This is a genomic window from Falsigemmobacter intermedius (genome assembly GCF_004054105.1).
Lineage (GTDB): Bacteria > Pseudomonadota > Alphaproteobacteria > Rhodobacterales > Rhodobacteraceae > Wagnerdoeblera > Wagnerdoeblera intermedia.
The window spans coordinates 110,229-165,840 of record NZ_SBLC01000005.1 but is presented as its reverse complement, the minus strand read 5'-3'; the positions used below and the strand labels follow the sequence as shown (position 1 = coordinate 165,840).

The 55,612-nt window shown below is 64.5% G+C and carries 54 protein-coding genes and 3 pseudogenes (2 of these 57 only partly in view); 25 read left to right on the top strand and 32 right to left on the bottom strand.

The annotated features are described in order from the left end of the window. The 3 genes in view from EP867_RS05300 to EP867_RS05290 are tightly spaced (at most 39 nt apart) and all read left to right on the top strand, a layout consistent with a single transcriptional unit that may run on beyond the window. On the top strand, positions 1-173 hold the 3' portion of the coding sequence (locus EP867_RS05300; RefSeq protein ID WP_128487155.1) for an FAD-binding protein. It extends 967 nt beyond the left edge of the window; the window shows 173 of its 1,140 coding nt (coding positions 968-1,140); its start codon lies beyond the left edge, outside the window; it ends in the stop codon at positions 171-173. A gap of 1 nt (position 174) precedes the next feature. Continuing rightward, complete coding sequence (gene glcF / locus EP867_RS05295; RefSeq protein WP_128487154.1) at positions 175-1,476, top strand: glycolate oxidase subunit GlcF; 1,302 nt, start codon at positions 175-177, stop codon at positions 1,474-1,476. 39 nt (positions 1,477-1,515) lie between these two features. Then, positions 1,516-2,325, top strand: a complete 810-nt coding sequence (locus EP867_RS05290; RefSeq protein WP_164888768.1) for a trypsin-like serine peptidase — start codon at positions 1,516-1,518, stop codon at positions 2,323-2,325. A 12-nt stretch (positions 2,326-2,337) separates the two neighbouring features. Here EP867_RS05290 and EP867_RS05285 read toward each other — a convergent pair whose 3' ends face one another. The 4 genes from EP867_RS05285 to EP867_RS05270 all read right to left on the bottom strand — a co-directional run bounded on the left by EP867_RS05285 (position 2,338) and on the right by EP867_RS05270 (position 5,830). Beyond that, entirely contained in the window at positions 2,338-2,970 is a 633-nt protein-coding gene (locus EP867_RS05285; RefSeq protein WP_128487153.1) for a DUF6478 family protein, read from the bottom strand. 93 nt (positions 2,971-3,063) lie between these two features. Next, positions 3,064-3,741, bottom strand: coding sequence for a hypothetical protein (locus EP867_RS05280; RefSeq protein ID WP_128487152.1), 678 nt, complete (start codon positions 3,739-3,741; stop codon positions 3,064-3,066). Continuing rightward, positions 3,722-5,458, bottom strand: coding sequence for a dihydroxy-acid dehydratase (gene ilvD, locus EP867_RS05275; RefSeq protein WP_128487151.1), 1,737 nt, complete (start codon positions 5,456-5,458; stop codon positions 3,722-3,724). Before ilvD ends, EP867_RS05280 begins: the two co-directional genes overlap by 20 nt. An 87-nt stretch (positions 5,459-5,545) precedes the next feature. Further along, positions 5,546-5,830 carry a 4a-hydroxytetrahydrobiopterin dehydratase gene (locus EP867_RS05270; protein ID WP_128487150.1) on the bottom strand — a complete coding sequence of 95 codons (285 nt, stop codon included), beginning with the start codon at positions 5,828-5,830 and terminating at the stop codon, positions 5,546-5,548. 121 nt (positions 5,831-5,951) lie between these two features. Between EP867_RS05270 and EP867_RS05265 the strand changes: the two genes are divergently transcribed. Further along, a complete protein-coding gene (locus tag EP867_RS05265) occupies positions 5,952-6,815 on the top strand; it encodes a peptidoglycan DD-metalloendopeptidase family protein (RefSeq protein ID WP_128487149.1) in 864 nt (287 codons plus the stop codon). Between the two features lie 52 nt (positions 6,816-6,867). Here EP867_RS05265 and EP867_RS05260 read toward each other — a convergent pair whose 3' ends face one another. The 4 genes from EP867_RS05260 to EP867_RS05245 are packed head-to-tail and all read right to left on the bottom strand — an operon-like array spanning position 6,868 to position 13,582. Continuing rightward, entirely contained in the window at positions 6,868-8,946 is a 2,079-nt protein-coding gene (locus EP867_RS05260) for a hypothetical protein (RefSeq protein ID WP_128487148.1), read from the bottom strand. Next, positions 8,943-11,699 carry a DUF4159 domain-containing protein gene (locus tag EP867_RS05255; RefSeq protein ID WP_128487147.1) on the bottom strand — a complete coding sequence of 919 codons (2,757 nt, stop codon included), beginning with the start codon at positions 11,697-11,699 and terminating at the stop codon, positions 8,943-8,945. Before EP867_RS05255 ends, EP867_RS05260 begins: the two co-directional genes overlap by 4 nt. Positions 11,700-11,702: 3 nt before the next feature. Beyond that, positions 11,703-12,584: a DUF58 domain-containing protein gene (locus EP867_RS05250; RefSeq protein WP_128487146.1), complete on the bottom strand. Its 882-nt coding sequence runs from the start codon at positions 12,582-12,584 to the stop codon at positions 11,703-11,705. Continuing rightward, the gene (locus EP867_RS05245; RefSeq protein WP_128487145.1) at positions 12,581-13,582 is read right to left on the bottom strand and encodes an AAA family ATPase; all 1,002 of its coding nucleotides are present in this window, start codon (positions 13,580-13,582) and stop codon (positions 12,581-12,583) included. Before EP867_RS05245 ends, EP867_RS05250 begins: the two co-directional genes overlap by 4 nt. 72 nt (positions 13,583-13,654) lie before the next feature. On the opposite strand from EP867_RS05245, the gene EP867_RS05240 reads away from it, so the two are divergent. Both EP867_RS05240 and EP867_RS05235 read left to right on the top strand, forming a co-directional pair. Then, entirely contained in the window at positions 13,655-14,242 is a 588-nt protein-coding gene (locus EP867_RS05240; RefSeq protein ID WP_128487144.1) for a DUF1285 domain-containing protein, read from the top strand. 69 nt (positions 14,243-14,311) lie between these two features. Continuing rightward, positions 14,312-16,330, top strand: a complete 2,019-nt coding sequence (locus tag EP867_RS05235; RefSeq protein WP_128487143.1) for an oxidoreductase — start codon at positions 14,312-14,314, stop codon at positions 16,328-16,330. Between the two features lie 89 nt (positions 16,331-16,419). Here the strand turns inward: EP867_RS05235 and EP867_RS05230 are convergent, their stop codons facing one another. Together EP867_RS05230 and EP867_RS05225 are read right to left on the bottom strand one after the other, a co-directional pair. Beyond that, a complete protein-coding gene (locus EP867_RS05230; RefSeq protein WP_128487142.1) occupies positions 16,420-16,806 on the bottom strand; it encodes a histidine triad nucleotide-binding protein in 387 nt (128 codons plus the stop codon). 14 nt (positions 16,807-16,820) lie between these two features. Next, the gene (locus EP867_RS05225; RefSeq protein ID WP_128487141.1) at positions 16,821-18,398 is read right to left on the bottom strand and encodes a DUF5928 domain-containing protein; all 1,578 of its coding nucleotides are present in this window, start codon (positions 18,396-18,398) and stop codon (positions 16,821-16,823) included. A 138-nt stretch (positions 18,399-18,536) separates the two neighbouring features. Here EP867_RS05225 and EP867_RS05220 point away from each other — a divergent pair, with 138 nt between their 5' ends. Next, complete coding sequence (locus EP867_RS05220) at positions 18,537-19,370, top strand: sulfotransferase family protein (protein WP_128487140.1); 834 nt, start codon at positions 18,537-18,539, stop codon at positions 19,368-19,370. A 48-nt stretch (positions 19,371-19,418) separates the two neighbouring features. Continuing rightward, complete coding sequence (gene zapE, locus EP867_RS05215) at positions 19,419-20,510, top strand: cell division protein ZapE (RefSeq protein WP_128487139.1); 1,092 nt, start codon at positions 19,419-19,421, stop codon at positions 20,508-20,510. Positions 20,511-20,538: 28 nt separating this feature from the next. On the opposite strand, the gene EP867_RS05210 is transcribed toward zapE, so the two are convergent. The 7 genes from EP867_RS05210 to uraH form a co-directional block, all read right to left on the bottom strand. Then, positions 20,539-21,240, bottom strand: coding sequence for an ABC transporter ATP-binding protein (locus EP867_RS05210; protein ID WP_128487138.1), 702 nt, complete (start codon positions 21,238-21,240; stop codon positions 20,539-20,541). Then, on the bottom strand, positions 21,234-21,992 hold the full coding sequence (locus EP867_RS05205) for an ABC transporter ATP-binding protein (RefSeq protein ID WP_128487137.1): 759 nt from the start codon (positions 21,990-21,992) through the stop codon (positions 21,234-21,236). Before EP867_RS05205 ends, EP867_RS05210 begins: the two co-directional genes overlap by 7 nt. Then, on the bottom strand, positions 21,989-22,978 hold the full coding sequence (locus tag EP867_RS05200) for a branched-chain amino acid ABC transporter permease (protein ID WP_241656819.1): 990 nt from the start codon (positions 22,976-22,978) through the stop codon (positions 21,989-21,991). Before EP867_RS05200 ends, EP867_RS05205 begins: the two co-directional genes overlap by 4 nt. Positions 22,979-22,980: 2 nt before the next feature. Beyond that, positions 22,981-23,895, bottom strand: a complete 915-nt coding sequence (locus tag EP867_RS05195; RefSeq protein ID WP_128487136.1) for a branched-chain amino acid ABC transporter permease — start codon at positions 23,893-23,895, stop codon at positions 22,981-22,983. Positions 23,896-23,980: 85 nt separating this feature from the next. After that, the gene (locus EP867_RS05190) at positions 23,981-25,138 is read right to left on the bottom strand and encodes an ABC transporter substrate-binding protein (protein ID WP_128487135.1); all 1,158 of its coding nucleotides are present in this window, start codon (positions 25,136-25,138) and stop codon (positions 23,981-23,983) included. Positions 25,139-25,365: 227 nt separating this feature from the next. Continuing rightward, complete coding sequence (locus EP867_RS05185) at positions 25,366-25,818, bottom strand: GNAT family N-acetyltransferase (protein ID WP_241656818.1); 453 nt, start codon at positions 25,816-25,818, stop codon at positions 25,366-25,368. Between the two features lies 1 nt (position 25,819). Next, on the bottom strand, positions 25,820-26,176 hold the full coding sequence (uraH, locus tag EP867_RS05180) for a hydroxyisourate hydrolase (protein WP_128487133.1): 357 nt from the start codon (positions 26,174-26,176) through the stop codon (positions 25,820-25,822). A gap of 158 nt (positions 26,177-26,334) precedes the next feature. Here uraH and puuE point away from each other — a divergent pair, with 158 nt between their 5' ends. From puuE to EP867_RS05160, 4 genes are all read left to right on the top strand, one after another. Further along, the gene (puuE, locus tag EP867_RS05175) at positions 26,335-27,735 is read left to right on the top strand and encodes an allantoinase PuuE (RefSeq protein ID WP_128487132.1); all 1,401 of its coding nucleotides are present in this window, start codon (positions 26,335-26,337) and stop codon (positions 27,733-27,735) included. Next, on the top strand, positions 27,732-28,574 hold the full coding sequence (locus EP867_RS05170) for a bifunctional allantoicase/(S)-ureidoglycine aminohydrolase (RefSeq protein WP_128487131.1): 843 nt from the start codon (positions 27,732-27,734) through the stop codon (positions 28,572-28,574). The genes puuE and EP867_RS05170 overlap by 4 nt, the downstream gene beginning before the upstream one ends. 80 nt (positions 28,575-28,654) lie before the next feature. Beyond that, positions 28,655-29,143, top strand: a complete 489-nt coding sequence (locus EP867_RS05165) for an ureidoglycolate lyase (protein WP_128487130.1) — start codon at positions 28,655-28,657, stop codon at positions 29,141-29,143. An 81-nt stretch (positions 29,144-29,224) separates the two neighbouring features. After that, positions 29,225-30,703: a nucleobase:cation symporter-2 family protein gene (locus EP867_RS05160; RefSeq protein WP_128487129.1), complete on the top strand. Its 1,479-nt coding sequence runs from the start codon at positions 29,225-29,227 to the stop codon at positions 30,701-30,703. A gap of 126 nt (positions 30,704-30,829) precedes the next feature. On the opposite strand, the gene lpxK is transcribed toward EP867_RS05160, so the two are convergent. From lpxK to EP867_RS05135, 5 genes are read right to left on the bottom strand one after another with little or no spacing between them, the layout of a single operon-like run. Then, entirely contained in the window at positions 30,830-31,831 is a 1,002-nt protein-coding gene (gene lpxK, locus EP867_RS05155; RefSeq protein WP_128487128.1) for a tetraacyldisaccharide 4'-kinase, read from the bottom strand. Next, positions 31,828-33,015 (bottom strand): 3-deoxy-D-manno-octulosonic acid transferase, encoded by a 1,188-nt coding sequence (locus tag EP867_RS05150; protein ID WP_164888767.1) that lies wholly within the window; start codon positions 33,013-33,015, stop codon positions 31,828-31,830. Before EP867_RS05150 ends, lpxK begins: the two co-directional genes overlap by 4 nt. A gap of 47 nt (positions 33,016-33,062) precedes the next feature. Further along, on the bottom strand, positions 33,063-33,803 hold the full coding sequence (locus EP867_RS05145) for a lysophospholipid acyltransferase family protein (protein ID WP_322098996.1): 741 nt from the start codon (positions 33,801-33,803) through the stop codon (positions 33,063-33,065). Further along, positions 33,803-34,693, bottom strand: coding sequence for a cell division protein FtsX (locus tag EP867_RS05140; protein WP_128487126.1), 891 nt, complete (start codon positions 34,691-34,693; stop codon positions 33,803-33,805). The genes EP867_RS05145 and EP867_RS05140 overlap by 1 nt, the downstream gene beginning before the upstream one ends. Continuing rightward, positions 34,690-35,361 carry a cell division ATP-binding protein FtsE gene (locus EP867_RS05135; RefSeq protein WP_128487125.1) on the bottom strand — a complete coding sequence of 224 codons (672 nt, stop codon included), beginning with the start codon at positions 35,359-35,361 and terminating at the stop codon, positions 34,690-34,692. Before EP867_RS05135 ends, EP867_RS05140 begins: the two co-directional genes overlap by 4 nt. Before the next feature lie 174 nt (positions 35,362-35,535). Here EP867_RS05135 and EP867_RS05130 point away from each other — a divergent pair, with 174 nt between their 5' ends. After that, positions 35,536-36,528, top strand: a complete 993-nt coding sequence (locus EP867_RS05130) for a zinc-ribbon domain-containing protein (protein WP_128487124.1) — start codon at positions 35,536-35,538, stop codon at positions 36,526-36,528. A gap of 93 nt (positions 36,529-36,621) precedes the next feature. On the opposite strand, the gene EP867_RS05125 is transcribed toward EP867_RS05130, so the two are convergent. The 4 genes from EP867_RS05125 to EP867_RS05110 all read right to left on the bottom strand — a co-directional run bounded on the left by EP867_RS05125 (position 36,622) and on the right by EP867_RS05110 (position 40,191). Beyond that, positions 36,622-37,143, bottom strand: coding sequence for a SixA phosphatase family protein (locus EP867_RS05125; RefSeq protein WP_128487123.1), 522 nt, complete (start codon positions 37,141-37,143; stop codon positions 36,622-36,624). Positions 37,144-37,360: 217 nt separating this feature from the next. Then, on the bottom strand, positions 37,361-38,239 hold the full coding sequence (gene argB / locus EP867_RS05120; protein ID WP_128487185.1) for an acetylglutamate kinase: 879 nt from the start codon (positions 38,237-38,239) through the stop codon (positions 37,361-37,363). Between the two features lie 162 nt (positions 38,240-38,401). After that, positions 38,402-39,052, bottom strand: a complete 651-nt coding sequence (locus EP867_RS05115; RefSeq protein WP_380049763.1) for an OmpA family protein — start codon at positions 39,050-39,052, stop codon at positions 38,402-38,404. A 311-nt stretch (positions 39,053-39,363) separates the two neighbouring features. Continuing rightward, on the bottom strand, positions 39,364-40,191 hold the full coding sequence (locus tag EP867_RS05110) for a bifunctional helix-turn-helix domain-containing protein/methylated-DNA--[protein]-cysteine S-methyltransferase (protein WP_128487121.1): 828 nt from the start codon (positions 40,189-40,191) through the stop codon (positions 39,364-39,366). A 193-nt stretch (positions 40,192-40,384) separates the two neighbouring features. On the opposite strand from EP867_RS05110, the gene nth reads away from it, so the two are divergent. Then, positions 40,385-41,029 carry an endonuclease III gene (gene nth / locus EP867_RS05105; protein WP_128487120.1) on the top strand — a complete coding sequence of 215 codons (645 nt, stop codon included), beginning with the start codon at positions 40,385-40,387 and terminating at the stop codon, positions 41,027-41,029. After that, a complete protein-coding gene (locus EP867_RS05100; RefSeq protein WP_128487119.1) occupies positions 41,026-42,012 on the top strand; it encodes an adenosine kinase in 987 nt (328 codons plus the stop codon). Before nth ends, EP867_RS05100 begins: the two co-directional genes overlap by 4 nt. Positions 42,013-42,053: 41 nt before the next feature. On the opposite strand, the pseudogene EP867_RS05095 reads toward EP867_RS05100, so the two are convergent. The 4 genes and pseudogenes from EP867_RS05095 to EP867_RS05080 form a co-directional block, all read right to left on the bottom strand. Further along, a pseudogene (locus EP867_RS05095) lies at positions 42,054-42,798 on the bottom strand (ABC transporter substrate-binding protein); the annotation flags it as partial. Positions 42,799-42,800: 2 nt separating this feature from the next. Continuing rightward, a pseudogene (locus EP867_RS05090) lies at positions 42,801-43,061 on the bottom strand (ATP-binding cassette domain-containing protein); the annotation flags it as partial. Between the two features lie 50 nt (positions 43,062-43,111). Then, on the bottom strand, positions 43,112-43,807 hold the full coding sequence (locus tag EP867_RS05085) for an SDR family oxidoreductase (RefSeq protein ID WP_128487118.1): 696 nt from the start codon (positions 43,805-43,807) through the stop codon (positions 43,112-43,114). Between the two features lie 13 nt (positions 43,808-43,820). Further along, positions 43,821-44,360, bottom strand: a pseudogene (locus EP867_RS05080) (amidohydrolase family protein); the annotation flags it as partial. Positions 44,361-44,830: 470 nt separating this feature from the next. Between EP867_RS05080 and EP867_RS05075 the strand changes: the two are divergent. The 4 genes from EP867_RS05075 (at position 44,831) to EP867_RS05060 (ending at position 48,894) form a co-directional block, all read left to right on the top strand. Next, positions 44,831-46,006 (top strand): acetyl-CoA C-acyltransferase family protein, encoded by a 1,176-nt coding sequence (locus tag EP867_RS05075; RefSeq protein ID WP_128487116.1) that lies wholly within the window; start codon positions 44,831-44,833, stop codon positions 46,004-46,006. A gap of 313 nt (positions 46,007-46,319) precedes the next feature. Beyond that, positions 46,320-47,366 carry an alanine racemase gene (alr, locus tag EP867_RS05070; RefSeq protein ID WP_128487115.1) on the top strand — a complete coding sequence of 349 codons (1,047 nt, stop codon included), beginning with the start codon at positions 46,320-46,322 and terminating at the stop codon, positions 47,364-47,366. Next, entirely contained in the window at positions 47,363-48,151 is a 789-nt protein-coding gene (locus EP867_RS05065; protein WP_128487114.1) for an MlaE family ABC transporter permease, read from the top strand. The genes alr and EP867_RS05065 overlap by 4 nt, the downstream gene beginning before the upstream one ends. Next, positions 48,148-48,894 carry an ABC transporter ATP-binding protein gene (locus EP867_RS05060; RefSeq protein ID WP_128487113.1) on the top strand — a complete coding sequence of 249 codons (747 nt, stop codon included), beginning with the start codon at positions 48,148-48,150 and terminating at the stop codon, positions 48,892-48,894. Before EP867_RS05065 ends, EP867_RS05060 begins: the two co-directional genes overlap by 4 nt. Positions 48,895-48,897: 3 nt before the next feature. On the opposite strand, the gene EP867_RS05055 is transcribed toward EP867_RS05060, so the two are convergent. Continuing rightward, a complete protein-coding gene (locus EP867_RS05055) occupies positions 48,898-50,124 on the bottom strand; it encodes an MFS transporter (RefSeq protein WP_128487112.1) in 1,227 nt (408 codons plus the stop codon). Positions 50,125-50,254: 130 nt separating this feature from the next. On the opposite strand from EP867_RS05055, the gene EP867_RS05050 reads away from it, so the two are divergent. The 3 genes from EP867_RS05050 to EP867_RS05040 all read left to right on the top strand — a co-directional run bounded on the left by EP867_RS05050 (position 50,255) and on the right by EP867_RS05040 (position 52,704). Further along, on the top strand, positions 50,255-51,286 hold the full coding sequence (locus tag EP867_RS05050) for a lysine-2,3-aminomutase-like protein (protein ID WP_128487111.1): 1,032 nt from the start codon (positions 50,255-50,257) through the stop codon (positions 51,284-51,286). Between the two features lie 67 nt (positions 51,287-51,353). Next, on the top strand, positions 51,354-52,148 hold the full coding sequence (locus EP867_RS05045) for an inositol monophosphatase family protein (protein ID WP_128487110.1): 795 nt from the start codon (positions 51,354-51,356) through the stop codon (positions 52,146-52,148). Between the two features lie 94 nt (positions 52,149-52,242). Continuing rightward, positions 52,243-52,704: a GNAT family N-acetyltransferase gene (locus EP867_RS05040; RefSeq protein ID WP_128487109.1), complete on the top strand. Its 462-nt coding sequence runs from the start codon at positions 52,243-52,245 to the stop codon at positions 52,702-52,704. On the opposite strand, the gene EP867_RS05035 is transcribed toward EP867_RS05040, so the two are convergent. Then, positions 52,692-53,828, bottom strand: a complete 1,137-nt coding sequence (locus tag EP867_RS05035; RefSeq protein WP_128487184.1) for a GNAT family N-acetyltransferase — start codon at positions 53,826-53,828, stop codon at positions 52,692-52,694. The genes EP867_RS05040 and EP867_RS05035 overlap by 13 nt on opposite strands. Before the next feature lie 173 nt (positions 53,829-54,001). Here EP867_RS05035 and EP867_RS05030 point away from each other — a divergent pair, with 173 nt between their 5' ends. The 3 genes from EP867_RS05030 to EP867_RS05020 form a co-directional block, all read left to right on the top strand. Then, a complete protein-coding gene (locus EP867_RS05030) occupies positions 54,002-54,619 on the top strand; it encodes a queuosine precursor transporter (RefSeq protein WP_164888766.1) in 618 nt (205 codons plus the stop codon). 283 nt (positions 54,620-54,902) lie between these two features. Continuing rightward, positions 54,903-55,355 carry a YcgN family cysteine cluster protein gene (locus EP867_RS05025; RefSeq protein WP_128487108.1) on the top strand — a complete coding sequence of 151 codons (453 nt, stop codon included), beginning with the start codon at positions 54,903-54,905 and terminating at the stop codon, positions 55,353-55,355. Next, a protein-coding gene (locus EP867_RS05020) for a threonine aldolase family protein (RefSeq protein ID WP_128487107.1) crosses the window boundary here: on the top strand, positions 55,355-55,612 show its beginning. Its footprint extends 759 nt past the window's final position; only the first 258 of its 1,017 coding nucleotides appear in the window; its start codon is at positions 55,355-55,357; its stop codon lies beyond the right edge, outside the window. The genes EP867_RS05025 and EP867_RS05020 overlap by 1 nt, the downstream gene beginning before the upstream one ends.

Genomic DNA, 55,612 nt, shown 5'->3' with positions numbered 1-55,612 from the left:
CAGCCGTTGAGGGCGGTCATGCAAGGCTGTTGAAGGCGCCCTCTGATCTTCCCGCGGGCCTGGCCCTGCGCCAGCCTGAAGATCCGGTCACGGCCCGTCTCAGTGCCGCCATTGCCGCGAAATATGATCCTAAGGGGCTGTTTTCGCCCGACACCCCACCGCAGAAGGCCTGAGATGCAGACCCGCTTTACCCCTGAGCAACTCACCAACCTTGACCTGCGCGAGGCCGATAAACAGCTGCGCGCCTGCGTTCACTGCGGATTTTGCACGGCCACCTGCCCCACCTATCAACTTCTGGGAGATGAGGCGGACGGCCCGCGCGGCCGGATCTATCTCATCAAAGAGATGCTCGAAGAGGGCCGGCCGGCAGATGCAAAGACCGTTCAGCATATCGACCGCTGCCTGTCGTGCCTGTCCTGCCGCACCACCTGCCCCTCGGGGGTGAATTACATGCATCTGGTTGACCACGCGCGCGCCCATATTGAGGCGACCTGGAAGCGCCCGCTGGCTGAGCGCGCGCTGCGCAGCCTGATTGCGAAGGTGCTGCCGCACCCGATGCGCTTTCGCCTCGCCCTCGGGCTGGGGCGGCTGGCAAGGCCCTTGCGCGGGCTGATGCCCGATCCGCGTCTGCGGGCCATGCTGGACATGGTGCCCACCCGACTGCCCCCCGTCTCGCGCAATGATGATCCGCAAAGCTTTCCGGCAAAAGGGACGCAGAAGCTGCGGCTTGCCCTGCTGACCGGCTGTGCGCAGCGGGCGCTCAACACCGATATCAATGACGCCACCATCCGCCTTCTGACGCGGCTGGGGGCTGAGGTGGTGGTGGTGAAAGGCGCGGGCTGCTGCGGGGCGCTGACCCATCACATGGGCCGCGAGGCGGAAGCAAAGGCCAGCGCTGCCGCCACCATCCGCGCCTTCATGACAGAGGTCAGGGGCGCGGGGCTGGACGGGATTATCATCAATACCTCCGGCTGCGGCACAACGGTGAAGGACTATGGCCACCTCTTCCGCGAGGATCCGGAGCTTGCACAGGATGCTGCCACTGTTGCGGCCCTGGCCGGGGATGTGACCGAATGGGTGGACCGCGCAGGCCTGGCCGAGGGCAGTGCCGCCCCGGAGGCGCTGACCATCGCCTATCATTCGGCCTGCTCTCTGCAGCATGGCCAGCAGATCCGCAGCCTTCCCAGGGAGCTTTTGCAAAAGGCAGGCTTCACGGTGCGCGAACCGGCGGATCCGCACCTGTGCTGCGGCTCTGCCGGGACCTACAATCTGTTGCAGCCCGAAATCTCTCATAGGTTGCAGGCGGATAAGGTCGCAAAGCTCGAAGCGCGCCGGCCTGATGTGATTGCGGCGGGAAACCTCGGCTGTATGATGCAGATCGGGAACGCCAGCCGGGTTCCGGTCGTTCATACGGCAGAGCTTCTGGACTGGGCGACGGGCGGACCCAAACCGCCTGCCCTCAGCGAGCGGAGCTGAACCGGACCCTGCCGCAGGGCGCCAAGAAAGACGAAAGACGTGCTGAAGCCTGCCGCCCTTTTCTTCGGCCTTCTGGCCGGCCTCGCCGCGCCCGCCGGGGCGGAGGGGCTCAGACGGCTGGAAACCGGGACCGACAGCCGCGGCTGGGAAGCGGTGGGGCGTCTGGATCTGGGCGGCACGGGCTTTTGCACGGCAGCCCTGATTGCACCGGATCTGATCCTGACCGCCGCCCATTGCCTGCGCGAGCGGGAGAGCGGCGCGCCGGTCCCCGTCACCCGGATGGAGTTTCGAGCCGGATGGCGCAATGGCCGCGCCGCCGCTTATCGCCAGATCCGCCGGGCGGCGGCGCATCCCGATTACCTCTGGTCGCCGGAAGAGGACGCCTCCCGCGTCCGTTACGACATTGCCCTGCTGGAACTGGATCAGCCGATCCGGCTGCCGTCGCTGAAACCCTATGACACCGGCAAGAGCCCCGAGCGGGGGGCGGAGGTGGGGGTGGTTTCTTATGCGCGCGACCGCTCTGAGGCCGCCTCGCTGCAGGATCTGTGCCATGTCCTGAGCCGTCAGTCGGGCATGCTGGTGATGTCCTGCGATGTGGATTTCGGCTCTTCAGGGGCACCCGTCTTTTCGCTGCGAAGCGACGGTCTGGCGGAGGTGGTTTCGGTGGTGGCGGCAAAGGCAGAGCTGGAGGGGCGCAAAGTGGCGCTTGGCAGCGATCTTGAAGGGGTGATCCCGGTTTTGAAATCCGCCCTGAGCGATGAGGAATTTCACCGCCGCCCCGCAGGCAGTCTTCCGCAGATGACGGACGAGCCCAAAGCCTCAACCGGTGCCAAATTTCTGCGGCCCTGAGAGGTAGCTGTCTTACAGTGCAGCCCGGGGACGCCGGCTGACGGTCAGATCCGTGACCCCGATCCGACCCGTCGCAGCGGGATTGAAAATCAGATCAATCCAGGCCGCTTCGACCCGCCTTTCGTTCAAACCGACATAGAACATGTCAAATTCAGCCACCCCTGCGATGCCCGAAGGCCCGGTCAGCTCGCGGGAGATCTGCTCCGTGTTCGGGCCATGACGGATGTTCAGCCGGGCATAGGCCCGCAGCCCCTGATCTGCGCTGACGCTGGTATCAAGGCGGATCAGATGCCGCGCGCGCAGCCCCTGAACCGCCTCAGCAGGCAGGTCAAAGACCAGCGAGAGAAAGCTGCCGCTGAAGCCCTGAAGACCCAGATCAAGCCCGGCCCCCTCGCCGCTGCGCAGGGTAATCTCTCCGGCACCCGCATCGTGGAAAAGCTTCACACCCGGCAGGACCATCCTGCCGCTTTGCCCGGCGGTCGTGGCAAAAGGCCCGGCAGCCAGATCGGCCGACCAGGCCCATTCCAACCCTGCCAGCCCCTTCAGCCCGGGTGCTGCCCCCTCACTCAGGACAGGCCGCTTCTCCGGCTCCGGCGCTTTGCGACTGTTCAGCCTGCTCAGAAGGGTTTGCAGCCGGGCTGCCATCGGAACTTACCTGCTTTCGTCACTCTGCCATAGGGTCTGACAGAGGGAGCTTAATAATTTGCCCTCAAAGGGTCACGGTCGGGCAAACCTGACTCACCCCCGGGATGCGGGTAACGCCGAGCCTGCTTTCACGGTTGCAACAAAGGCCCGCAGCAGCGCCATCCCGTCACGATCAGAGAGCGGTGCCTGGGGCAGTGCCAGAACCGACAGGCTGACCATGCGCCCCCCGGCAGGCACCACCGCCCGCCAGTATTCCGGCTGGACCGTCCCCCAGGCGAACCGGCCGCGATCGGTCAGACGCATGTAGACGACATCCCCCTCGGCAAACATGTGGCGGATCTGCATATCCTGCGCCTCGCCTGAGCGCGACAGCGCTGCACGGCCCTGACGGGTCGCGGCAAAAGCCTGCATCGCGGGCAAAATCCGCTCCGGCTCAGTGACCATGGGACGCGCGCCGACTGCCGCCGTCATCACCGCCTCATGGGCCGCACGGGGCGCGAAGATCCCGGCCCCCATGCCACGGCAGGGCGAGAGCATCACCAGGGCCGAGCGGCCGGCGTCATCGCGGCTGGTCTCGCGGTCAATGCAATAACCCGGCGGGCCCGAGACGATAAGCTGCCCCCCGGCAACCGCCATCTTTGACGGCGGCGGGCCGGAGAAGCGCGATTGCTTCTCCGGCCCGGTCGTGCCTGTCATCTGACAGCCAGTGAGTGCGAGGGCGAGGCCAAGCCCCGCCGCCGCACGACGGACCTTACTGGTCCATATAGACATGGGTTTCCGCTTTGGCGCCGGGGTGGGTAACCGCACCGTAACGGGCCGAGCCGACCAGTTTGGCGTATTTCCAAAGCGAGCCCGAGTTGTAGTCGGTCTTCTTCGGACCGGCCCATTCGGCTTTGCGTTTTGCCAGCTCTTCGTCCGAAAGATCGACCGAGATTTCGCCGGTCACCGCGTTGAGCGTGATCATATCGCCGTTTTTGATCAGCGCGATCGGACCGCCATGCGCGGCCTCCGGCCCGACGTGGCCCACGCAGAAGCCACGGGTCGCACCCGAGAAGCGGCCATCGGTGATGAGCGCCACTTTTTTGCCCATGCCCTGGCCCGAGAGGGCCGCCGTGGTCGAGAGCATCTCACGCATGCCCGGACCGCCTGCGGGGCCTTCGTTGCGGATGACGATCACATCGCCTTCTTTGTACTGACGCTTCTGAACAGCCTCAAAGGCCTCTTCTTCGCATTCAAAGACATTGGCCGGGCCGGTGAAGACCTGCTCTTCTTCCGACATGCCCGCAACCTTCACGATGGCCCCATCGGGTGCCAGGTTGCCGCGCAGGCCGACAACACCGCCGGTTTTCGAAATCGGCGCATCGATGAAGTGGATGACTTTGCCATCGGGATCATGGGTGATGCGGCCGAGCGCATCGCCCAGTTCTTCGCCCGAGGCGGTGAGGCAGTCGAGGTGCAGCAGACCGGCGCGGGCCAGTTCCTTCATCACGACCGGAACGCCGCCCGCTTCGTGCAGGTCTTTGGCAACATAGTCGCCGCCCGGACGCAGGTTCACGAAATAGGGGGTGTCGCGGAAGATGTCGCAGACATCAAACAGATCGAAGTCGATGCCCGCTTCATGGGCGATCGCCGGAAGGTGCAGACCGCCGTTGGTCGAGCCGCCGGTGCAGGCCACCACGCGGGCGGCGTTTTCCAGCGCCTTGCGGGTCACCACGTCACGGGCGCGGATGTTCTTCTCGATGAGTTTCATCACGGCCTGGCCGGAGAAGTCACCATATTGGTCGCGGCTCTCATAGGGTGCCGGCGCGCCCGAGGAGTTCAGCAGCGCGAGGCCAATGGCTTCCGACACACAGGCCATGGTGTTGGCGGTATATTGACCACCGCAGGCACCGGCCGAGGGGCAGGCCACGCGCTCAAGGATCTGCAGTTCCGCATCCGACATGGTGCCGGCAGCATGTTTGCCCACGGCCTCGAACACGTCCTGAACCACAACGTCTTTGCCGTTCAGTTTGCCCGGCAGGATCGAGCCGCCATAGACGAAGACCGAGGGCACATTCAGACGCACCATGGCCATCATCATACCCGGCAGCGACTTATCGCAGCCTGCCAGACCCACCAGTGCGTCGTAGCAGTGGCCGCGCATGGTCAGCTCAACCGTATCGGCAATCGCATCGCGCGAGGCCAGCGAGGAGCGCATGCCCTCATGGCCCATGGCGATGCCGTCGGTCACGGTGATGGTGGTGAATTCACGCGGCGTGCCGCCACCCTTTTTCACACCCATTTTCACCGACTGCGCCTGACGGTTCAGCGCGATGTTGCACGGTGCCGCTTCGTTCCAGCAGGTCGCAACACCAACCCAGGGCTGGTGAATTTCCTCTTCCGAAATGCCCATCGCGTAGAAATAGCTGCGGTGCGGCGCGCGGGCCGGACCCTCAGTGACGTGACGGCTCGGAAGTTTCGATTTGTCGAAACGCTGGTTGGTGCTCATCGGGCTTATCCTTCGCAACTGGCTGCGCCATGGGATAAGCCGTGGACAGGCGCGGAGCAAGAGCAATGCTGTCGCGCATGCCGATCTTTATGATGCGATTATTGCGTCAATGGCACGCGCAAGCTTCAAATCTTTCGCTGTCAGGCCGCCATCGCTATGGGTGGTCAGCCGGAAGCTGCACCAGCCCCAGCCGAAGGACACATCCGGGTGATGATCCTGCGCCTCTGCCGCTTCTGCCACCTGACTAACCAGCGCCAGCGCTGAGGCAAAATCGCGGCGGCCGACACGCAGATGCAGGGCCGCCCCGTCACAGCGCCAGCCGGCGTTCAACTCCGCCAGTGCGGTCTCGATTTCCGGGTCAGTCAGTCGCATATCGGCTCTCTTCCCTGATCTCGGCTCTTGCGGACAACCCCGACCGGGGCCTCCGGCTCCCTCTTGCCAAATCGCGCAGGGCGGCGTCACTCTGCGCCACAGCCTGCCCGAGGAGAAGAGAATGACCCAAAGCCTGCCCGATGTCCCCGACCTTTACACTGCGCTTTTGCAGTCCGGTGCCGCGGCGGATGAGCTTGAAAGCCTGATCGCGGGCTCTTCGCCTCAGGTGCAGGCGCGGCTCTCGCAGGTTGACCAGGGGCTGTTGCGCGCCCTGCTGCGCAAAGGCTCGGGCGGTGAGGCCGTCCCCGGGGTCACTAAGCTGAAAGCCTGGCTCGCTCAGGCCGAGGTGCAGCCCGTGGTGCGCCCCCTGCCCGATCACAGCAATGCGCGGCTGCTGCGCGCCGATGGCAGTGATCCGGCGATGCCGGAATATTCCGACCGGGCGTTTGATCCCTGGTTTGAGGCGCTGAACCTGCCCTATGGCACCGGCCCGCGCGGCGAAAAGCGCAGCTGCTATGCCTCAGATCAGTTCGCCGATGCCGCCAGCCCCGAGCGGCGGCAGATCCATCTGGGGATCGATATCTTCGCCCCCGCCCTGACGCCGGTTTATGCGCCGCTGCCGGGTGTGGTGCGCTCGGTCGGCTATAACGCCGATCCGCTGGACTACGGCCATACGCTGATCCTGGAACATGACGGTGGGGGCCTGCCGTTTTACACCCTCTATGGCCATCTCGCCGATACGCTGCCGAGCCTTGTGAAGCCCGGCGAGAGTGTCGAGGCGGGGCAGCCAATTGCGCATTTCGGCGACTGGCATGAAAACGGCGGCTGGTCGCCGCATCTGCATTTCCAGATCATGGCGGATATGCTGGAGCAGTCGGGCAATTTCTTTGGCGTGGGCCATGAAAGCCTGATGGCGGTCTGGGATGACATCTGCCCCGACCCGGGCCTGCTGCTGCGCCTGCCCGAAGATCTTCGGCGCGTCTGAGCACGATGCAGGGCCGGTCCCGGCCCTGCTGCCCCTCGCAACGGGCTTCCCCTTACCGGCGCCCCAGGCGCCCCTCACGCATCCAGGCCAGCAGGATCAGCGCCGCGATCAGCGCGGCCCAGGCAAGGGGCGGCAGCGCCGGGCGGATGCGCAGATCCTGCACCGCAAAGGCCCCGCGCTCCGGCACCCCCAGCCAGCCGCGTCCAAAGGCGGCGCGCCCTTCGCTGATGCGGCGGATCTCGGGATGCCCCCCGCTCAGGCGCTGCACACCGCCTCCCGAGGCTTTCAGCACGGGCTGCAGCGGAGCCTCAGAGGCAATGGTCCCGACGAACTCCCTCGGGGCGGCATGGCCCAGCGCAAAGACCCCGCGGTGATCCCCCTCGCGCATCTGGTACAGGCCGATCTCCGGTGCCTCCCAGAGACCGCGCCAGAGGCCCGGAGAGACTTCGCTCAGGGTCAGGCTTTCGGTGCTGCCATCGGGCTTTGTGATTTCAACCATGCCCGGTGGCGCGCCCAGGGTATGGCGCTCAATCGTGACCGAAAGGCCGCGCGAGGTTGCGGTCAGGGTCTCTTCCTCAAGCTCGGGCTCTTTCATGGTCCAATGGGCCAGGCGGCGCAGCAGTTCAAGTTGCGGACCACCGCCCTCAAATCCGCGCCCCCAGAGCCAGATCTGATCGGACGCCAGCATCCCGACCCGGCCCTCGCCCACACGGTCAAGCACCAGAAGCGGGCGGCCCTCCAGACCCTCCATCACCACCTGCCCCCCAGTGGCGCGCAGGTCAATCTGGCGGAACCAGCGGCCCCAGCCCTCAGGCTGATAGCCCTCATCGAGGCCCATGGTCACCGGATGGCGACGCCCCAGATCGGTCAGCGCCGGGCGGAAGCCATCGCTTAACACCCGGCTGCTCGGCTCGACGGGCAGAACCTCTGCGAGAGGCGAGCGCCAGAGGCTGTCTGCCGTCCCGAATTCCGGCCCGGCTGAGATAAGCACCGCCCCGCCCTCGCGCACATAATCGCGCACGTTTTCAAGGTAGGACATCGGCATGATGCCCCGCCGGCGATAGCGGTCAAAGATGATCAGATCGAATTCGCGGATCTTATCGACGAAAAGCTCCCGCACCGGAAAGGCGATCAGCGAAAGCTCGGAAACCGGCACCCCGTCCTGCTTTTCCGGCGGACGCAGAATGGTGAAATGCACCAGATCGACCGAGGCGTCGGATTTCAACAGGTTGCGCCAGACCCGCTCTCCGGCGTGGGGCTCACCCGATACCAGCAGGACCCGCAGCCGGTCGCGCACGCCGTTGATGCGCAGAACGGCGGCATTGTTGCGATCGGTCAGTTCCCCGTCAGCCATGGCCAGCGAGAGCTGCAGCACATTGATCCCGGCATGGGGCAGTGTCAGCGCAAGCTCCACATCCTCACCCACCGGCAGCTGCATCACCATGGGCGGCTCTGCCCCAAGGCGGACCGTCAACGGGGCCTCGGGCGACAGGCCCGCAGGAACCGCGCCCTGATCCTCAATCCGCAGCACGATCTTCACCGGCTCTCCCATCACGGCGAAGGGCGGCGCGGTTTTAATCACAAGGCGGCGATCCCAGTCCTGTGGCTCTCCGGTCAGCAGCAGATGCAGCGGAGCGGGCAGATCCGGGGCCTGGGCCACATCATGCACCTGCCCGTCCGAGATCACGAAAACCGCAGCCAGCCTGTCGCGGGGAATATCGGCCATGGCCTCAGCGAGATGCGCCATGGCGTAAGTCCCGCCCTCTGCGCCATCCGCGACATCGGGCAGATCGGTGATGCGGCGCATCTCCACCTCAAGCCCCGGAAGCGCCCGGAGGCGGCTTTGTAGCGCCTCAAGCGCGGCCGTGGTCTGACCCGGGCGTTCCGCGATCTGCTGACTGGCGCTGTCATCCACCAGAATCAGCGCGATGTCCGACAGCGCCAGCCGGTCCTCTTCACGCAGCGACGGATTGGCCAGCGCCAGCATCAGTGCCAGAAAGGCAAGCCCGCGCCAGACCGCGCCCGCCATGCGGTGCCAGACCGCCAGCCCCGTCAGCGCCAGCGCCAGCCCCCCCAGAACGGCCAGCAGCCAGAGCGGCAGAAGCGGGTCCCAGATCAGCGCCCGGATCATTGGCCCAGCCTTTCGAGAAGTGCAGGCACATGGACCTGGTCGGATTTATAATTCCCGGTCAGCACATGCATGATGAGATTGACGCCAAAGCGCCAGGCCATCTCGCGCTGCCGCTCTCCGGCAAAGCCGCGGCCCACGGGATAAAGCGGCACGTCGCGAGCGTCGGTCGCCCAGGCTGAGGCCCAGTCATTACCGCCGATCACCACCGGCGTCACCCCGTCATTGAGATTGCGAAAGGGCATGCCCTCGGCGCGTTCGGCATCGGCGGGCGCGGCCTCAACCCAGACGGGGCGGCCTGCGTGACGGCCGGGGAAGTCCTGCAGCAGATAGAAAGTCCGCGTCAGCACATGATCTTCGGCAATCGGCTCCAGCGGCGGGATCTGCAAAGGCCGCGCGATCATCTGCAGGGTGCGACCCTCAGGCGTGGCAGAGCCGAAATCGGCGACATCACCGTCGCGGGTGTCAAAAAGGATCATGCCCCCGGTCTGAAGATACTGGTTCAGCCTCCGGTAAGCCGCAGGAGAAGGCATGGGCGCATCGGCCAGCACCGGCCAGTAGAGGAAGGGGAAAAAGGCCAGTTCATCCGTCTCAGGATCGACGCCGACCGGTGCCCCGGGCTCAATCGTGGTGCGGTTATAAAGCACCTGCCCCAGCCCCCGCAGACCCGCCTCTGAGCGGGCGTCAAGATCGGGATCTCCGGTGCGGATATAGCCCAGAACCACCTCAGAGGTCGCGGCCACCGCGCGGCGGTCGTCGGCGGCGGCCGGATCCTGCGGCATGAAGGGGAGCGCGAGGGCGAGAAGCGCCACCCCCGCGAAGCGGCGCAACCGCCCCGAAAGCCAGAGGCTCGCGGGGATATCCAGCATCAGCGCCGCCAGTGCCGCCAGCAGGAGCCAGCCTTTCAGCGGCTGTGGCGGGAGCGTGGTCACCTCCCCCTCGATGCTCTGCCCGGCAGGCCAGCTTGCGGGGGTGAACCCGCGATCGGCCCCGGTGATATTCAGCGCAAGCTGGCTGCCGGGGGCGGTATAGATCCCCGGTGGCAGTCCCGGCCCGGTCGCCCCCTGCGCCCGCGCGGCGACCAGATCTGCACCGGCCACGGCGGCAAAGGCCGTCCCCTCGCTCAGCCGTCCGAAGCCGTCCATGGCGCGGCGCACCTCAAAAGAGCGGGCCTCAATCCCGCTGGCTGCGGTGCCGGGCGTGGCCGACAGGATCGTCAGCCGCTCAAGCATCTGAACAAAGAGGCCCGAGAGCGGCAGCCCCGACCAGTCGGAATTGGCGGTGACGTGAAAAAGCACCACCTGCCCCGCCCCCCGCATGGCGCGGGTCACAAGGGGGGTGCCATCTGCCAGCATGGCAATGGCCGCCCGCGACAGATCCGGGTCAGGTTCCGCCAGAACCTGCGCCTGAACGGTCACCTCCTCGGGGATGGTCAGACCGTAAAAGGGACTCGCTTCCGGGAAAGGCGCAAGCGCGCGCGGCGCGCCCCAGCTCATCGCACCGCCCACCGTCCGGCCCCCCGCCCGCAGGCGCACCGGCATGAGCGGGTCGCCGGCCTCAAAGGAGGCCGCCGCCAGTTTCGGCCCGGCAAAGCGCAGCAGAAGACCGCCTTTCTCGACAAAACTGAGGAGAGCGGTCTCTTCGTCCGGGGTCACCACGGCCACATCCGGCAGGATCACCACATCCGGCCCGGCGCGCAGCAGATCACTCAGATCCCCCTCGCTCAGATCCGCCGCAGGAGCCAGCGCCTCGCGCAGGTAATGCAGGTGCGAGAGCAGCTGCAGCCCCCCGCGGTCCTCACGCCCGGCGACCAGCGCCACTTTGCGCCGGCGCAGGCTGTCGTCGGCCAGCGCCACGGAGGCGGCACCGCGCTGCCCCTCGATCTCAAAACGGGTGATGCGGTTGCGCAGTTCGGCAGGCAGGGCGAAGCTGACCGGGGTTGAGCGCCCTTCGCCTAAGGTAACGGTCTCACGGGCCAGTTCCCGCGGGGTGCCTGAGGGATCCGGCCCGATGGCCAGCACCGTGACAGAGAGCCCCGGCGCGGCCTCGGCAAGCCGCAGATCCAGCCGGACCATGCCCTCGGCAATCACCGGCGACGACAGCGCGATCAGAGGGCGCGGGCTTTGCCAGACCCGCAGATCCGCCCGCGCACGCAGGGCCGCTGCGAGATCTGCGCGACCCGGCCGGTCAATCCCGTCCGAGAGCCAGAGAACAGAGGCCCCCTCAGGCACCTTCCCGCCAAGCGCCGCGACCTCCGCCCCCCAGTCCCAGGGCGCAGGGGAAAGACCGCCCAGGCGGGCAATCTGGGCATCGGCTGTCTGGAAAACCAGATCGCCGGGCGGCAGATCGCTCAGCGACACCAGGGCCGCCGGACGCCCCTGACGCCCCGCCGCCGCCAGCGCGGCTTCGGCCCGCGCCAGGCGCTGCGGCCAGTCCCGCGCATCGGCATAGGTGCCGTCGATCAGCACCACCAAAGGTCCCTCAGCGGTCTCAGCCGGTTCGGGGTTCAGAACCGGCCCCGCCAGCCCGATAATCAGCGCTGCCAGCGCCAGCATGCGCAGCAGCATCAGCGGCCAGGGCGTGCGCTCTGCCTCAGGTCTGCGGTCGCGCAAGCCTTCAAGAAGCACAATCCCCGGAAAGCGCAGCCGCTGCGGCGCAGGCGGCAGAGCACGCAGCAGCCACCACAGCAGAGGCAGCAGCAGCAGCCCCCAAAGCAGCAGCGGGGTCGTGAAGGCAAGGTTCACCGGCATCCACATCCCTCAGCCCGCCCCCTGTTCCAGCGCGCGGTAAAGCCACAGCAAAGCAGCCGCCGCAGGCGCGCCGGTCGAATGGGCATGAAACTGCCAGCCCGCCGAGCCCGCCAGCGACCCCAGCAGCGCCTGCCGCTCTTCAAGCCGCGCAAGATAGACCCCGCGCAGATCATTGGCCTGAAGCGTCTCATGGCGCAAAGCCCCGCTCATCGATTCAAAGCGGGTCCGCCCGGCGAAGGGGAAAGCCTGCTCAACCGGATCAAGAAGCTGAACCAGAGCGCCGCGCACCCCCTGCCCGGCCGCGCGTTCCAGAAATGCCTGAAGCGGCGCCGGATCGGCGAAGAAATCCGAGATCAGCACCACCCGCCCCCGGGCGGGCAGCGGCCCTGCCGGGGGTGTGCCGTAATCGGCCTCACTGCTCAGCCCCTCAAGGGCTGCAAAAAGACGCGCGCGCTGGACCGGTCCCGCGCCGGGCGGCAGCTCAGGCTCCAGAAGCCCCACCCGCTCATCCCCGCGCAGCAGCAGGATCGACAGCGCCAGTGCCAGCACCCGCGCGACATAAGATTTCGGGGGATGCTGCGCTAAGGCCCCGGCAAAGCCCATGGCCTGCGAGGGGTCGACCCAGATCATCACCGACTGCGCCGACTGCCATTCCGTCTCGCGCACAAAGCTCTGGTCCGAACGGGCAGAGCGGCGCCAGTCGATCCGGCGCATGGCATCGCCCGCCGTGGCAGGGCGAAACTGCCAGAACTCTTCCCCGCGCCCGGCCCGCGACCGGCCATGCCCACCAGTCAGGACCGAGGCCGCCAGCCGCTCAGCCGCAGCCATCAGGGGCGGCAGCGTCGTGGCAAGCCCTTCCGCCGCAGGGCGCAGCGCCTTGCGCTCACTCATGCGGCAGCGGCCTCAGGCAGCAGACGCGCCACGGCCCGGTCGATCAGCGCAGCCGCATCTTCGCCGCGCTGACGGGCGGCGAAGTTCAGCGCCACCCGGTGGATCAGCGCAGGCCGCGCCATGGCGGCCACATCCTCAACCGAAGGGGCAAACCGGCCCTGCATCAGCGCCCGCGCCCGCACCAGCAGCATCAGCGCCTGAGCCGCCCGCGGCCCCGGCCCCCAGGCCAGCGACGCGCTCACCTCCGGCAGAGCATCGGCTTCGCCCGGGCGGCAGCCGCGCACCAGCGAAAGGATCTGATCGACCACCGCTTCGCCCACCGGCATCCGCCGCAGCAGCACCTGCGCGGCCAGAAGACCCGCGCTGTCAAAGACCTGCGCCAGGGGCGCTTCCTCAACCCCGGTGGTGGCCAGCAGCACCGCCCGCTCCGTCGCGCGGTCGGGATAGGGCACATCGATCTGCACAAGAAAGCGGTCGAGCTGCGCCTCGGGCAAAGGATAGGTCCCCTCCTGCTCCAGCGGGTTTTGCGTGGCCAGGACGTGGAAGGGGCTGCCCAGCGCATGATGCACTCCGGCCACCGTCACCTCATGCTCCTGCATGGCCTGCAACAGCGCGGACTGTGTGCGCGGAGAGGCGCGGTTGATCTCATCGGCCAGCAAAAGCTGGCAGAACACCGGGCCGGGAATGAAGCGGAAACTGCGCCGCCCCTCGGCATCAGCCTCCAGCACCTCAGAGCCGAGGATATCTGCGGGCATCAGATCGGGCGTGAACTGCACCCGGCTGCCCTGCAGCCCCATGACCGTGGCGAGACTGTCCACAAGCCGGGTTTTGCCCAGACCTGGCAGACCCACCAGCAGCGCATGACCACCGCAGAGAAGCGCCGCAAAGACCAGATCGACCACCTGATCCTGACCGAGAAAACGCGTTGCCACCGCCGCGCGCGCCTGAGCCAGCTTCTGACCAAGCACTTCAATCTGTTCCGAAAGCTCTGCCGACATGACATTCTCCGCTGGGGTCCCTATATGTCAGTCAATCAAACTTAGCGCCCCGTTACAAATGGCAAACTGGTGATGACTGAGAAACCGCAGACCCCGAATGCCGACAGCCTGATGAAGGCCGCAGGCGACAGCGCCCGCAAAGGCCCGCCGCCGGTGCATTTGTGGAACCCCGATTTCTGCGGCGATCTCGATATGGAGATCAAACGCGACGGCACCTGGTTTTACCTTGGCACCCCCATCGGCCGCCCGGCGATGGTGAAGCTTTTTTCCTCCATCCTGAAGCTCGAGGACGGCAAGTATTTCCTCGTCACCCCGGTGGAGAAAGTCGGCATCCGGGTCGAAGACGCGCCCTTCGTCGCAGTGGATTTCCGCATCGAGGACCCCGGCCCCGATCAGCGGCTGACCTTTGTGACCCATGTTGAGGATGAGGTGACCGCCGGTCCCGACCACCCGATCCGCGTCACCCGCGATCCCGAAAGCGGCGAGCCTGCCCCCTATGTGATGGTGCGCCGCGGGCTTGAGGCAAGGATCGACCGCAAAAGCTTTTACCGCCTCATTGATCTGGGGGAACATGCCGATCACGAGGGCAGCCGCTGGTTCGGCATCCGCTCGGGCGGGGTGTTCTTCCCGATTATCCCCTCCGCAGAGCTTGAGGGCTGAGCCGCTGACGCGAGGTTCCCCGTGACAGCCCGCAGCCTCTCGCGCAACCTGCCCGCCGGAGGACCCGCCATGACCAGCCATTACCCCCTGCTCTCTCAGCCGATCACCCTCAGCGGCGTGCCTTTGCGCAACCGCGTGCTGATGGGATCGATGCACACCGGACTTGAAGAAACCGGCGACTGGAACCGCGTGGCCGAGTTCTACGCCACCCGCGCGCGTGGCGGTGTCGGGCTGATGGTCACGGGGGGCATGGCCCCCAACCGCGAAGGCGGGGTCTTTCCGGGCGCGGCGGGGCTCTTCACCGAAGAGGACATCGCAAACCACCGCATCGTCACCGACCGGGTGCATGAGGCCGGGGGCCGCATCGCCATGCAGATCCTGCATGCGGGCCGCTATGCCTATGGCAAAGGCTGCGTCTCGGCCTCGGCGGTGAAATCCCCGATTTCGCCTTTCACCCCCCTTGAGCTGGATGAAGCAGGGATCGAAAAGCAGATCTCTGACATTGTCACAGCGGCAGTCCGCGCCCGGGCCGCGGGCTATGACGGCGTCGAGGTCATGGGATCCGAGGGCTATTTCCTCAACCAGTTCATCACGCGCCATACCAATCGCAGAACCGACGACTGGGGCGGCGCCTATGAAAACCGCATCCGCCTGCCGGTTGAGGTGGTGCGCCGCGTGCGTGAGGCCGTGGGCCCCGATTTCATCGTCATCTACCGCATTTCGCTGATCGACCTCGTCCCCAATGGCTCAACCTGGCCCGAGGTGGTGCAACTGGCCAAAGCCGTCGAGGTCGCGGGCGCATCGGTGCTCAACACCGGCATCGGCTGGCATGAGGCGCGGGTGCCGACCATTGCCACTTCGGTGCCGCGCCGCGCCTTCTCCTGGCTGACGGCCAGACTGCGCCCTGAGGTCTCGATCCCGGTCATCGCCTCCAACCGCATCAATACCCCCGATGTGGCCGAAGCGATCCTCGCAGACGGTGAGGCCGATATGATCTCCATGGCGCGGCCCTTCCTTGCCGATCCGGATTTCGTCGCTAAGGCGCAAAGCGGTCGGGCGGCGGAAATCGCGCCCTGCATCGGCTGCAACCAGGCCTGCCTTGACCATACCTTCTCAGGCCGCCTCACCTCCTGCCTCGTGAACCCGCGCGCCTGCCATGAGACGGAACTGACCTACTCCCCCGCGCCCACCCCGCGCCGCATCGCCGTGGTGGGCGCAGGTCCCGCCGGACTGACCGCCGCCATCACCTCAGCCACCCGCGGCCATCAGGTTACCCTCTTTGAGCGCGGCACAGAGATCGGCGGACAGCTGAACCTTGCCCGCAAAATCCCCGGCAAGGAGGAGTTCCACGGCCTCGTCGACTGGTTTTCGACCATGGTAAACACGTCAGGGGTTGATCTGCGCCTGAACACCGAGGCCACGCCGGAGGCGCTGACAGACTTTGATGAGGTCGTGATCGCTACCGGCATCACCCCCCGCGATCCGGGCATCCCCACGGAAGATGGCGCCCGCGTTCTGGGCTATGTCGATCTGCTGAAGGGCGCGGCTGCGGGCCCACGTGTGGTCATCGCAGGCGCTGGCGGCATCGGCTTTGACGTGGCCGAATATCTCACCCATCAGGGCGAAAGCCCGAGCCTGAATATCGGTCTCTGGAATGAGGAATGGGGCGTGGGCGATCCGTCTGAAACTCCGGGCGGCCTTGCGCCCCAAGGCCCGCAGCCGCGCCCCCCGGCGCGACAGGTCGCCCTCGTCCAGCGCAAAGCCGAAAAACCCGGCCGCCACCTTGGCAAAACCACCGGCTGGATCCACCGCACGGCCCTCGCCATGAAGGGCGTCACAATGCGCGGCGGTATGAGCTACAGCCGCATCACCCGCGATGGCCTTGAGGTGATCTCCCGTGAGGGACCGGAACTGCTCGCCGCCGATACCGTCATCCTCTGCACCGGACAGGAGCCTCTGCGCGATCTCGCCGATCGGCTGATCGCGCAGGGCCGCAGCCCCCATGTCATTGGCGGGGCGGATGTCGCCGGAGAGCTTGACGCCAAACGCGCCATCGATCAGGCCGCCCGCCTCGCCGCCACCCTCTGAAGGCTCAGACGGGAGATCGGGGTGGGATCGGGAGGGGCGCCGCCCCTCCCGACGGGGTGCGGGGCAGCGCCCCGCCTCCCCCGCTCGTCTTATTCCGCCTTCGCCAGCATGCGCCCCAGCACGCGGCCTCCGGCGATATGCACATGAAGATGCGGCACTTCCTGCACGCCCGCCTCACCGCCGTTCGACACCAGACGATAGCCCAGACCGCCCCGATCGGGGCAAAGACCCATCTCTTCACAGACCTTCCCGATCGCGCGGGTGTAATCCACGATCTCCGCATCCGAGGCCGCACGGGCAAAATGATCCGCGTTCACGTAAGGACCCTTCGGGATCACCAGAACATGCACCGGAGCCTGGGGGGCGATGTCATGGAATGCCAGGCTGTGCTCAGTCTCCAGCACCTTTTTGCAGGGAATTTCACCGCGCAGAATGCGGGCGAAGATATTACTGGTGTCATAGCTGTAAGACGTCATCTGATCCTCCGCGATCAGTCTTGGAAAAGCGTGCCATCGCCGAGGATCTCCCGGGCCTGAGCCTCAGAGATGCCAAGGAAACGCGCAAGCGGCAAGAGGTTGGCACCTGGCTCAGCCGATTGCCAGACCCGCTCATAACCCGGCAATCCCGCGTCGCGCAGCCGCTCAGCCTCAAAGATCATGTCATGGCGCAGGGTGGGCAAAAGCCCGGCCATCACCTCCGGGGGCGTATGTTCCCCCGCCAGCCCCACCCGTAAGGCATGGCCGCGCAGATACGCATCCGAGAAATCGCAGACGATATCCAAAAGCCGGATCTCGCTGCGGTCGGCATAAAAGTCCCGGATCAGATCAAAGCTCTCAGGGTCCAGACAGATCATCATCCGGTCTGAGCGGAAACTCTCGGACAGAAGCTTCAAAAGCGCGCGGCGATGCCGCATCCGCTTGTCCGGCGTGGACTCTATCCCCCCCAGATCCGGCAGCGGGCAATTGTCCTCATTGAAGAGATAGTCCACCCCCTCGATCCCGGCCATTTCCCGCGCCCGCGCCACCAGACGCTTAGCGATATGCCATTTTTTGCACACCACGATCAGAAGCACCCGGTCGCGGCCAAGACTGGTCCCGGCTTCCCAGGCGCGGGGGGCATAGCGCCGCCCCAGCCTGCCGCGGCCTGCCTGAAACTGATAAAGCCGCCGCCCCTCACCCGAGACCGGAAACGCCATGCCGGTGGCGGTATAAAGACTGCCGAGCTGCTCTTTCAGCCGCCGGGCATCGACGGAGAGTTTGCGCGCAAAGAGATAATCCTGCGCCAGCAACAGATCATAGTGATCGTCATAAAAGGTCACCGGCATGCCATAGTCGGTGAACATCAGAAAGGTCAGCGTGCGCGAGCGGATCTCAGATCCCGGGACCAGATGGCGCACAAGGGTCTGAAAAAACGTCTCATCGGGGATCCATGTGGTGCGGAAAAACCGCGTCACATCCGGGCGCGCGGCCACGAACTGCAGAAGTTTCTCAACCGTCAGCCGGCGCAGACACCACCACTGACTGCCGATCATGATCTGCAGATCCTCAGGGATCTTCCGCGCCAGCCCCAGCTTTTTCTGCCACTCCAGCGAGCGGTAGAACCAGGCCTTCCGCCCCCGCTCATTAAACCAGTGGCGATAGATCAGACGCTCTTCGCGGATACCGGTCTTGATCCAGTCCGAAGCAAAGAAATCAAAGCTTTCAATGTAATCAACGCTTTCGCCGTCCAAAAGCGCATGGGCATATTCGGCGGATTTGATCGACATGCAGTCACCCGACAGCATGTAGAAATGCGTGGCGCGGGGAAAAGCCGGGACGGCGGCATAAAGCGCCTCAAGCGTGGCCTGCACAAGGCTCCACTCCCCCCAGCCGCATCTGATCCGCCGCTGCGCAAAGACCACCGAAGGATTGCCGGCCAGCGCCGTGCGGATCGCCTCATAATCGGCCTTTGACGCGCGGGCGTCAAAATGGATGGCCATAAAATCCCCCGCGGCCGTCAGCCGTCCCGCCTGATCGATCACGCCCTGCGGGTCTTTGTGGCACAGCAAAATATAAGCGATTTTAGCCATCTGCGGTTCTGATTGCCTTGTCCCTGCCACCTTCCTGTCTAATGATGACGCACGAAGATTGAAAAGACTTTGTCAGCGGCACACCAGGCCTCGGGTCCGCAGCGAGCGCGGAGCCGCATTGAGATTGAGGGCGATTGCATGGGGTTTCCGGGAACCTGGATGACGGAAAGCGGCAGCGTGATTTACCGCGTCGTGCCGAAATGCGCCTGCTCGACCATCGGGCAGATCATGTATTACTCCGATCATGGCCGCTTCTTCGACGGCGACATCCACGACAGCACCACGGGTCTGCACAAATGGGCCCAGGAGGGCGGCCAGAGCGCCATCACCGCCGCGGTCCAAAGCCACAGCGCCCCGACCTTCACCTGTGTGCGCAATCCCTATGCCCGCATTCTTTCAAGCTTTTTTGACAAGATCTGCGGCATTCAGCGCAACGGGCGGCGCTATCGCGGCAATCTGGTGCCGCTGCTGATCCAGAAATACGGCATCGAGGTCGGCGGGGACGACGGCAGGCAGGAATTTGATCAGATCGCCAGTTTCCGGCGCTTTCTGCTCTTTGCGCGCGACACCATCCGCTTTCGCAAACCCATGGAACCCGACATTCACTGGTCGGCCATGTCGGGCCATATCTCGACCTTCATCGTCAATGGCGGGCGGTACGACCACATCTTCCCGACTGAGACTTTTAATGAGGGGATGCAGAAGGTGCTGGACCGGATCGACAGCCCCCATCCCGTCGATCTCGCGGCGATTCCGAAATTCAACGAATCGGAAGGCCACGGGCCCAAACGCGCCCATCCGGTCAGCGCTTATTTCGATGATCTGTCGCGCCACCTGATGTGGGAGATCTACCGCAAAGATTTTCAGCTCTTCCGCTATGACTTTGACAACCCGGACAATAAATTCCCCAAGGGCCCGGTAGATCTGGAAGAGGTGCATCTGAAACTCGGCCCCCGCGCCGGAAAGGGCTGAGCGTCAAAGCCTCTTCCCCTTGGCAAATCGTCGCGCTAAGCCCTGCGCATGAGCACTCTGTCCGAGATCTATGCGGCCCGTGCCGCCGAAGGCACCCTGCGCCCTGACCCGGCGCAGAAGGCCGTTCTGCCCGCCCTTGAAGCCCTGCGCCGCTGGCTCGAAGCCAATCCGCCGCAGCCGAAGGGTTTCCTGAGCGGCCTCTTCCGCAAAGCCGCACCAAAGCCCCCGAAGGGTCTTTACGTCTGGGGCGGCGTCGGGCGCGGGAAATCCATGCTGATGGATCTCTTTGTCGAGAACACCGCCATCACCGCCAAGCGGCGCATCCATTTCCATGCCTTCATGCAGGAAATCCATCATGCCATGCATGAGGTGCGCAAAACCGGTGTTGAGGATGCCCTTGCCCCGGTTGCGGCGAAGGTTGCCTCTGAACTGCGCCTGCTGGCCTTTGATGAGATGCAGATCACCGACATCACCGATGCGATGATCGTCGGACGGCTTTTCAAGCTGCTGAGCGAGGCGGGTGTGGTGATTGTCACCACCTCAAACCGCATCCCGGAAGATCTTTATAAAAACGGGCTGAACCGGGCGCTGTTTTTGCCCTTCATCGCCTGGATCAATGAGAATTTCGACGTTCACCACCTCGAAAGCCCGAATGATTACCGCCAGCACCGCCTGGCCGGGGCGCAGGTCTATTTCTCGCCTGATGATGCCGCCGCGCGGGCGGCTTTGCAGGGCTATTGGGATGATCTGACCGGAGGCGCTGCCGGTGAGCCCATGGCGCTGCAGGTCAACGGGCGTGAACTCACGCTTGAGCGTGTGGCCAGCGGGGTCGCCTTTTCGTCCTTCGATGCGCTTTGCAAGCAGCCGCTGGGCCCGGGGGATTACCTCGCCATCGCAGAGGCCGTGCGGGTGCTGATCGTGACGGGCATCCCGCGCCTGTCACCGGCCAATAACAATGAGGCCAAGCGATTTGTGACCCTGGTCGACGCGCTTTATGAGGCGAAAGTGCGCCTCATCGCTTCAGCCGCCGATATCCCGGAAAAGCTTTACGAAGAAGGCGCCGGGGCCTTTGAGTTTGAGCGCACCGCCTCGCGCCTGCGCGAGATGCAGGATGCCTCCTGGGGCGCTGAGGCTGAGTGAGAAAAGCCGGGCGAACTGCCCGGCTTTTTCAAAGCCCGATCCAGCCCTGAACTTTCTCGCGGTCGCGGTCGATCTCGGCGGCAGAGCCGGACCAGACGGTGCGGCCCTTCTCAATGATATAATGCCGGTCGCCCAGCCGTTTCAGCACGCTGAGGTTCTTGTCGATCAGCAGGATCGACTGGCCCTCTGCCTTCAGCCGCCCGATCACGCCCCAGATCTCAGCCCGGATCACCGGGGCCAGCCCCTCCGTCGCTTCATCAAGGATCAGAAGCTTCGGATTGGTCATCAGCGCCCGGCCCACCGCCAGCATCTGCTGCTCGCCGCCCGAGAGCGTACCCGCCATCTGCCCCGCCCGCTCGCCCAGTCGGGGGAACAGCTCACAGACTTTCTCAAAGCTCCAGGGATTGGCGCGTTTGAGGCGGTTCGCCGCCGTGGCCACCAGGTTCTCTCGCACCGTCAGCGTGGTGAAGATCTGCCGCCCCTCGGGCACCAGCCCTGCGCCCAGACGCGCGACCTTTTCGGGTGCCAGACCACGAATGCTCTGCCCGCCAAATTCCAGCTGCCCGCCCTGGGGCTTCAACAGCCCCATGATCGAGCGCACGGTCGTGGTCTTGCCCATGCCGTTGCGGCCCAGAAGCGTCACCACCTCCCCCTCTCGGATCGAGAGTGAGACATCGAACAGCACCTGACTTGCGCCATAGGCGGCGGAAAGCGCGTCGATCTTCAGCACAGCTCATCCTCCTGGCCGAGATAGGCCTCGCGCACCTCAGGATGGTTGCGGATTTCCTCAACACTCCCCGTGGCGATGATGCGCCCGTAAACCAGCACGGAAATCCGGGTGGCCAGCGCGAAGACGGCTTCCATATCATGTTCCACCAGCAGCATCGGCACATCCGCGGCGATGCGGCGCAGCACCTGCACCATCTCCTGGCTCTCGCTGTGGCCAAGACCTGCCATCGGCTCATCGAGCAGCAAAAAGGCGGGCTTTCCGGCCAGGGCCACCAGCAGTTCAAGCTGCTTTTTCTCGCCATGGCTGAGCCCTGAGACCCGCACATCGGCGCGTGCTTCCAGCCCGCTGCCCCGCAACAGAGCCTCGGTTTCGGCCCAGAGATCGCGCCGCCCGCGCAGCCGGTCAAAGAGGCGGAAGTTGCCGCCACGCCGCGCCTGAACCGCAAGGGCGATGTTTTCCGCCACCGTCATCTCAGTCAGCAGTGAGGTGATCTGAAAGGTGCGTCCCAGCCCCAGGGCCACCCGCTCGGGTACACCAAGCCGGGTCACATCGCGCCCCATGATGCGCACTTCCCCCTCATCGGGGGGCAGTTCGCCGCAAAGCTGGTTAATCAGCGTGGATTTCCCCGCGCCATTCGGTCCGATCAGGGCGTGAATCTCGCCGCGTTTCAGATCAAGGGTAACGTGATCGGTCGCCGTCAGCCCGCCGAAGCGCTTGACCAGACCTTCGACTTCCAGAACCCGGCCGCTCATCCCCGCGCCCTCCCCGTCAGCCGCGACCAGATCGCCGCGATCAGCGCCACCAGCCCGCCTTTGGTGCCCAACACCACCGCCAGCAGAATAAGCCCCAGCCAGAACTGCCAGTATTCGGTCATCCCACCGAGCCAGGTCTCAAGCACCAGATAGGCCGCAGCCCCCAGGAGCGGGCCAAAGAAGGTGCCGACGCCGCCCAGGATCACCATGGTCATCAGCGTGGCCGATTTGGTCCAGTGCAGCATGTCCGGACTGGTAAAGCGCATCAGGTTCGCCATCAGCGCCCCCGCAAGCCCCGCGCCCATACCCGAGAGGATGAAGGCGTAAAGCTTATAGCGGTAGGGCGCGAGGCCCATGGCCGCCATGCGCCGCTCATTTTGCTTCATCCCCTTCAGCACCGCCCCGAAGGACGAGCCGATCACCCGCCAGAGCGCCAGCATGAAGATCAGCCAGAAGCCCAGAACCACATACCAGACCGTGGTGCGGTCCCGCAGGTTCAGCCCAAAAAACTCATTGGGGCGACGGATGATGATGCCGTCTTCTCCGCCATAGGCCTTCAGCGAGACGAAGAAGAAAAAGAGCATCTGCGCGAAGGCCAGGGTGATCATAATGAACTGCACGCCCGAGGTGCGCAGCGACAAAGCCCCGATCAGCGCCGCCACCGCACCGCCGAGCAGCATGGCCGCAGGCAGCGTCACCAGGAGATGGTTTGAGCCCGGGATCAGCCCCAGAAAGGGATCGCCGCCGTTATGGGCGTAAAGAATGCCCACCGCATAGCCGCCCATACCGAAAAACGCCGCGTGACCAAGGCTGATCATCCCGCCATAGCCCAGCACCAGATTCAGCGAGGCCGCGGCGATCGAATAGACCAGAATGCGTGAGGCAAGAGAGAGTGAGGAGGATGACCCGAAGGTCTCCATCAGCCAGGGCATCGCCAGCAGAACCACCAGCCCCAGTGCCAACCCGGAAATCTTAGCTTTCTCCACGCTCACCGCCCCGCCGCAAAGAGGCCTTTGGGGCGGATCAGCAGAACCAGCGCCATCAGCAGATAAATTCCCATCGAAGCGATCCCGATGCCCAGGGCATCCGCCTCAGACGCCGGCATGACCTGACGCAGCATCCCCGGCAGAAAAGCCCGCAGCAGGGTGTCGACCACGCCCAGCAGGATCCCCGCCCAGAAAGCCCGGCGAATTGAGCCGACGCCGCCCACCACGACCACAACGAAAGTGGCAAGCAGCACCTGCTCGCCCATGCCGACCTGAACCGCAGAAATCGGCCCCGACAGATAGCCCGCAAGCCCCGCAAGCAGCGCCCCAAGGCCAAAGACCACCGTGTAAAGGAGCCGGATATCCACGCCCAGCGCGCGGACCATCTCACGATTGGTGGCACCTGCGCGGACCAGCATCCCGATGCGGGTGCGGTTGATGAGCCAGTAAAGCCCCAGCGCCACCAGCAGCCCTGCGGCAATGATCACAAGGCGGTAGGGCGGATAAAACAGCCCCGGCAGCAGCTCTATCGGGCTGGCAAGTGCTGCGGGGATATTGGCAGGCACCGGCTGGCGGCCGATGAAATAAGTGACACCCTGGTTTGCGATCAGCAAAAGCGCAAAGGTCGCAAGCACCTGATCCAGGTGATCGCGCGCATAAAGGCGGCGGATCACCACCGCTTCAACCACCAGCCCCGTGACGCCCGCCGCGACAATGGCCACCGGAATGCCCACCCAGAAGCTGCCCGCCTGCGCCGCCGCCAGCGTGCCCGCATAGGCCCCGACCATAAAGAGCGAGCCATGGGCGAGGTTGATCACCCCCATGATGCCGAAAATCAGCGTCAGGCCCGCTGCCATCAGAAACAGCATCACGCCATATTGCAGCCCGTTCAGAAGCTGCTCAAGGATCAGGATCATCAGAACCGCCGTTCAGGTTCAGGGCCGGCCGCAGGCGCGACGCAAAAGGCATGCGGGGCCCTGAAAAAGGCCCCGCCGCAAAGAGTTACATCTTGCAGTCAGCGGCGTGGACGTCGCCCACCATCTCGCGGATCTTGCCCTGGCTTTTGCCAACCGGCTTGCCGTCTTCGCCCATGACCACTTCGGTCAGATACCAGTTCTGCACCGGGTGCTGGTTCGGGCCGAATTTGAACTCACCCCGGGTCGAGGCGAAATCCGCCGCGCGCAGCGCCTCACGGAACTCATCCGCCTTCTCCGGGCTGCCCGCTTTGGCCAGCGCCGAGGCGATCAGCAGCGCCGAGTCATAGGCTTCCTGCGCATAATAGGTGATCGGGCGATCCGGGTATTTCGCTTTCCAGGACGAGACGAACTCTTTCGAGGCCTCGTTGTCGAAGTCCACTTCCCAATGGGTCGAACCTTTGATGCCCACGGCACCCTCGCCCACCGCCTGCAGGATCACCCCGTCGATCGAGGGTTCCGAGACCACCATCGGCACCTGGCCCAGCAGACCCGACTGCTGATACTGCTTCAGGAAGGTCAGACCCAGACCACCGGGATGGAACTGGAAGACGACTTCCGGATTGGCGGCGCGGATGCGGGCCATCTCTGAGGCGAAATCGGTCTGATCAAGCTGGGTGTAGATCTCTTCCACTTCGCCTTCAAAAAGACGGCTGAAGCCCGCGATGGCGTCTTTCCCGGCCTGATAGTTCGGGGCCAGCGCCACGGCCTTTTTATAGCCCAGCGATTTGGCGGCCACGCCGGTCGCCTCATGCAGGCTGTCGTTCTGCCAGGAGACTACGAAGTAATTCTCGTGGCACTCTTTGCCCGCAAGGTTCGAAGGGGCCGCGTTCGAGCTGATGTAGAAAGCGCCGTTATCCACCACATCCGGCACCACAGCGCCTGAGACGTTGGAGAAGATAATACCGGTCAGAACCTTGATGTCCTCATCCGAGACCATCTTTTCCGCGATCTGACGACCGGTGCCGGGGTTCAGGGCGTCATCCTCGACGACCAGTTCCACCTCAACGCCGCCCAGCTTGCCGCCTTCGCGGTCAACGGCCAGCTGGATGGCATCGCGCACCTGCTCGCCGATATAGCCTGCGGGGCCCGAAAGCGTGGTGATGACGCCGATCTTTACCGGCTCCGCCATCGCCGGGAGCGTGGTCAAAGCCAGCATGCTGGCGGCACAAAGCAGTTTCCTCATCAGCCTCTCCCTATTTCTGTTCCCACAGGTCTGACACCCGGGTGCGCCGGCGTTCCGGTCGTGAAAACTTTAGCGACCGCCTTAATCATTTCAACCTTAAAATAAATTAATACGGCCTGCGATAGACGCCAAAGCCCGCACCTCCTCGGTACGGGCTCTGTCAATTTTGTCGGCAGACGGGGGCAAGGTCAATGCCCGCCCGCTATCCCTTTATGAGTTTCAATGACTTAAGAGGCCCCGGGCGTCAGATCATAAGTCACCCAAGGCGTCGCTTTGGCCAGAGTGTCATAGAGGCTGCGGGCCGTGGCATTGTCGCTGGCGGTGATCCAGCGGATCACAGACCAGCCCTCGCGCTGCGCAACCTCACCCAGTTCCAGCAAAAGCGCCCGGCCAACGCCGGCCCCTCGGGTGCCGGGTTCTACAAAGAGATCATCAAGATAGCCGCCTGTGCTGGCCGCCAGCGGACGCAGGAAGGGCCGGAAATGCGCCAGACCAACGAGGCGCCCGTCAAGCTCTGCGACCCGCGCCTGCTGCCCGGCGCGGCCTTCCAAGATCCAGGACCAGACCCGCTCGCGCATCTCTTCGCTCTGCTCAGAGCGGTAAAACGCGGCATAGCCCTGATAAAGCCGCCCCCAGGCCTCCCGGTCGCCCGCCTGCGGCGCGCGAATCACCAAAGCCACCTCACGAGCCCCGATAGGTCGAATAGGCGAAGGGAGAGAGCAGCAGCGGCACATGATAATGCGCCTCAGGATCTGACATGCCGAAACGAATCGGAACCTCATCAAGGAACAGCGGATCCGCCCCCGCCTGCCCCGTGGCCCGCAGATACTCCCCGGCGCGGAACAGAAGCTCATACTGCCCGGTGTGGAAGGTTTCTGCAGGCAGAATATGGCTGTCGGTGCGGCCGTCCGAATTGGTGACCAGCGTCACCAGCTCTTCGCGGCGATCCCCGTCGAGACGGTAAAGTGTGATGCTCAACCCCTCCGCCGGGCAGCCCCGCGCGGTATCAAGCACATGGGTGGTCAGCCATCCCGCCATCAGACTTCCTTTCACAACTGCCCGGATTTGCAGTACTTTGCCGCGCGGAACGGCAAAGCGCGATTCTTACCTGAGCATAGGTCTTTCGGGATTTTCTTGAAAACACATCTCCGCATTTTCAGGGTAAATTCTCCTTCGCAGATGGCAAGGAGAGCGAGATGCAGCGTTACCCCCGTGATTTCACCGGCTATGGCCCCACCCCCCCGGCAGCAGACTGGCCGGGCGGCGCACGCGTCGCCATCAGCCTGGTGCTGAATTACGAAGAGGGTGGCGAGAACAACATTCTGCATGGCGATGGCCAGTCAGAAGCCTTCCTCTCCGATATCGCCGGCGCCGCGCAATGGCCGGGCCAGCGCCACTGGAACATGGAATCGATCTACGACTATGGCGCGCGTGCCGGCTTCTGGCGTCTGCACCGCCTCTTCACCTCGCGCAATCTGCCCGTCACCATCTACGGCGTGGCCACCGCTCTGGCCCGCGCGCCTGAGCAGGTCGCCGCCATGCAAAGCGCGGGCTGGGATATCGCCAGCCACGGGTTGAAATGGGTCGAGCATAAAGACATGCCCGAGGAGGAAGAGCGCCGCCAGATCCGCGAAGCCATCCGCCTGCACACCGAAGTCACCGGTGCACGCCCGCGCGGCTGGTACACCGGGCGCTGCTCGATGAACACCGTGCGGCTGACCGCCGAAGAGGGCTTCGACTGGATCTCGGATACCTATGACGACGATCTGCCCTATTGGATGGAAGCGGGCGACCGCGATCAGCTGGTCATCCCCTATACCCTCGAAGCCAACGACATGCGCTTTGCGACCGCGCCCGGCTACATCGAGGGCGAGCAGTTCTTCCAATACCTCAAGGACAGCTTCGACGTGCTTCACGCCGAAGGCGGCCGGATGTTCTCCATCGGTCTGCACTGCCGCCTGATCGGGCGACCGGGCAAAATCGCGGGTCTCATCCGCTTCCTGGATTATGCGCAGGCCAAAGGCGGCGCCTGGTTTGCCACCCGCACCCAGATCGCCGAGCACTGGGCCGCAAAACACCCGGCCCGGCGCCGCGAACGCCCCTCGCAGATGTCGCGCGAGGCCTTTGTCGCCAAATTCGGCGGCATCTTTGAGCATTCCCCCTGGATTGCCGAACGCGCCTTTGAGATGGAAATGGGCCCGGCCCATGACAGCGCCACGGGCGTCCATTCGCTCCTTGCCCGCGCCTTTCGCTCGGCCAGCGAAGAAGAACGCCTCGGTGTGCTGCGCGCACACCCCGATCTCGCCGGCAAACTCGCCCAGGCGAAACGGCTCACGGCCGAGTCCACCGCCGAACAGGCCAGCGCCGCCCTCGACGCGCTGACGGATGAGGAACGCGCAACTTTTGAACAGCTGAACGCCGACTACACAACGCGTCACGGCTTTCCCTTCATCATCGCCGTGCGCGATCACACCAAATCCTCAATCCTCGCCGCCTTCCGCGCCCGGATTGCCAACGACAATGCCACCGAATTCGCCGAGGCCTGCAGGCAGGTCGAACGCATCGCAGAACTGCGCCTGAAGGATCTGTTGAAATGAGCGGCTATTTCTTCCCCACCGGCGGCCTGCCCCCGCAGACCGCCCTGATGACCCAGCGTGCGGTTTTCACCGAGGCCTATGCCTTCATCCCGAAGGGCTGCTTCTCAGATATCGTCACCAGCTATCTGCCGGGCTGGACCGATACCCGCCTCTGGATGATCGCCCGCCCGATGTCGGGCTTTGCGGAGACCTTCTCGCAATATGTCATGGAGGTCAGCCCGGGCGGCGGCTCCGAAACCCCCGACAACGATCCCGGTGCCCAGTCCTGGCTCTTTTTCACCGCAGGCGAGGCCAGCCTCACCCTGAACGGTCAGACCCATGCTCTGACCGGCGGCTCCTATGCCTATATCGCACCCGGCACCCAATGGGCCCTCAAAGCGACCGGATCCACCCCGGCCCGCTTCCACTGGCTGCGCAAAATCTGGGAGCCGGCTCAGGGGATCGCCCCCCCCGAAAGCTTCGTCAACCGCGATCAGGACGTGGCCGTGCGCTGGATGCCCGACACCGATGAGCGCTGGGGCACCACCCGCTTTGTTGAACCCGACGATCTGCGCCACGATGCCCATGTCAATATCGTGACCTTCCGGCCCGGCGGCGTCATCCCCTTTGAGGAAACCCATGTCATGGAACATGGCCTCTACGTGCTCGAAGGCAAGGCGGTCTATAAACTCAACCAGGACTGGATTGAGGTTGAGGCGGGTGATTTCATGTGGCTGCGCGCCTATTGCCCCCAGGCCTGCTACGCCGCCGGCCCCGAGCCTTTCCGCTACCTGCTCTACAAAGACGTCAACCGCCACGCAAAACTGCGCGGCCCCGGCGCCTTCGGCCCCGCCCGCTGAGCAGATTGGCTTTTTAAAAATACTCCCGGGGGTCCGGGGGCAGGCAGCCCCCGGCCTCACCACCAGAACAAAGGCCGCAAATGACAGATCGCCGGATCACGCCCGAACCCCTGACCGCCGAAGCCTTCGCCCCCTACGGCGACGTTCTGGAGGCCACGGGAGAGTTCCGCCTCATCAATGAGGGCTGGTGCCAGCGCCACAATGACCGTGCCGCTCTGGACTTCGGCCCCGAGGGCCGCGCGGGCATCTCGCTTTTCAACGCCCGCCCCCGCAGCCTGCCCTATGAATTCAGCCTCATCGAACGTCATCCTGACGGCAGCCAGGCCTTCATCCCGATGTCTGAGCACGGCTTCCTCATTATCGTCGCCGATGGGCCGCAGGCAAAACCGCGGGCCTTTCTGTCCGCCCCCGGTCAGGCGATCAATTTTCACCGCGGCACCTGGCACGGCGTCCTGACGCCCCTGCAGGCGCCGGGGCTTTTCGCGGTGGTCGACCGTATTGGCGCCACGCCCAACCTCGAAGAATTCACCTATGATCAGCCCTTCACGGTGATCGCCCCGCAAAGCTGATACCCCCTGCCCCAAGGCTGTGACCGGGCGCGGTCACAGGCTCTTGCCGTCCTTACTGCCGCGCCCGAGGGAGAGAGACCAATGACCCGCAGCATCCACCCGGTGGACGAAATTCTGCCACCCCCGAGACTTTTCGCGCTCGGCTTTCAGCATGTTCTGGTGATGTATGCAGGCGCAGTGGCGGTGCCCCTGATCGTGGGCCGCGCGCTGCAGCTTTCGCCGGAAGATGTGGCCTTTCTGATCTCGGCAGATCTTTTCGTCTGCGGCATCGCAACCCTCATCCAGGCCCTCGGCGCAGGGCCCTGGTTCGGGGTGAAGCTTCCCGTCATGATGGGCGTCACTTTCGCCGCCGTCGGCCCCATGGTCGCCATGGCCCAGACCAACCCCGGATATGAGGGCGCACGCGCCATCTTCGGCTCCATCATCGGCGCAGGTGTAATCGGGATCTTCATCGCCCCGCTGATCTCGCGGCTTTTGCGCATCTTTCCTCCGGTGGTCACCGGGACCATCATCCTCGTCATCGGCGTCAGCCTGATGCGGGTCGGGATCAACTGGATCTTCGGAACCCCGGTCGGCCCCACCGCCCCTAAAATCGTTGATCCCGCCCATGTCGAATGGCTGACCGCCGCAACCGAAGCGGCGGCCGCTGCGGGCCTGCCCGCTCCGCCGGCGGGGGTGCGTCTTGCGCCCAGCCTTGATAACCCGGCCTATGCAACCCGGGGAGCCATGCTGGTCTCGGCTGTGGTGCTGGCCTCGATCCTGCTGATCGCGAAATTCGGCCGCGGCTTCATCGCCAATATTTCGGTCCTCCTTGGCATTCTGATCGGCATTGTGGTGGCCGTCCTCAGCGGCCAGATGGGCTTTGAAAAAGTCGGCCATGCCGATTGGGTGGGGATCGTGCTGCCCTTCCACTTTGGCATGCCGACCTTTGATCCGATCCTCATCCTGACCATGACCCTGGTGATGATCGTGGTGATGATCGAATCCACCGGGATGTTTCTGGCGCTCAGCGACATGACTGAAAAACCGCTGAGCCGCGCGAGCCTTTCCGCAGGTCTGCGCACTGACGGGCTTGGCACGCTGATCGGCGGCATCTTCAACACTTTCCCCTATACCTCCTTCAGCCAGAACGTGGGCCTTGTCGGCGTGACGGGGATCCGCTCGCGCTGGGTCTGCGTGGCGGGCGGTGTCATTCTGATCGTCCTTGGCCTTTTGCCAAAGGTCGCAGCCCTGGTGGAATCGATCCCGACGATGGTGCTGGGCGGTGCGGGCATCGTGATGTTCGGCATGGTCGCCGCAACCGGCGTGCGCATTCTGGCGGGCGTGAATTTCGCCACCAACCGCTCCAATCTCTTTATCGTCGCGGTTTCGCTGGGCATGGGGATGATCCCGCTGATCGCACCGAACTACCTGATCTGGCTGCCCCATGACCTTCATCCGCTGATCGAAAGCGGCATTCTTCTGGCCTCGCTCTCCGCCGTCGGCCTGAACGCCTTTTTCAACGGCGCGAAAGGCTCTGAGGAAGAGGCCCGCGCGGCCGCGATGCAGGCTGACCACTAAAGCGCCTGTCGCGCCAGCTCACAGGCTGACAGACCAAAGACCCCGGCCATGGCCGGGGTCTTTTGACATTATGACATGAGAGGCAAATCAACCCGCGGCAAATCGGAACCTCTCTCCGAAGAACACTCAGCCCAGCCGCGCCAGTGCCGCCGCCAGGTGGTCTTCCCCGCCCGTCACCTCAAGCCGGACCGGCAGGGTCAGGACTTTGCGGCGGAAATGATCCGGCAGACGGGCTGCATCTTTTTCCGTGGTCACAAGCTGCGCCGCCTTCAGCTTTGCCTCCTGCTCCAGCCGGGTCAGCAGCGCAGGGGCAAAAACCTCGTGATCGCCCAGCGCCACGGTGCCGACAAGCTCAGCCCCTTCACCGCGCAGCGTGGCGAAGAACTTTTCGGGATGGCCGATCCCGGCAAAAGCGATCACCCGCTCTCCCTGCCAGTCCATCCCCATCTGCAGAGGCTTCAGGACCGCGCGCAGATGATCCACCCCGGCGATCGCAGCCCCCCATGTATTGAAAAACCGCTCCTGAGCCACCTCAGGACCGATGGAGAGCAGAAGATCCGCCCGCGCCAGACCCGGCCCCACCGGCTCGCGCAGAGGTCCGGCCGGCAGGCAGCGCCCGTTGCCAAAGCCGCGATGGGCATCCACCACCACGATGGAGAGATCCTTTTGAACCGAAGGGTTCTGATGCCCGTCATCAAGTAGAATCAGATCCGCCCCCTCAGCCTCCGCCAGCTTCACCCCGGCGGCGCGGTCGCGCGCGATGATGACCGGCGCAAAGGCGGCCAGCAACAGCGGCTCATCCCCGGTCTCTGCGGCGCGGTGGCGGGCGGGATCCACGACAACCGGCCCCGTCAGGCTGCCGCCATGGCCGCGAGAGACGATAAAGACCCGCCGCCCCGGCCCGGAGAGACGCTGCGCCAGAAGGATGGTCGTGGGAGTCTTACCGGTGCCGCCTGCATTGATATTTCCAACGCAGATCACCGGCACCCCCGCACGATACCCCTGTGCTGCGCGCGCCACCCGCCTGGCAGTGGCAGCGGCATAGAGCGCGCCCAGCGGGGCCAGCAGCCTTGCGCGCAGATCGGGAGCTTCGGGCGGGGTGAACCACCAATAGGGAGCATGGCTCATGAGCGCAGTCCTTTCGGCGCGCGCAGGGCGTGCAGCGCCTCAATCACACGGTCGGTGGCCTCACCGCCCTCTGAACTGACGGCCCAGGCCGCCTGCGACAGCCGCGCACAGCGATCGGGCGCCAGCATATCGCCCACCACATCCCCCAGGTCTTCGCCCCGCGTCACAAGGCGCGAGCCGCCCGCCGCCTGCAGCCGCTCGAGCGCGGTCTGAAAAGCGCCGAAGCGCGGTCCGTGCAGCAGAGCAGATCCGGCAGCCGCCGCCTCAAAGGGATGGCGCATCGGCCCCTCGCCTTTCAGGCTGCCCCCGGCCCAGACCTGGGTGGCCAGGCGGTACCAGAGACCCGGCTCATCATCCTCGGCCAGATAGACCTGGGTCTCCTCGTCCGGGTCCTCATCGGCGGCGCGATAGCCGGTCTCAAGGCCATAGCGCCCCGGCAGTTCCCGCAGGAGCGTCGGGATCCGCGCCGCAGAGGCGGGAACAAGGATCAGCAACAGCCGATGCGCCCCATGCAGCGCTTTCAGATGCGCGCGGATCACCAGATCTTCCTCTTCCTCAGGCACGCCCACGGCCAGCCAGACCGGGCGGGTGCCAAGGATCCTCGACAGTGCTTCGCGCTCGGCCTCGGGCACCTGAAGACTGTGCGAGGCCTCCTCCATCCGCCCCGCCACCTCAAGGCGGGCCGGCGGCGCACCCACGCGCAGAAACGCGCGCGCCGCCGTCTGATCGGTGACAAGGATATGCGACATCCCGGCAAAAAGCCCCCGCATCAGCCGCGGCACAATGCGCCCCGCACCAAGGCCGGGATCTTCCCCGCCGGTCAGGATCACCGGAAGGCTGCGCGCCGCCGCCGCATAGAGCAGGACCGGGCGCAGACCGCCCTTGGCCCAGATGCAGAAATCCGGCCGCCAGTGATCCAGAAAAGCCGCCGCCAGTGCAGGCTCGTCGGCAGGCGGCTCAAGCGTGCCCGCCACGCCCGGTTCGGCACAGGTCAGCAAAAAATGATCGGCCAGACCCTCGTCCCGCAGCCGCGCCATCAGCGGCGTGAAGGCAGAGGCCGCCGCCGCATCGGGCGCATGCAGCCACGCCAGCCGCCCCGCAGGACGCTCTCCGGCGATACTCTGCGTGCCACCAGGCGCCGCACCGCGCAAAAAGCGATAGAGCCGCAAACCGGGAGAAAGCACAGGACATCCTTTCACAAGACCGAAGGGGCGGGCAGCCCCGCCCCGCCTCAGGCTTTATCGGCCAGAGCCTCAGCCATCAGCGCATCTGAACGCGCCTCAACCACCTCTTCGAGCACCTGCATGAAGGGCTCTACTTTCAGACCCGGCGGGATGACGGGCAGAAACTCAAGCACAGCGGTGCCGGGTTTGCGCAAAAGGCCCCGACGCGGCCAGAAAAGGCCCACATTGACCGCCGCCGGAACGCAGTCGCGCTTCAGCGCCTGATAAAGCGCACCGACGCCGATCTTATAGGGCGCCTTTGCGCCCGGTGCGACCCGGGTGCCCTGGGCGAAAATGATCAGCTGTCCATTGGCATGCGGCCCGGTCTTCGCCGCCTTCAGCATCTCGCGCAGCGCGCTCATGCCTTTGCCGCGATTGACCGGGATACAGCCGATCCGCATCGCGTACTGGCCAAGGATCGGCGTGAACAAAAGCTCGCGCTTCATGACAAAGCGCGGATGCGGCAGCGCCGAGAAGAGCAGAATAATATCGAGAAACGACTGATGCTTTGACGCGATCAGCACCGGCCCTTCGGGCGGCGTGCCGCGGATCTCACTGCGCAGCCCCACCATCCAGCGCGCTGAAAAGCGCACCCAGCCGCAGTAGGCATGACAGGCCATCATCGCCCCGCGACGCGAAAACAGCGCCCAGGGGAAAAACGCCAGCGCGATCACCGCCATCATCACATACATCTGGATGATGAAGAGGACCGAAAGCACATATTGCAGGGCCAGTCGCAAAGGTCCCATCACATCAGCTCCGAAAGTTTTTTCCGCGCCGCCGCCCGAGTGGCCCCAAAGGCCACGAGCGCTGCCAGCACCGGCAGGCTCAGCGGTGCGAACCAGCCATAGCCCTGAAAGCCAAGCCCGGTCAGAAAGCCGCCCGCCTCATCGGCTGAGGGCAGCGCAAATATGGCCAGCGCCCCCAGGGCCACCCCCGCAAGCGATCCTGCAAGTGCGCGCAGCGTGAAGCGGCGCACGAAAGCCCCGGCGATGAAGCCGTCGGTCGCCCCCACCAGCCGCAGCACGCGGATCACCTGGGCATTGGCCGCCAGCGCCGCATTGGCCGCAAGCGTAATCATCGCCGCCATCGCGCCGCCGATCAGGGCAAGTGACAGCCAGCCCAGAAGACGCAGCCGCTCGGCTGCCACGGCCAGAGGGCGGCGCCAGCGGGTGTGATCATCGAGCACGGCGCCGGGCGCTTCGGCCTGCAGCCGCAGCCGCAGCCCCTGGGCATCATAGCCCTGCCCCACGGAGGAGAATTCAACGAGTTGCGGCAGCGCCAGGCTGTCGACGGGCAGATCCGGCCCGAACCAGGGTTCAAGCAGATCGCGCTGTTCCACATCCGACAGCGCCCTCGCCTCGCCGACACCAGGGGTGGTCGAGAGCAGCGTCAGCACCGCCCGGGTCTGCGCCTCAATCTGGTCGGGCGGAGCCGAAATACGGATGGTGGCGGTATTGCTCAGCGCTTCCTGCCAGCGATCCGCAAGACGGCCCGAAGCCAGCGAAAGTGCCAGCGCAAAGGCCGCCAGAAAGGTCATGGCGGCGGCGGTAAAGCCGGTCAACCAGGCCGTGTGCCCCGTCGGCGGCACCACGCGGTCGGCTGCAGCGTCGGTAAAAGGCAGCGTCACGCGGCTCACAGATCCGCCCCCGCAAGCTGGAGTTTCCGGTTTTGCAGACGCAGAACGCGGGCCGGAACCTGGCCCTTGGTGGCGCGGATCAAATTCATGTCATGCGTGGCCAGAACGATGGTTTTTCCCATACGGTTCAACTCGATAAAGAGCTTCAAAAGCCGCATCGACATCTCAGCATCGAGGTTTCCGGTCGGCTCATCGGCAAGGATCACCTCGGGCGACATGATAACGGCCCTGGCCACAGCCGCGCGCTGGCGCTCTCCGCCTGAAAGCGATGGCGGCAGCGCATCTGCATGGGGCCGCAATCCCACCCAGGTCAGCAGATCCTGCAGGTTCGCCACATCCGCCTCGCGGCCGCAAACGGTCAGCGGCAGCGCCACATTGGCCGCCACCGGAAGATGGTCCAGGAACTGACAGTCCTGGTGCACCACCCCGATGCGACGCCGCACCATGGCGACGTCATTACGGCTCATTGAGCGCACTTCGCCGTCAAACAGCGTCAGCCGCCCCGTCGTCGGCACCAGCTCGCCATAGCACAGCTTGAGGAAGGTGGTTTTTCCCGCGCCCGAAGGCCCGGTCAGGAAATGAAAAGAGCCCGGCGCCAGCGTCAGCGAGACCCCCGAAAACAGCTCGGCCCCGCCATAGCTGTAGCCCACATTCTCAAAACCGATCACGCCGTCCCTCTCATCCCGCCTGCCGCCGCCCGTCCGGGCTTCGTGGCGGCAATGTCGCTTCCCGTCTTCGCGTGTTGCGCAGATACCGCACAGACTGGAAGAAGTTTCGCTCCCTTGCTACAACATCCGCAAAGGCGCTGCCAGAAAAGATCTGGCGACCAGGCGGGGTACTGAATGCGGCTGATTTGCGGAAATTGCGACGCGCAATATGAAGTTGAGGCGGAGATGATTCCGCCTGAGGGGCGCGACGTGCAATGCTCGGCCTGCAGCCATGTCTGGTTTGAGCCGGGCCGCACCAGCGCCATCCCTGCCCCGCCCCCCGGCCCGGTCGTGCCGCGCCGCATCTCGACGGCCTCTTTCCGCCCGGCGGCGGATGAGCAGTTTGAGGATGATGATCCCGATCTGCCGCCGCTGTCTGATACGGATCTGCCGCCGCTGCGCCGCGCACCGCTCGATGAGGAGATGCTCGCCATCCTGCGCGAGGAGGCCGCGCGCGAAACGGCCGCCCGTGCCGCCGAAGCGCTCGGGGCCGCGCCTGCCATCGCGCAGGCAGATGTCGAAGCCCCCCCTCCTGCCCCGGAGGTGCTGACCCCGGAGCCGAAGGAGATTTTCTCCGCATCCGGGACGCCGGGAGAAGAGGCCCATGCCCCCTTCGGGCCTGAACCCGAGGCGGAGGTCCGCGACCAGCCCCTAGCCGGGGAAGCAGAGACCGCAGGCTCTGAGACCGGCTCAGACCCGCGGGTCTTCCCGCCGCCGCCCCCCCGCCCGGAGGAGGAGATCGAGGAAGCCCGTTTCATCGAAGAGCCGCCGCCCGCCGATGAGCCGGTGGATACCGAAGTGCCCACCGTGCCGCTGCGCGCCTCGCGCCGCGACCTGCTCCCTGATATCGAGCAGATCAATTCGACGCTGGAAAGCACCCCCCACAGCGATTTTGCCGCCGGTGAGGCTATTTCGAAGCCCGCCGGACAGCGCAGCGGATTTGCCCGCGGCTTTGCGCTGATGATCCTGCTCGCGCTGCTTCTGGCGGTGCTTTACCTGAAGAATGATGACCTGAAAGCCGCGCTGCCCGCTGCCGCCCCTACGCTGACGGGTTATGCCGATCTGGTGGATCAGGCCCGCAGCGGTCTTGCGCGTCTGGTCTCGGGCTTTTTAGGTGAGCCGGGCTGAGCCGCGCAGAAAAGACAGGTGCTCCGACCCCGGGCCGGAGCACTTCTTATGCAGGGCCTCTGCCGGCAACAGGCAGGGCGGAAGCGGAAAGCTTCAGCCCTCCAGACGACGCGGGATCATAAAGTCGATCACCGCCCCTGACCCCGGGGTGACCTCAGCCCAGTTTGCCGCTTCAAAATCCGCAACCAGCGTGGCCCCGGTCGGATAGCGGGAAAAATCGCTGTCCTGCGGCACACGCGCCACCAGACGGGTCGCAAATTCCGCGATGCCGGGGTTGTGGCCGATCATCATCACCACCGGAGACTTCGCCCCGCGCAGCACCGCCAGCATGACATCCGCCGGCGCATGATAAAGCGCGGGCTTCAGCACCAGTTCGGGCGGGCGCTCAGCAAATTTCGGGGCCATCCGATCCCAGGTTTCGCGGGTGCGCTGCGCGTCCGAGCAGAGCACCTCGCCCGGCAGATCCCCGCGAGAGACCAGCCAGTCTGCCATCAGACCGGCGGCCCGGCGACCCCGGGCATTCAGCGGCCGGGCATGATCGGGGGCAGCCGGGTCGCCCCAGTCTGATTTGGCGTGGCGGGTCAGGATCAGGCGCAGGGAGCTCATGGATGACATTCCTCATATACCAGGCCGATGATCCTCCCACTCTGGCACGCGGGCGCGAGATCGGGCAAGCGCGGCGGATCGGCTGCCTGCAAAGGCTTTGCAGAGGCGGCGTCTTTCGGCCAGGTCCGCCGCTTCGCATCATGAAGACATCCCCAAAGGCAAACGGCACCCCGAGGGGTGCCGTCGAAAAGTCAACGATCCGGGTCAGCGGTGCAAACCGCCAGGCTCAGGCTTCGCGCGGCTTCACACGCGGCTCAGTGGTGCGGATCATCGAGCCCGCGCCCTGGTCGGTGAACAGCTCCAGCAGGCAGGCATTGGGCACGCGACCATCCAGGATGACAACCGCCCGAACCCCTTCCTCCAGCGCCTTAAGCGCGGTCTCGGTCTTGGGGATCATACCGCCCGCGATCACGCCATCGGCGGTCATCTGAATGACCTCCTCAGGGGTGATCTGGGTCATCACTTCGCCATTCGCGTTTTTCACCCCCGCCACATCGGTCAGAAGCAGCAGACGATCAGCCTTCAACGCGCCTGCAATCGCACCGGCAGCGGTGTCGCCATTGACGTTGAAGGTTTCATTCTCATTCATGCCGGTGGCGACCGGCGCAACAACCGGGATAATCCCCGCATTAAAGAGATCGCGCAGCACCTGCACATTCATCTCAACCGGGCGACCGACGAAGCCCAGTTCGGGATCATCGGCCTCGCAGACCATCAGATCATCGTCTTTGCCCGAGAGGCCCACAGCGCGGCCGCCCTCATCCATGATGGCCTGGACGATCCGCTTGTTGACCAGCCCGGTCAGCACCATTTCAACCACCTCAACGGTGGCCTTATCGGTGACGCGCTTGCCGCGCACGAATTCCGATTTGATACCCAGGCGGCTCAGAAGATCATTGATCATCGGCCCGCCGCCGTGAACGACAACCGGGTTCACACCGACCTGACGCATCAACACGATATCGCGGGCAAATTCCGCCATCGCGGCCTCATCACCCATGGCATTGCCGCCGAATTTCACCACCACAATGGCGCCGGCATATCGCTGCAGATAGGGCAGAGCTTCAGAGAGGGTGCGGGCGGTGGCGGCAGGATCGCGCGTCATGGCAAGCTGCTTTTTCATTAGGGGCTCCGGTCTCCGGGCGCGGTGGATTTCGGGGCAAAGGACTAGCGGCCTTCGCCCCCCCTGCCAAGCATGAATGCGCAGGCTGTGAAAAAGCCCGCCGCTTTCTCAGAAGCGGCGGGCCCGATGTTCAGAAGCTGAACCTTACTGGTAAGGACGGATCAGGATTTCCACGCGACGATTCTGCGCGCGGCCTTCCGGGGTCAGGTTCGATGCGATCGGCGCATCTTCGCCACGACCAATGGTCTGCAGTCGGTTCGACGGGACGCCCGAAGCCATCAGCACCGACGCAACAGCCGAAGCGCGGCGCTGCGAGAGCTGACGGTTGTAGCCCGCATCACCGGTGCTGTCGGTGTGACCGATGATTTCAACGTTCGAGTTCGGATACTGGCGCAGGTTCCCGGCAACGGCGCGCAGATCGTTCTGCAGATCCGGACGGACTGATGCGCTGTCGGTCGCAAAGAGCAGATCCTGCGGCATGGTCACCACGAGGTGGCTGCCGGCGTTCACAACGCCGATATTGCCCGAGGTTGCCGCCTGCAGCTCTGCTGCCTGACGGTCGAGCGAAGCGCCGATGCCGCCGCCCACAGCCGCACCCACAGCCGCACCGGCCAGGGTCGCCAGCGGACGGGTCGAGCTGTTCGAGGTTGCGCCGATGGCGCCGCCGATCAGCGCGCCGGTCATCGCACCGGTGCGGGCACGGGTGTTATAGGGGTCGCCCTGGGGATAGGGATCACAGGCGGTCAGACCAATCAGAGCCACAGCAGCAATGAGGGCAGGGGTCTTGAGTTTCATCTTCATCTCACTCCGATAACGGCCCGGAGCCCGGGCGCGATGGTGCTACACGGGCACAGCCCGAAGCTGAACCCTCGCCACAACCGACACGCGGTTTTCCGCCCGCTCGGCAAAATCACGCGGGACAGATCACATGCAGGCGGGCCAGGATCAGGACTTCGGCCATAGCGTCTGCCTGACAACTCCCGAGAGAAACTCGGGTTCCCAAACGGGCGAAGGGCGTAATCAGATCTGTGTCTGGGGTAAGATTGCATGTCAACCGCACCAATGCGCTGCAAATTTAATCCCCATAATGAGGTCGTTTTGCGCACTCACTCGGCCCCGAGTGAAATTCCCTCTTTCGCCAGCAGATCGGCCTTCACCCCCTCGCCCCAGTGATAGCCGCCAAAGGCACCGCTTGCCCGGATCACCCGATGACAGGGAATAAGCAGAGCGACCGGATTGGCACCCACTGCCTGCCCTACGGCACGGGCCGCGCGCGGCTGACCAAGGCTCTGCGCCAGCGCCCCATAACTGATCACCTCGCCCGGCGGGATCGACAACAAAGCCTCCCAGACTTTCAGCCGGAAAGGCGCACCGATCAGGTGCAGCGCTGCTCCGCCTCCCTGAAATGCAGCACCAGCCAGAGCCTCGATCTGCGCCTCTGCCTTTTCAAACACGGCTCCCGGCCAGCGCGCCACAAGATCTGCGAAGACCGCAGCCTCGCCCCGCTCCGCCACAAAGCCGATCCCGCAGATCCCGACCTCCGTCGCCATAACCACAGCCCGGCCATAGGGGCTGTCGATGCCTCCCCAGGAAATCCGCTGCCCCTGCCCGCGCCTGGCATAGTCACCCGGCGTCATCGCCTCCCAGCGGATCATCAGATCATAAAGCCGCCCCGTGCCTGAAAGCTCCAGGACGTCAGCCACCTCCGGCAGCGGCAGATCCCGGCGCAGCAGATCCCGCGCGGCAACAAGACGGCGAAACTGCTGATACTGCTTGGGCGATATCCCTGCGCAAGCGCTGAAAATACGCTGAAAATGCGCAACACTCATTCCGCAGCGTTTCGCAAGATCGCTCAGACTCAGATCCCCTGCGCCCGCCTCCAGAACGCCGATCGCCCGGGCGATCACCTGATAATGATAACTCTGCTCGCCCATCCCGAACTCCGCTCAACCCGCCCGCAACGCCTTCTCGCAAAGGGAAGTCTGAAGGGGGCACTTGCCCCCTTCAGGCGGGGGTGCGGGGGCGGCAGCCCCCGCCTCTCCCCACACCTTACACCCAGGGCGCGTCCGGCCCCGACCCGGAATTTGCGCATTGCTCCGCTATGAGGATCTGAGGCAAAAGCAGACCATGACCGCTCAGCTCCCCTATGCCACCCTGCATGAGATCTTCTCCCGGTTTCAGGCCTCCGAGCCGGAACCGAAAGGAGAGCTCAACCATACCAATGCCTACACGCTGCTCGTGGCCGTGGCGCTCTCTGCCCAGGCCACAGACATCGGCGTGAACCGCGCCACAGCCAGACTCTTTGAGATCGCCGACACCCCCGCCAAAATGCTGGCGCTTGGCGAAGAGGCGCTGATTGAACACATCAAGACCATCGGCCTTTACCGCAATAAGGCCAAAAACGTCATGAAGCTCTCAGAGATTCTCGTGCGCGATTACGGCGGTGTGGTCCCCTCTTCCCGGGCGGCCCTCGTCTCGCTGCCGGGAGTGGGGCGCAAAACGGCCAATGTGGTGCTGAATATGTGGTGGCGCATTCCGGCGCAGGCCGTTGACACCCATATCTTCCGCATCGGCAACCGCACCGGCATCTGCCCGGGCCGCGACGTCGATCAGGTCGAACGCGCCATTGAAGACAACATTCCCGCAGAGTTCCAGCAACATGCCCATCACTGGCTGATTCTGCACGGCCGCTATATCTGCGTCGCGCGCAAGCCAAAATGTGGCGCCTGCATCATTGCTGACCTCTGTCACAGCGAGGACAAAACCATATGAAATCCTATCAGGTCACCGGCATCGGCAATGCCATTGTCGATGTGCTCACCCGCATGGAGGACGAGGGCCTCGCAGCGCTTGGCATCACCAAAGGGGTGATGACCCTTGTCGATCAGCCGCGCTGCGAAGCGCTCTATGCCGGTATGACCGACCGCAGCCAGATCCCCGGCGGCTCGGTCGGCAATACCATCGCGGGCCTTGGCGCGCTTGGCCTGCGCACCGCCTGCATCGGCAAGGTCGCCGATGATGAGATCGGCCATTTCGCAGTCGACGCCCTCGCGGCCGAAGGCATCGCTTTTCCGGTGGCCCCGGTCGAAAATGCGGCTCTTCCAACCTCGCGCTGCATGATCTTCGTCTCGCCCGACGGTGAGCGTTCAATGAACACCTATCTCGGCATCTCTGCCGAATTCGGCCCCGAAGATCTGCCCGAAGCGGTGATCCGCGACAGTGAAATCCTCTTCCTTGAAGGCTATCTCTTCGACAAAGACCCCGGCAAAGCGGCCTTCCTCAAAGCCGCACGCCTCTGCCGCGATGCCGGGGGCCGCGCGGGCCTTTCGCTTTCAGACCCCTTCTGCGTCGATCGCCACCGCTCGGATTTCCGCGCCCTGGTGGCAGAGATGGATTTCGTCATCGGCAATGAACACGAATGGGCCGCCCTTTATCAGACCGAAACTCTGACCGAAGCGCTGGATCTGGCGGCCGCACACTGCCCGCTGGTGGTCTGCACCCGTTCGGGCGAGGGCGTCACCATCCGTCAGGGCGCGACCTCCATCGACGTTCCCGTCAGCCGTATCGCGCCCCTCGACACCACCGGCGCGGGCGATCAGTTCGCGGCAGGCTTCCTTTATGGCCTGGCCACCGGGCGTGATCTCGAAACCGCAGGCCGCATGGGCTGCATCGCCGCGGCTGAGGTGATCACCCATTTCGGCGCGCGCCCCGATGAAAGCGTGCTCGACCTCTTCCGCAAAGCCGGCCTTCTGTAACGACACCGCCCCCCGGATCACCTCCGGGGGGCGATCTGTGCCATGCGCTTTTGATGCTCCCCGGTCCGCGCTCCGGTCTTATCCTTCTCCAACACGATCTCCGCCGCCTCATCGGGGTGCTCCCCGGCATATTTCCACCCCTTCATCGAGGCGCTGATAAATATCGCCATGCGCTCCACAAAGGCGAGGTCTTTGAGCATTTCTTCAATGACATAGAGTCCGTCCTCAAGGGTCGCGCCCCCTCATCTTCATATTTGAAGGTGACCAGATCCTCAGACTTCACGCCCGCATCGATGACCTGCCAGTCTTCGTTATAAGTCATGGTCGAGATGCAGGCCGCCTGCTTTTAAAGCAGCGGACCGACGTTGAACCCCTGCTTCAGAACCGTCACAGCCGAGCCATCGGTTTTCAGGTTCAGACGGCTCATCCTGTTCAGAAAGGGATCTTCATTTCCGCCAAACCAGACACCCAGGGTCTTGACCTCTGAAGTCCGCAGGTGATGCCACAGCGGAATCTTTCAGACAGGTCAGCATCATCCCCGAGGATTTGAAGGGCTGCACAATATTCAGCACCGGTGCCCCCCGCTCCTCCGCCGCCAGCGCCGAAGGCAGCCAGGCCACCATCACATCCGCCCCCATCAACACCTGAACCATTGCCACATCGGGGCCCTAACGGCCTGATGGTCACATTGAGCCCCTCTTCCTCGTAGAACCTCTTATCCAGCGTCACGAAATAACCCGCGCACTGCGCCTGAGTGACCCATTTCAGCTGCAGCGTCACACTTCCGCCGCCTGCGCGCGCCGCGCCTCATCGGGCTTCAGAGCATTCACGCTCAGCCGCCCAGAGGTCGGATGCTACAGCGACGCGATACAGCGTAAAAAGTTGGTCGTGCCGCAGCCCGAGGGGCCGATGAAGCTGACAAATTCCCCTTTGAGAATGGTCAGAGAGACATCTTTCAGGGCCTGAACCGGCCCGTCTGCGGCCTGAAAGATCAGGTTCAGCCCTTCCGCTTCGATCACCGGCTCGGCCAGGTTTAACGTATCTTTGATCGCGTCCCCTTATGGTCAGTCCGGCTCTGCCAGCCGGTTCCGGTCTCAGATCAAATGCTGCGCATCAGCCCGCCGTCGACCCGCAGGCTCTGGCCGGTGATGTAGCCTGCGGCCTCAGAGGCCAGAAAAGCCACCGTCTTTCCGATCTCCCCGGCGGTGCCATAGCGCTGCATCGGCACGGCGGCCGCGCGCTCGTCTTTCATCGGAAGACTGTCGATCCAGCCGGGCAGGACATTGTTCATCCTTATACCAAGGGCCGCATAGCGATCGCTGTAGAGTTTGGTAAAAGCCGTCAGACCTGAGCGTGCCACCGCCGAGGTCGGAAACATCTCTGAGGGTTCATCGACCCAGGCGGTGGAGATGTTCACGATCGCGCCCCCGCCCTGCCGCTCCATCACCGGGGTCACCAGCCGCACGGCGCGCACGACGTTCAGAAAATAGATGTCGAACCCCTCGCGCCAGTCCTCCTCGCTCAGATCCAGCAGCGGGCCTTTCGGCCCATGCCCGGCAGAGTTCACCAGCACATCGATCCGCCCCCAGGCCTCCATGGCCTGATCAACCAGCCCGCGCATATCGGCTTCCGAGCGGTTGGAGCCCGTCACCCCGATCCCGCCCAATTCCTCCGCCAGCGCCTGGCCTTTGCCCGAGGAGGAGAGGATTCCCACCCGATAACCCTCTGCCGCCAGCGCCCGGGCAGAGGCGGCCCCCATGCCGCTGCCACCCGCCACAATAAGTGCCGTTTTCATGCGTTTGCCTCCCTCAGACGCCGCTTGCGCGGATGCCGCTGCGGCTGACCGGGCGCCGCGCACTCAGCTCCTTCCAGGCGGACAGCGTGCGGTTCACTGCCGGACGCGGTGCTCGCGGGGTGAACTGCCCCCGGCCCGGCGCGGGCCGCCCTTTACCCTCTTCAAAAGCCGCCCGCCCCCGGCTCAGGGTATAGCGCGGCCGACCTTTCGGCTTTTGCCCCTGAAAGACGTTGTAATCTATTCTTGACTCCTGGGTGGCAGCCGTGACCACCCCCTCCTTTTCCGGCTCCCAGACCGCCAGATCCGCATCGGCCCCGACCAGAACCGCGCCCTTTCTCGGATACATATTCAGGATCCTGGTAATATTGGTCGAGGCGACGGCGACAAATTCACAGGGCGTCAGCCGCCCTGTGTTCACACCCTGCGCCCAAAGCACCGGCAGAAGGTCCTGCAGACCCCCGGTGCCATTCGGGATCTTCGAGAAATCGCCCACACCCGTGGGTTTCTGATCCGTGGCAAAGGCACAGCGGTCGGTTGCGACACAGGGCAAAGACTCGTCGCGGCTGTCCCGCAGCCGCGGGGCCTCAATCCTCAGGTTCGGGCCCGCTGGCGTCATGGCTTGCTCCCCGGATCGCCGCAGAGGTCTTGCGCCCCTTGCGTGCCTGGTCATCTCCGAATTCAAATCGGACCAATCGGTCAGCTTTGAGGCTACACCAGCGCCCCGGGCGGTCAAGAAATTTCCCCGAAGGCGACGCCCCCCTCACCCGCGGCTTTCCGGCGATCCACATAATATTCAGGCATGCCCGAAGACAGGAGCCAGAAATTCGCCCCCTCCGATCTGCCCGTCCCCTCCTGCGATGCAGAAATTATTCTGCAACGCAGCGTCGCAGGGCCGCGCAGCGCTTGACCAGAGAGGCGCAATGCGCAGGAATAGCTCAGCAGGGAGGGAGGCCCGGCCAGAGCCAACGGGAGGAGCCCGCCTCTGACACCCCCTTCTGACAGCGCTTTACAGAAGGAACTATCATGTCCGATATCGTCATCCTCTCCGGTGCCCGCACCGCCATCGGCAGCTTTGGCGGCAGCCTTGCCAATACCCCGCCCTGCGAGCTTGCGACGATCGTGTCGAAAGCCGCCATTGAGCGCGCCGGGATTGACGCCGCGAAAATCGGCCATGTGGTCTTCGGCCATGTCATCAACACCGAGCCGCGCGACATGTATCTCTCGCGCGTGGCCGCCATTGAGGCCGGTATTCCCCAGGAAACCCCGGCGATGAACGTCAACCGTCTCTGCGGCTCGGGCGTGCAGGCCATTGTCTCAGCGGCACAATCGCTGATGCTCGGCGATGCCGACTTCGCCCTGGCAGGCGGTGCCGAGGCCATGAGCCGCGCGCCCTATAACCTGCCCTTCGCCCGCTTTGGCCAGAAGATGGGCGACGGCAAGGCGATCGATATGCTGACCGCCACGCTCCACTGCCCCTTCGGCACCGGTCATATGGGCGTGACCGCCGAGAACCAGGCGAAAGACGGCAATATCACCCGCGAAGAGCAGGACGCCTTCTCGGTTGAAAGCCAGCGCCGCGCCATCGCCGCCATTGAAGCCGGCCATTTCGACAGCCAGATCGTTCCGGTGGAGCTGAAGTCGCGCAAGGGTGTGACGCTTTTTGCGAAAGACGAGCATCCGAAAGCCTCGACCCTGGAGAGCCTCGGCGGTCTGAAACCGGTCTTTCTGAAAGATGGCACCGTGACTGCGGGCAATGCCTCGGGCATCAATGATGGCGCAGGCGCACTCGTCCTTGGCCGCGCCGATGCGGCCGCGGCAGCCGGTCTGAAGCCGCTGGCGCGGATCCTGGGCTACGCCCATGCGGGCGTCGATCCCACCCGGATGGGCAATGGCCCGATCCCGGCAGTGAAAGCGCTGCTGGCGAAAACCGGCCTGAAGGTCTCGGATTTCGATGTGATCGAATCGAACGAGGCTTTTGCGGCCCAGGCGCTGGCCGTCTCGCGCGGGCTGGATCTGGATCCGGCAAAGGTGAACCCGAACGGCGGTGCCATCGCACTCGGCCACCCGGTCGGCGCAACCGGCGCGATCATCACCATCAAAGCACTCTATGAACTGCAGCGCACGGGCGGCAAGCTGGCGCTGATCACCATGTGCATCGGCGGCGGTCAGGGCATCGCCCTGGCGATTGAGCGCCTGTAAAATCTGAGGGCCGCCCCGACACCGGGGCGGCCCGCCGTCGTATACACGAGTAACTGCCATGCCCGCTGCAACTTTCCCCGAGCTTCCGCTCCTTTGCGCAGAAATTCTGACAGGCGTCTTCTTCGGCCCGCTCGGATCTCTGCTGCTCGGAGCGGGGCTTTCCGGCTGAGGCCGGGCACCCTGACCCGCCGGGGCGAAGCGGTCACCCGAAACATGCCCCCCCTGCCCCCCTGCCCGCGCAACTCTGCTCTGCGTACAGGGCCGCTTCTGATTTCGCGCTTGACCTTCGCTGTGGCAGTGTCAAAACCGCGCTATGGCTACCGGTATTCTCTCCATTGACCTCGCTGCGATCTGCGCCAACTGGCGCGCGATGGATCGTGTCTCTGCTGCAACCACTGAGACCGCTGCGGTGGTCAAAGCTGACGCCTATGGCCTTGGCGCGGGCACCGTTGCCCGGGCGCTGGCCGGCGCGGGCGCGAGGCGCTTCTTCGTCGCTGTGGCGGAAGAAGGCGCTCAGGTCCGTCAGGCGCTTGGCGATGGGTTTGAGATCAATGTGCTCGGCGGCCATTGTGGCGGCGATACCGGGCTCATCCGCGATTTCGGCCTGACACCGATGCTCAATTCCGTTGAGCAGGTGACCCGCCACTTTGAAAACCTGCCCGGCCATGCCTTCGGGATTCAGCTTGATACCGGCATGAACCGTCTGGGCCTTGAGGCCGATGACTGGGCGGCAATCGCCGATATCGTGCTTGATGCCCGCCCGACCCTGCTGATGAGCCACCTGGCCTGCGCCGATGCACCTGAGACGGCGCTGAACCGCAGCCAGCTTGAGACGTTCCACACCCTGACCGATGGCCTTGGCATTGCCCGCTCGCTCTCGGCCACCGGGGGCATTCTGCTCGGGCCGGAATATCATTTTGACGTGACCCGCCCAGGCGTCGGCCTTTATGGCGGCCTGCCTTTTGAGGGGGCTCTGCCGGTCGTCACCCTGTCGCTTCCGGTCATTCAGCACCGCCTGGTGCAGCCGGGGGAATATGTCGGCTATTCGCTGGGCTTCCGCGCCACGCAGCCGACCCGCGTTGCGACCCTTGCCGCTGGCTATGCCGACGGGCTGAGCCGCGCGCTTTCGGGCAAAGCGACCCTTTGGGCGGGCGATGTCCCCTGCCCGCTCCTGGGCCGTGTGTCAATGGATCTGATCACCGTGGATGTGAGCCACCTCGATCAGGTGCCGGAGACTTTGGATATTCTGGGTCCGCATCAGGGGGTTGATGCCCTGGGCGGCGTGGCCGGAACCATCGGCTATGAAATCCTCACTTCGCTCGGGCACCGCTATACGCGGCGCTACCACGGCGCGGCATGAGCCGGGCGCTGGCGCAGCCGCTGGCACGCCTTGGCCGCCTGACCCTTGATCTGATCGGGGGACTGGGCCGGGTGGTGATTTTTGCCGGACAGGTGATCTCGCATATCCTGCGCCCGCCGTTCTATGGCCGCGAACTGCTGAACCAGCTGCTGGCCATCGGCTGGCTTTCGCTGCCGGTGGTGGCGCTGACCGCGCTTTTCACGGGGGGCGCGCTGGCTTTGCAGATCTATTCGGGCGGCGCGCGCTTTCAGGCCGAATTTGCCGTCCCCTCAATCGTCGCCATTGGTATGGTGCGCGAACTTGGTCCGGTCTTAGGCGGGCTGATGGTGGCAGCACGGGTAGCAAGCTCCATCGCCGCCGAGATCGGCACCATGAAGGTGACCGAGCAGATTGATGCGCTGACCACGCTCTCGACCAATCCGGTGAAATATCTGGTGGTGCCTCGGGTCGTGGCGGCCACGCTTTCCATGCCCGTGCTGGTCGCCGTGGGCGATATCATCGGCATCATGGGTGGCTGGCTGGTCGGCACCACGCGGCTCGATTTCAACTCGGGCAGCTATCTTTACAACACCTGGACCTATCTTGAGGTCTGGGATGTCGGCTCGGGACTGGTCAAAGGCGCGGCTTTCGGGGCCATCGTGGCGCTGATGGGCTGCTATCACGGCATGATGTCGGGGCGCGGGGCCCAGGGCGTGGGCGCTGCGACGAAATCGGCGGTCGTGGCCTCCTCCATCCTGATCCTTGCGGCGAACTATGCGCTGACGGAAGTGTTCTTTACCTCATGATCCGACTTCAGGACGTTCATAAATCCTTCGGCTCAAACCACGTCTTGCGCGGGGTCAGCCTTGAGGTGCCAAAGGGCCAGAACCTGGTGGTCATTGGCGGATCGGGCACCGGGAAATCCGTGCTGCTGAAGACGATCCTTGGCCTTGTGCCGCAGGACAAGGGGCAGATCCTTGTGAATGGCACCGAGTTGACCGCTGCCAACCGTGAGGATTTTTTGCAAACTTTCGGAATGCTCTTCCAGGGCGGCGCGCTGTTTGACTCGCTGAAGATCTGGGAGAATGTCGCCTTCCGCCTGCTGCGCGGCGCGAAAAAGCGCCCGCGCGATGAGGCCCGCGCCATTGCCATTGAAAAGCTGGCCCGGGTGGGCCTGCCCGAGCGGGTGGCCGATCTCTACCCGGCAGAGCTTTCGGGCGGCATGCAAAAGCGCGTCAGCCTTGCCCGCGCCATTGCGGCGGACCCTTCGATCATCTTCTTTGATGAGCCGACCACCGGGCTTGATCCGATCATGTCGGGCGTCATCAACGATCTGATCCGCGGCCTTGTGACCGAGATGGGCGCGACCGCGATCTCGATCACCCATGATATGACCTCGGTGCGCGCCATCGCGGATCAGGTCTGCATGCTTTACCAGGGCCGCGTGCAGTGGCTGGGACCGGTGGCCGATCTTGACCACTCGGGCGACCCTTACGTCGATCAGTTCATCCACGGCCGCCCAGAAGGGCCGATTGCCACCCTTCGTTAAGCCTTACTGCTCCGGGCGGCGCGGCTTGCGCATCAGCCGCCCGAAGAGAAATGAGGTCTTGGGCCGATAGGTCCAGGCCGTGGGATTCTCCGGCTGCCGCCCGACCCGCATCCGCATCAGGCCAAAGATCAGTAGCGCAAAATGCGCCGCCGCGTTCAGGCCGAACATGCCGCCCGGACCAAAGCTTTCCATCAGGGCGGAGGCGATCACCGGGCTTGCAATCGCACCGATGGCGTAAAGAAAGAGCAGCGCTGCCGAAAGCTCCACCCGCTCATCGTCATTGGAGAAGTCATTCGCATGGGCGGATGAGATGGAATAGAGCGGCATGGTCGTCAGACCAAAGAGCGTGGCCCCCGCAAAAACCGCCCAGATCCCGAAATCCTGAGCGAAGACTGTAAAGACACAGGCCGCCACCGATCCCGCGGAAAGCCAGGCCAGCACGGTGCGGCGATCGTATTTATCCGAGAGCCACCCCATCGGAAACTGCGCAACCGCCCCGCCAATCACATAGGCCGAGAGAAACGCCCCGATCTGCTTGGGCTCCAGCCCCACGGCCACACCGTAAAGCGGGCCCACCATCCGAAAGGCCCCGCCGGTGACGCCGGAGACCACCACACCGACTGCACCCAGTGGTGAGCGTTTCCAGGCCAGCATGGGCCGCAGACGGGGCGCGAGGCTGGATTTCGGCGCCTCAACCTTTGTCAGAACCAGCGGGAAAAGCGCGGCACAGGCGAGAAGCGCCAGCAGGTTATAGGAAAAATAGCTCGCGGGCGCGAGAAAGCCGATCATCATCTGCGCCGCCAGGCTGCCGCCGATATCAACGATCCGGTAGACCCCCATGGCGCTGCCCCGGTTGGCATTGGTCAGCTTGCCCTGCAGCCAGGCCTCAATGATCGTATAGCAGCCCGCCGCCGAGAGCCCCGTCGCCATACGGAAGACCCCCCAGGCGATCGGGTCCGTCACCATCATATGCGCAAGGATCCCGATGGTGCCTGCCGCCGTCAGCGCCGCAAAGGCGCGGGAGTGCCCCACCTCTCCCATCAGGCGCGGGGTCCACCAGCAGCCGATCAGAAAGCCCAAGAAATGTGCCGAGCCGATCATCCCGATGGCTGAGGCCGAAAACCCCAGCTCCACCCCGGAGAGCGCGTCGAGCGGCACCACCCCGCCCGAGCCAAGCTGCATCAGAACAACAGAAACGAAAATCGCGGCAAAGGAAATCAGCAGGCGCATGGCAACCGTCTTATGGATTGCCCTCAGGTGACCCTGGACCGCGCCAAAGGTCCAGCGCCAATGCGCCGCTTGCAGGCGCGGACGCCACGCCCTACATCAGCGGCTTCACCTGATCCCCCCGGAGTTTCCCATGTCACAGGCCCTGAGCAGCATCCCGCAGCTTACCCGCGCGGGCCTGACCAGCCCTGAGCAGAGCGAAGAGTTGGAACGTGTCACGGAAGAATTCCGTGTGCTGATCTCTCCGGCCATGCAGAGCGCGCTGCAAACTGCCGATGACGGCGTGGGGCGGCAGTTCGTGCCGACGGTGGATGAGTTGGTCATCCATGAGGGCGATCTGGCCGATCCGATCGGCGATCACGCCCATGAGCGGGTGCCGGGTCTGACGCATCGTTACCCGGACCGGGCCATTTTGCATCTGACGCAGACCTGCGCGGTTTACTGCCGGTTCTGCTTTCGCCGCGAATCAGTCGGCGACAGCGGCACCCTGCCCATGGAGGCGATTGAGCGCATCTGCGACTATCTGCGCAAAACGCCTGCGATCCGTGAGATTATCCTGACCGGGGGCGATCCGCTGGTGCTATCACCCCGCCGCCTGGGGCTGGTGCTTGAAAAGCTGCGCGCCGTCGGCACGCTGGATCTTCTGCGCATTCATTCGCGTGTGCCTGTGGTGGCACCCGAGCGGATCACGCCTGATCTGCTGGAGGTGCTGAAGGGCGAGGTTCCGGTCTGGATCGTGGTGCATACCAACCACGCGCAGGAGCTGACGCCGGAGGCGCGGGCGGCGCTTTCACGCCTGGCCGATGCGGGCTTTCCGCTGTTGTCGCAATCGGTTCTGCTGCGCGGGGTCAATGACACCCCTGAGGCGCTGGAGGATCTTTTCCGTGCGCTGCTGCGGCTGCGGGTCAAACCCTATTATCTGCATCACTGCGATCTGGCGCGGGGCGCGGGCCATTTCCGCACCACGCTGGAGGAGGGCATGGCGCTGATGGCTGCGCTGAGGGGCCGCATCTCCGGCACGGCGCTTCCGAGCTATATCCTCGACATTCCCGGCGGCTTCGGCAAAGTGCCGATCAACCCGCAGTATTTCACCAAAACCCCCGACGGCTGGACGGTTACCGACCCCAGAGGCGGAAAACACCATTATTCTGACCCGCTGCGCTGAACCGCCCCCTTCCATTTCCGGGCTGATCGCCCTATAGCCCCCCTCTGACCCCCGACAGGAGACGCCCATGCAAGGCAGCGCCAATCTCAACCTGATGATCAAGGCCGCGCGCAAAGCGGGGCGTTCGCTCGTGAAAGACTTCCGCGAGGTCGAAAACCTGCAGGTCTCTTCCAAGGGCCCGGGCGACTTCGTGTCGAAAGCCGACCGCGAAGCCGAACGCATCATCAAGGAAGAACTGCTGGGCGCGCGCCCGACCTATGGCTGGCTGGGCGAAGAGACCGGCGGCCAGGACGGTGCTGACCCGACCCGCCGCTGGATCGTTGACCCGCTCGACGGCACCACCAACTTCCTGCACGGCCTGCCGCACTGGTCGGTCTCGATCGCGCTCGAGCATAAGGGCGAGATCGTCTCGGCTGTGGTCTTTGACCCGGCGAAAGATGAGATGTTCGTCGCCGAAAAAGGCGCCGGTGCCTGGCTGAACGACACCCGCCGTATCCGCGTCTCGGGCCGTAATAAGATGATCGAATCGATCTTCGCAACCGGCGTCCCGTTTGGCGGCGTTGGCCCTCTGCCCGCCACTTTGCAGGATCTGGCGCGCCTGATGCCGGTCTGCGCCGGTGTGCGCCGCTACGGCTCGGCAGCGCTTGACCTCGCCTATGTGGCTGCAGGCCGCTACGAGGGGTATTGGGAGCGCAATCTGAATGCCTGGGACATCGCAGCCGGCCTGCTGATCGTCAAAGAGGCCGGTGGCATGGTCGCCCCGGTGCGCGAAGGCGACAGCATCCTTGAGAAAGGCTCGCTCATCGCGGCCAACTCGGAAATGTTCGACCCGCTGGTCAAAATCATCCGCAATCAGGACTGAGCCTGATCACTGCGACCAACACCCGCCCCGAAGGCGGGTGTTTTTTTATGGGCTGCGCCTGTTAAACTGCGGATGACTACGGGAGAAACCGCTGATGATCTCTATTGCCCTTGAACACCCCGTTCAGGATGACCTTGCCCTGCTCCATGCCCGCCATACCGAGGCCATGCATGCAGAAACGCCGCCCGAATCGATCCACATGCTGCCTGCCGATGCCCTGGCGGCCCCCGGCATCCGCTTCTATGTGATGCGCAAAAACGGGGAAGCGGTGGCTATGGGCGCATTGAAAGAGATCACTGCCGATCACGCCGAGATCAAAAGCATGCATCTGCTAGCTGAGCACCGTGGCGAGGGACTTGCGCAGCAGATGCTGCAGCATCTGGTGATGGAAGCCGAGGGCGCGGGCTATCGCCGCCTCAGCCTTGAAACCGGTGCCGAGAACATCTTTGCTCCGGCGCGCGCGCTTTATGAACGCGCGGGCTTTCAGTACTGCGGCCCCTTTGAGGGCTATAAGGAAGATCCCAACAGCGTGTTTATGACGCTTCAGATCGCCTGATCCCGGCGGAAGGGACCCAAATCCTGCAGGGCCTCGATATCTTCAGACACCGCCTCGCGCTCACGCTGAAGATAGTCTGAGACGGCCTGACGAAAGCCCGCCTCCGGCAGGTGGTGCAGCGACCAGACCGGAACCGGCAGATAGCCCCGGGCGAGTTTATGCTCGCCCTGGGCCCCGGCCTCAACCCGGGACAGCCCCTTCGCGATCGCAAAATCGATGGCCTGGTGGTAGCACAGCTCGAAATGCAGGAAGGGGTGATCCTCAACCGCCCCCCAATAGCGGCCATAAAGCGTGTCGCGCCCGATAAAGTTCAGCGCGCCCGCCACATAGCGCCCGTCGCGCTCTGCCAGGACCAGCAGGATGTCCTCGGCCATGGTCGCGTGGATTTCGTCGAAGAAAGCCCGGGTCAGATAGGGCCTGCCCCATTTGCGCGCCCCGATGTCCTGATAGAAGGTCCAGAAGGCGTCCCAATGCTCCGGGCGCAGGGCTTTGCCGGTCAGATGCAGGATCCGCCCCCCAAAGCCCTGCGCGGCCTGACGCTCTTTGCGCAAAGCCTTGCGCTTACGCGATGACAGAGCGGCGAGGAAGTCATCATATGCGGCGTAATTGCGGTTCTCCCAGTGGAACTGCTCGCCGATCCGGCTGAGCCAGGGCGCGGGTGCCGAAGCCGCCTCCTCCGCCGTGCAGAAGGTGATATGCACCGAACTGAGCCCGTTCTGCTCTGCCACTGCCTGAAGCCCCTGCAACAGCGCCTGCCGCCCCCGCGCGTCCTGGCCCGGGCGCAGCAGAAGGCGCGGGCCGGTGGCGGGGGTAAAGGGCACCGCGACCTGGAGCTTCGGGTAATAGCTGCCGCCTGCCCGCTCAAAGGCATCAGCCCAGGCATGATCGAAGATATATTCGCCCTGCGAATGCAGCTTCAGATAAAGCGGCACCACTCCGAGGACCTCTCCCCCCTCGCGCAGCACCATGGGGCGCGGCAGCCAGCCGGTGCCCTCTCCCACGCTGCCGGAGCGTTCGAGCGCGGTCAGAAAGCGGTGCGTGGTGAAAGGGTTGTCGCCGCCTGCACAGGCATCCCAGTCCCGGGCGGGAATCGCGCCGACCGCCTCCACAAGTGAAATTTCCATAACTTCCAAACCCTTCGGCGCGGCTTCGCCCGGCGGCAGGATGGCGCGGCCCGATCCCCCGGTCAAGCGAGCCACTTGCCGAAGCGCCCGCCCGGGAGTATGAGGCCCGCGTCGGCTGCGCATGAGGCGTGGCGGACCAAGTCTCCGCGACCTTGATAAAACGGATCATCGCTATGAATCTCATTCCCGGTATCCTCGGGATGGCTGCCGTTGTGGTGGCCTCAAATATCCTCGTTCAGTTCCTGCTCGGGCAGTGGCTGACCTGGGGGGCCTTTACCTATCCCATCGCCTTTCTGATCACCGATCTGACCAACCGCTTTTACGGCGCGGCAGCTGCGCGCAAGGTGGTGATGGCAGGGTTTCTGACCGGACTGGCCTGCTCGATCATCGGCACGCAGATTGAGGGCGAATTCGGCCCGCTGGTCACCGGCCGCGTGGCATTTGCCTCGGCCATGGGCTTCCTTCTGGCGCAGCTTCTCGATGTGGAAATCTTTGACCGGCTGCGTCATGGCAGCTGGTGGCGCGCGCCGCTGGTCTCCTCGCTCTTCGGGGCCATGCTCGACACGCTGCTCTTCTTTACCCTGGCCTTCTCGGCGGCGCTTGTCTGGCTGGAACCCTCCAATGACGTGAGCTGGGCCGGCGAAATGCTGCCGCTGCTGGGCTATGGGCCTGAAGTGCCGCTCTGGGTCTCGCTGGCGGTGGCGGACTGGGGGGTAAAGATTGCCCTTGTGGTCATCACACTCATCCCCTTCCGCGCGGTTCTGCGCCGCGCCCGGGCAGATATGGTGTAATTTTGTTTGACAACCGCTCCATCTGTGCCAGCCTGAGCCCAACGGCAACGCATTGAAAGGAGGTGGTCCAGTGTCGAGAGTGATATTGGAGAGAGGTGTCGGGACAGTCAGGGGGGCCGTGGCCTGAGGGCAGCCCCAAGGGTTCAAGAACCCTGACTGGGACGGCAAGGATCGCTGATGCCTAACCGGACCATCTCCGTAGATCTCGGAAAGGGTTGCGCCCCGCGCAACCCTTTCTCTTTTCCCCCTTCCCAAACGCGCCCCCAGGGCGCAAAACGCCCCAATGTCTGATTTGCGTCCGAAATACTGGGAAACCGTCCCGCTCACTGAGATGTCGCCCGAAGAATGGGAGGCACTCTGCGATGGCTGCGGCAAATGCTGCCTGAATAAGCTTGAGTTCGAAGATGACGGCGAGGTCTGCTTTACGCGGGTTGCCTGTCGCCTGCTCGACGGGCAAAGCTGCCGCTGCAAGCACTATCCCATTCGTCACCAATTCGTTCCCGACTGCGTCTCGCTGACGGCGGAAAAGCTGCCCGAAGTGGCCTACTGGCTGCCGAAAACCTGTGCCTACCGGCTGCTACATGAGGGTAACCCCCTGAAATCATGGCATCCGCTGATCTCAGGTGATCCGCAGTCGGTGCATAAGGCCGGGGCTTCCGTCAAAGGCTGGACCATCCCGGAAACCGAGGTCGATGAGGATGACTGGGAAGACTATATCATCGAGGAGACGCCCTGATGTTTTTCGCCTCTGACAACGCAGCGCCCTGCCCGCCCGAGGTGATGGCGGCGCTTTCCGCCGTTAACCAGGGCTTCGCCATGCCCTATGGCAATGACGCCCATACCGCACGGGCCGTTCAGGTGATTCGCGATCTCTTTGAGGCGCCGGAGGCCGCGGTCTATTTTGTCTCGACCGGAACGGTGGCGAACTGCCTGTCGCTGGCCACGGTCAGCCCCCTCTGGGGCGCGGTTTTCTGTCACACCAATGCCCACGTC

Coding starts and splice junctions, on each gene's coding strand:
- glcF (WP_128487154.1), top strand. CDS start 175: ATGCAGACCCGCTTTACCCCTGAGCAACTCACCAACCTTGACCTGCGC.
- EP867_RS05285 (WP_128487153.1), bottom strand. CDS start 2,970: ATGGCAGCCCGGCTGCAAACCCTTCTGAGCAGGCTGAACAGTCGCAAA.
- EP867_RS05280 (WP_128487152.1), bottom strand. CDS start 3,741: ATGTCTATATGGACCAGTAAGGTCCGTCGTGCGGCGGCGGGGCTTGGC.
- ilvD (WP_128487151.1), bottom strand. CDS start 5,458: ATGAGCACCAACCAGCGTTTCGACAAATCGAAACTTCCGAGCCGTCAC.
- EP867_RS05270 (WP_128487150.1), bottom strand. CDS start 5,830: ATGCGACTGACTGACCCGGAAATCGAGACCGCACTGGCGGAGTTGAAC.
- EP867_RS05265 (WP_128487149.1), top strand. CDS start 5,952: ATGACCCAAAGCCTGCCCGATGTCCCCGACCTTTACACTGCGCTTTTG.
- EP867_RS05260 (WP_128487148.1), bottom strand. CDS start 8,946: ATGATCCGGGCGCTGATCTGGGACCCGCTTCTGCCGCTCTGGCTGCTG.
- EP867_RS05255 (WP_128487147.1), bottom strand. CDS start 11,699: ATGTGGATGCCGGTGAACCTTGCCTTCACGACCCCGCTGCTGCTTTGG.
- EP867_RS05250 (WP_128487146.1), bottom strand. CDS start 12,584: ATGAGTGAGCGCAAGGCGCTGCGCCCTGCGGCGGAAGGGCTTGCCACG.
- EP867_RS05245 (WP_128487145.1), bottom strand. CDS start 13,582: ATGTCGGCAGAGCTTTCGGAACAGATTGAAGTGCTTGGTCAGAAGCTG.
- EP867_RS05240 (WP_128487144.1), top strand. CDS start 13,655: ATGACTGAGAAACCGCAGACCCCGAATGCCGACAGCCTGATGAAGGCC.
- EP867_RS05235 (WP_128487143.1), top strand. CDS start 14,312: ATGACCAGCCATTACCCCCTGCTCTCTCAGCCGATCACCCTCAGCGGC.
- EP867_RS05230 (WP_128487142.1), bottom strand. CDS start 16,806: ATGACGTCTTACAGCTATGACACCAGTAATATCTTCGCCCGCATTCTG.
- EP867_RS05225 (WP_128487141.1), bottom strand. CDS start 18,398: ATGGCTAAAATCGCTTATATTTTGCTGTGCCACAAAGACCCGCAGGGC.
- EP867_RS05220 (WP_128487140.1), top strand. CDS start 18,537: ATGGGGTTTCCGGGAACCTGGATGACGGAAAGCGGCAGCGTGATTTAC.
- zapE (WP_128487139.1), top strand. CDS start 19,419: ATGAGCACTCTGTCCGAGATCTATGCGGCCCGTGCCGCCGAAGGCACC.
- EP867_RS05205 (WP_128487137.1), bottom strand. CDS start 21,992: ATGAGCGGCCGGGTTCTGGAAGTCGAAGGTCTGGTCAAGCGCTTCGGC.
- EP867_RS05195 (WP_128487136.1), bottom strand. CDS start 23,895: ATGATCCTGATCCTTGAGCAGCTTCTGAACGGGCTGCAATATGGCGTG.
- EP867_RS05190 (WP_128487135.1), bottom strand. CDS start 25,138: ATGAGGAAACTGCTTTGTGCCGCCAGCATGCTGGCTTTGACCACGCTC.
- uraH (WP_128487133.1), bottom strand. CDS start 26,176: ATGGCGGGATGGCTGACCACCCATGTGCTTGATACCGCGCGGGGCTGC.
- puuE (WP_128487132.1), top strand. CDS start 26,335: ATGCAGCGTTACCCCCGTGATTTCACCGGCTATGGCCCCACCCCCCCG.
- EP867_RS05170 (WP_128487131.1), top strand. CDS start 27,732: ATGAGCGGCTATTTCTTCCCCACCGGCGGCCTGCCCCCGCAGACCGCC.
- EP867_RS05165 (WP_128487130.1), top strand. CDS start 28,655: ATGACAGATCGCCGGATCACGCCCGAACCCCTGACCGCCGAAGCCTTC.
- EP867_RS05160 (WP_128487129.1), top strand. CDS start 29,225: ATGACCCGCAGCATCCACCCGGTGGACGAAATTCTGCCACCCCCGAGA.
- lpxK (WP_128487128.1), bottom strand. CDS start 31,831: ATGAGCCATGCTCCCTATTGGTGGTTCACCCCGCCCGAAGCTCCCGAT.
- EP867_RS05145 (WP_322098996.1), bottom strand. CDS start 33,803: ATGGGACCTTTGCGACTGGCCCTGCAATATGTGCTTTCGGTCCTCTTC.
- EP867_RS05130 (WP_128487124.1), top strand. CDS start 35,536: ATGCGGCTGATTTGCGGAAATTGCGACGCGCAATATGAAGTTGAGGCG.
- EP867_RS05125 (WP_128487123.1), bottom strand. CDS start 37,143: ATGTCATCCATGAGCTCCCTGCGCCTGATCCTGACCCGCCACGCCAAA.
- argB (WP_128487185.1), bottom strand. CDS start 38,239: ATGACGCGCGATCCTGCCGCCACCGCCCGCACCCTCTCTGAAGCTCTG.
- EP867_RS05115 (WP_380049763.1), bottom strand. CDS start 39,052: ATGAAACTCAAGACCCCTGCCCTCATTGCTGCTGTGGCTCTGATTGGT.
- EP867_RS05110 (WP_128487121.1), bottom strand. CDS start 40,191: ATGGGCGAGCAGAGTTATCATTATCAGGTGATCGCCCGGGCGATCGGC.
- nth (WP_128487120.1), top strand. CDS start 40,385: ATGACCGCTCAGCTCCCCTATGCCACCCTGCATGAGATCTTCTCCCGG.
- EP867_RS05100 (WP_128487119.1), top strand. CDS start 41,026: ATGAAATCCTATCAGGTCACCGGCATCGGCAATGCCATTGTCGATGTG.
- EP867_RS05085 (WP_128487118.1), bottom strand. CDS start 43,807: ATGAAAACGGCACTTATTGTGGCGGGTGGCAGCGGCATGGGGGCCGCC.
- EP867_RS05075 (WP_128487116.1), top strand. CDS start 44,831: ATGTCCGATATCGTCATCCTCTCCGGTGCCCGCACCGCCATCGGCAGC.
- alr (WP_128487115.1), top strand. CDS start 46,320: ATGGCTACCGGTATTCTCTCCATTGACCTCGCTGCGATCTGCGCCAAC.
- EP867_RS05065 (WP_128487114.1), top strand. CDS start 47,363: ATGAGCCGGGCGCTGGCGCAGCCGCTGGCACGCCTTGGCCGCCTGACC.
- EP867_RS05060 (WP_128487113.1), top strand. CDS start 48,148: ATGATCCGACTTCAGGACGTTCATAAATCCTTCGGCTCAAACCACGTC.
- EP867_RS05055 (WP_128487112.1), bottom strand. CDS start 50,124: ATGCGCCTGCTGATTTCCTTTGCCGCGATTTTCGTTTCTGTTGTTCTG.
- EP867_RS05050 (WP_128487111.1), top strand. CDS start 50,255: ATGTCACAGGCCCTGAGCAGCATCCCGCAGCTTACCCGCGCGGGCCTG.
- EP867_RS05045 (WP_128487110.1), top strand. CDS start 51,354: ATGCAAGGCAGCGCCAATCTCAACCTGATGATCAAGGCCGCGCGCAAA.
- EP867_RS05040 (WP_128487109.1), top strand. CDS start 52,243: ATGATCTCTATTGCCCTTGAACACCCCGTTCAGGATGACCTTGCCCTG.
- EP867_RS05035 (WP_128487184.1), bottom strand. CDS start 53,828: ATGGAAATTTCACTTGTGGAGGCGGTCGGCGCGATTCCCGCCCGGGAC.
- EP867_RS05030 (WP_164888766.1), top strand. CDS start 54,002: ATGAATCTCATTCCCGGTATCCTCGGGATGGCTGCCGTTGTGGTGGCC.
- EP867_RS05025 (WP_128487108.1), top strand. CDS start 54,903: ATGTCTGATTTGCGTCCGAAATACTGGGAAACCGTCCCGCTCACTGAG.